Consider the following 55,991-nt stretch of genomic DNA (forward strand, 5'->3'; position numbering starts at 1 on the left):
CGTGGAGATCCCGGTGGTCGGCGACTGGCGCGACGAGCGCTACGGCGACCCGGTCACCGCTCAGTCCCCGACCGCGTCCAAGGGCAAGGCGAGCGTGACCCCCGACGGGCTGCTGCGCTACACCGCCGCCGCGGACGCCTCCGGCAGCGAGAACCTCGGCTATCAGGTCAGCACCGGCGGCAAGCCGTCGAAGGACAAGGTGCGAATCAACATCGTCGCCGGAGCGACCACCGCCTCCCCGGAGCCGAAGGACGACGTCGCCGAGGGCACCCAGGGCTCCTGGGTGACGATCCGCCCGCTCGACAACGACATCCCCGGCGCCGACCCGTCCAACCTCGACGCGAGCCTCACCCTCGCCGGCGACGTCCCGCCCAAGGGCGGCCTCGAGGTGAGCACCGACCGGGAGACCGGCGTCGTGCGCGCCAGAGGGAGCTCGCCGGGCACCTACCAGCTCAGCTACAACGCCGGGTTCGGGGCCGCGAAGCCCGCCGCGGCGAAGATCCGCGTCGACGTCAAACCGGCCTCGCAGGCGGCGGACGAGCCGATCGCGACGCCGGACACGACTGCCGTCCTCGGCACCTCGACCCGCACCCTCGACGTCCTCGCGAACGACTACGACTCCCGAGGCCGGCTGCTCGCCGTGACCCATGCCGAGCCGGTCGGCGACAGCGACCTGACGGTCGCAGTGCTCGACGGTCGCTGGCTGCGGATCCAGGCGTCCAAGCCCGACATGGACCCGTCCACCCAGGCGATCCGCTACACGATCAGCAACGGCGCCGCCGAGGCCGAGGGGTCGGTGACGGTGAGCCAGCGCCCGGCGCTGCGCGGCGCCGAGAATGCTCCCGAGGCGGTCGACGACGAGGCCACGGTCCGGGCCGCCGACTCCGTCTCGATCCCGGTCCTCGACAACGACTCGACGCCCTCGGGCGACCCGGTCGGCCTGGTCGTCGACCAGACCATCGAGACCAAGGGCCAGCTGCAGGTGCTGGGCCAGCCGACGGTCGGTGAGGCCTACATCGACGGCAACCGGGTCCGCTACGTCGCCCCCGACGACGTGAAGGGGCCGGTCGACGTCGACGTCCGTTACGTCGTGCAGAACACCGGCGACCCCTCCGCGGAACACTCCTCGGGCAACATCCGCATCCACGTCAAGCCGCTGCCGAAGAAGAAGGCCGACAACTCCGCGCCCGCGCCGAAGGCGCTGGAGTCGCGGGTGGTCCAGGGCGACGAGGTCACGCTGCGGCTGCCCACGGTCGGCACCGACCCCGACGGCGACTCGGTCTCGGTGACCAGGATCAACAGTGCGCCCGCCTACGGCCGCGTCCTGGCCCACGGCGCCAACACGATCACCTACCAGGCCTTCCCCAACGCCGCGGGCACCGACGAGTTCACCTACGAGGTCAGCGACCCGTTCGGTGCCGTCGCGACCGGCACCGTGCGGATCGCCGTCGTCGCGCCCGGCGCGCCCCAGCGCCCGGTCGCCGTCGACGACCTGGTCACGCTCGACCCCGCCAAGAAGCTGACCTACGACGTGCTCGCCAACGACCTGCGTACGCCGGGGACCGAGCTGCACCTGGCCTCGACCGACGCGACCGAAGGCTCCAACGTCAAGCAGCGCTCCGACGGCATCGTCACCGTCCAGGGCGGCTCCGGGGAGCCGTTCCAGCACGTCCCCTACCGCGCCACCACAGGTCTCCACGAGGACACCGGCGAGCTCGCGATCCGCTATCAGGAGGGCTACGACAACCCGCCGATGGCGGGGATCGTGGTCGCCCACCCCGAGGGCGACTCGTCGACCACCACCGTCGACGTGATGACCAAGGTGACCGACATCGACGACTCGCTCGAGGACCTCACCGTCGACGCGGTCAAGGGTCCCTCGGTCGGCGAGGACGAGTCCAAGCCGAAGATCGAGGACGGCAAGGTCACCCTGCCGGTCGGCGACAACACCCGGGTGTGGACCTACCGGGTCACCGACCCCGACGGCGCCCAGGCGGTCGGCTCGATCTACGTCCCCGCACGCCCCAAGGACGCCCCCTACCTGAAGCCGGGCTCCGAGCTCCAGCTCAACCCGGGCGAGACGAAGAACGTCGACATCACCGACTACGTCGAGGACCCCGAGGGCGACCCGGTCGTGCTGACCACGACCGACAAGATCGTGGCTGCTCCCGAGGGCATGCTCAACACCGGCGACACCACCGCGACGACCGTCAAGGTCACCGCCGGTGAGACCAAGGGCCCGGCGACGCTGACGTTCGAGGTCGCCGACCGCGAGAAGATCACCTCCGCCGACGCTCACCTCTCGGTGATCTCGCTGCCGGTCCAGATCGGCAAGGAGGAGCCGGAGATCAACTGTCCGAGCACCCCTGTCGAGGTCCCGGAGAGCGGCAACGGCGCGCTGGTCGACATCGCCGCCATCTGCCACGTGTGGACCGCCGACCCGGGTGACGCCGACGATCTCGACTTCACCGCCGAGGTCGGCGACGGGCTCGACGGGGTCGAGGTCAAGCCCGAGGCCGGTGGCCTGCGGCTCACCGCCGAGCACGCCGACGCCGGCGCTCAGGGCGCCCTGGAGATCGGCGTCGAGGGCACGGACGCGACCGGCCAGCTCCTGGTCACGGTCATCGCGCTGCCAGCCCCCTCGCTCTCTCCGATCAAGCCGCTGCAGACCGAGGCCGGGAAGACGGTCGCGATCGACATCGCCGACTATCTGCAGACACCGGTGCCGTCGGAGTCTCAGGAGGTGGTGATCACCAAGCTCGACCCGATCGACAGCGAATCGCCCGACATGGGCAAGGCCAGCGGCTCGAAGATCACCTTCAACACGCCCGAGGAGGGCCACGGCCACTACCGCTACGCGATCGAGGTCAGCGACTCCGGCAAGGACTCCAAACGGGTCAAGGCCAACGGCGTCATCGAGGTGGACGTGATCGACGTCCCGGGTGCGCCGACGGGGCTGCGTACGACCTCCGACTTCCTCTCCAACGTGGTCGCGCTGTCGTGGAACGCGCCGAAGGACAACGGCGACGACCCGATCCAGCGCTACGAGGTGGAGGCCAACGGCGACCACGTCCAGGACTGCCCGTCGACCTCGTGCCGGATCACCGGGCTGAAGAACGGCGTCGTCTACGACTTCCGCGTGCGCGCGGTGAACTCCGTGGGACCGAGCCGCGAGTGGAGCAACTCGGCCGAGGGCGAGCCCGACGCCTACACCGGTCCGGTGCAGAACCTGCGGGTCACCCGCCAGCGCGACCACAAGGTCGAGCTGAGCTGGAGCAAGCCGGCCCCGTGCGACTGCTCGGACGTGCAGAAATACCGGATCAGCTGGCCGGGCGGCGGCATCAAGGACATCTCCGCAGGTCAGACGACCTATCCGGCCGCGGTCAGCTCCAACGGCGACCCGGTGCAGTTCACCGTCGTGCCGCTCAACGACAAGGGCGTCAAGACCAACAAGGGTCCGACGGCGACGGTCGAGGGGATGGGTGCCGGCAAGCCGGACACCCCGGCGACCCCGACCTTCCAGTGGAACGACACGGCCAACAACACGGGTAAGTCGGTGACTGTCTCGTGGAGTCCGGTCGCGGCCAACGGCCCCGGGCCGGTCACCTATGAGGTACGCCGCACCGGCGGCACGGGCGAGAAGATCGTCTGCTCGTGGGTGGCCGAGACCAGCTGCCGCGACGACGTCGCCAACGACGGCACGATCTACACCTACGCCGTCAGGGCACGGAACGCGGAGGCGACCTCGCCGCGCGAGACCGGGTCGGGCGGCTCTCCGGAGGCCCACATCTCCAGCTACTCCGCGGGCGGCCAGGTCGAAGCGGCCGCGACGCCGGACGCGGTCTCCTTCGCGAGTGCGACCCCGACCGGGGCCAACGGCACCGCCGAGATCGTCTTCACGCCGCGGGCCTCGCACGGCAAGACCAACCGGGTCGAGTGCGTACGCAACGGCTCCTCCTGCGGCAGCTGGACCTACCCGCCCGAGGGCGCCGGCCAGCAGACCAAGACGATCACCGGCTTCACCAACGGCAACTCGACGACCGTCCAGCTGCGCGCCTGCAACGACTCCTCCGGTGGCACCGGCGCCGGGGCGTCCTGTGGCGCCTGGGCATCGAAGAACGTGACCACCTACGGTCCGCTGGGCACACCGTCGATCTCGGCGAGCGTCGACGGCAACAAGGTCAACTGGCGGGTCAGCTACGACCCCAACGGCAAGGCCGCGACCGTCACCGTCAAGCGTGGCGGCACCCAGGTGGAGCAGTTCACCACGGGCACCGGTGCGGGCAGCCGCTCGGGCACGGACACCGCGCCCGAATGGAACACGTCCTACACCTACACCGTGACCATCAGTGACTCGCCGCGAGCGAGCAAGTCCGACTCGGTCACGGTGCGGACCGACCCGCCGCCGGACCCGACGCTCCAGGTCAACAAGGCCGGCGAGTGCAACGGCGCCGGCTGCCCGGATCCGGACGTGGCGTGCGGCGGCACCTGCTGGTACGTCGGCTCCACCATCACCGACCGTGCGTTCCCGGGCAAGACCTGGGAGTGCCGCACCGACTCGACGTCCTCGCGCTGGAACGTGACGATCGGGAACGACGGCACAGGCTCGGGAAGCGGGCGTGGCTGGGTCGGCGCCAACACCCCCTTCGTCGTCACCTGCACAACCTCCGGGCGACCCACCCTGACCAAGGCCGTAACGTGGTAGGAGAGAAGAAATGACCGTCACGACCGAGCAGGCTCGCTGGTTCCACGAGACCTTCGAGAAGCTTGCCGACAACGTCGAGAAGGCGGTGCTGGGCAAGCGCAACGTGATCCGCCTGGTGCTGACCGCGCTGCTCTCCGAGGGCCACCTGCTCCTCGAGGACTACCCCGGCACGGGCAAGACCCAGCTCGCCCGCGCGCTGGCCAACACGGTCCAGGGTTCGCACGCCCGCATCCAGTTCACGCCGGACCTGCTCCCGTCCGACGTCACCGGTGTGACCGTCTACGACCAGGGCAAGGGCGCCTTCGAGTTCCACCCGGGCCCGATCTTCCACTCGATCGTGCTGGCGGACGAGATCAACCGCGCCTCCCCGAAGACCCAGAGCGCCCTGCTCGAGGTCATGGAGGAGGGCCGGGTCACCGTCGACGGCGCCACCCGCGACGTCGGCCGCCCGTTCATGGTGATCGCGACCCAGAACCCGATCGAGCAGGCCGGGACGTACCGGCTGCCCGAGGCTCAGCTGGACCGCTTCCTGATGAAGACGTCGGTCGGCTACCCCGACCAGGCCGCCACCGTCGAGCTGCTGATGAACTCCTCGGTCCGCGACCGCGCCACGCTGGTCACCCCGATCATCACCGCCCCGACGGTCACCCAAATGGCCGAGATGGCCGACCAGGTCTACATCGACCCCGCGATCGTCGCCTACGTCTCCGCGCTGGTCGACGAGTCGCGTCGCCACAAGCACGTACGCCTCGGGGCCTCCATGCGTGGCTGTCTCGCCCTGGTGCGCACCGCCAAGGTGTGGGCGCTCGCCGAGGGTCGCTCCCAGGTGCTGCCCGACGACGTCAAGTCGCTCGCCGAGCCGGTGCTCTGCCACCGCCTGATCCTCGACCCGGAGGCGATGTTCAACGGCGTCACGGTCGAGGACGTCATCGGCGACCTGCTCACCTCGGTCCCGGCTCCCACTGAGCGTGTCGCCTGAGATGAGCAGGCTCAGTGTCCGCAACATCGTTGCTGACCTGCGGAAACGGCTCGCCCCGGTAGCGTCCGGGGCGGGTTCGGTCTACTCGTTCGTCGCCGACCGGGTCCGTCCGTGGTTCGGCACGGTCACCTCGATCGGCTGGGGTGTGCTGCTCCTCGGCGCACTGGCCTGGGTCGCCGCGACCGCACTCGGCTGGATCGAGGCGTCCGTGGTGGCGATGGCGGCGCTGTTCCTCGTGATCGGCGCGGCCTTCTTCATGATCGGACGCACCCGGCTCGCGGTGGCGACCGTGGTCGAGCCACCGCGCGTCGCGGTCGGCCAGGCCCTGACCGGCGAGCTGCGGGCCCGCAACGAGGCGCGCGGCCCGCTCGTCTCGACGAGCTTGGAGTTCCCCATCGGAGCGGGTGGGGTGACGTACGACCTGCCGATGCTGCTTCCCGGCGCCGAGCACACCGAGCTGTTCGTGGTGCCGACCCAGCGCCGCGGCGTGATCGACGTCGGTCCCGTCCGGACGGTGCGTGGCGACCCGCTCGGGCTCTTCCGGCGGGTGCAGGAGTGGACCGACCGCACCGAGGTGTTCGTCCACCCGCGCACCACCCACCTGGAGCCCTTCGGGGTCGGTCTGGTCCGTGACCTCGAGGGGTCCACGGCACAGAACACCTCGATGAGCGACCTCGCCTTCCACGCGCTGCGTGAGTACGTCCCCGGCGACGACCTGCGCCACATCCACTGGCGCTCCTCGGCACGCCACGGTCAGCTGCTGGTGCGCCAGTTCCTCGACACCCGCCGCTCCCACATCGTCGTCATCGTCGACTCCTCGCCGATGTCCTACGACAGCGAGGACGAGTACGAGACCGCGATGTCGATCGCGGGCTCCCTGCTGCGCCGCGGGATCCTGGACGAGTTCGACGTCTCGTTCGCGACCGGCGACGTGCTGATGGTGCGCGCCACCGCGGCGAACGGGGGAGGGCGTACGGCCCTCGACGCCTGCTCCCGGGCGAAACCGCAGCAGACCAACCTGATCGAGATCACCGCCGAGGCAGCCCGGCAGGCGCCGGACGCGTCGCTGGTGATGCTGGTGACCGGGCGCTACCCGGAGTTCGTCGCGCTGCAGCGCGCGGCCGGCCAGTTCTCGGTCGATGCCACCACCGTCGCCGTCCGGGTCGACTCCTCGCAGCGTGCCGGCTTCAAGGCCGTCGCCGACCTGCCGATGCTCACCCTGCCCGACCTGGACCAGCTGCCGATCGTGCTGTCGAAGGGGTTGTCCGGATGAAGAAGCACCACGCCGTCGACGCCCTCCTGCTGTTCCTTCTCGGCACCATCGCCTTCCTCGGCTTCGACGACACCTACGCCGGCTGGACCTACCTGGTCGCCGGCATCGCCGGGCTGCTGCTCGGGATCCTCATCGCCTTCGTCGGCCGCGGACAGCCGGTGGTCGTGCTGGCCGTCGGGCTTCTGGCCGCCTTCTTCGTGCTCGGCGGCGCGGTCGCGCTGCACGGGATCGGCGACCTCTCGTTCCTCCCGGTCCCCGACACCATCGGCACCCTCGCCGACAACTCCGTGCACGGCTGGAAGCGACTGCTGACCACGCTGCCGCCGGTCGACGGTGGGGCACTGCTGACGATCCCCTACATCCTCGGCCTGGTCGCCGGCTGTGTCGGCTTCGCGCTGGCGGTGCGGATGAAGGCGGCGCTGCCGCCGGTGCTCGTCGCGTTCGCGCTGATGGCCGGAGTGATCCTGCTCGGCGTACAGGACCCGTCCAAGACCGCGCTGCTCGGCGCGCTCTTCGGAGCGATCGCGATCACCTGGCTGTGCATCCGCGGGATGCGGGCCCGTGCCCTCGCCGCCGGCGGCCGCCGTCTCTCGCGGACCGCGATCGGAGCCGGCCTATGCTTGGGTGCGGCCGGGCTGGCGTTCCTCGGCGGGCCGCTGCTCCCGGGCCTGGCGCCCGAGCGCACCGTGCTGCGTGGCGAGATCGAGCCGCCCTTCAACGTCGGGCAGTACCCGTCGCCCCTGGCCGGCTTCCGCGTCTACACCAAGGGCTACCAGACGCCGGAGGACGACCGCCGACTCTACGAGAAGGACCTCTTCACCGTCTCGGGCCTGCCCGAGGGCACCCGGGTCCGGGTGGCCGCGATGGACTCGTACGACGGCACCGTCTGGCGCGCGGCCAACGACTCCGGCGAGACCGAAGGTCCCGACGACACCTTCCAGAAGATCAGCTCGACGCTGCGCAACCCGCTCGCCGACGGCAAGCAGGTGCGCGGCACGATCACGATCGGGGAGGACTTCGGCGGCGTCTGGGTGCCGCTGCCGACCGCCCTCACGCACATCTCGTTCGACGGTCCCGACTCCGACTCCTTCCGCTACAACCTGGCGACGTCCACCGGTGTCCTGCCCTCGGCGCTGAAGCCCGGCGACTCCTACTCCTTCACCGCCTCGGTCGCCGACGAGAAGGTCGGGGAGAAGAGCGAGACCTGGTCGGGTGGGTCGCCGATCGGCGACGAGGCCGCTCAGTTCCAGGCGCTCGCCGCCGAGTACGCCGGCGGTGGTGACTCACCGATCACCAATGCGCTGGCGGTGGCGGGGAAGCTGAAGGAGGAGGGCACCTACACGGACGGGGAGCCGCCGAACCAGCAGTACCCGGCCGGTCACTCCCTGCGTCGTCTCGCCGACTTCACCGCCAAGGGTGGCCAGCTCGCCGGCAACGACGAGCAGTACGCCGCGCTGATGGCGATCCTGGCCAACCAGGTCGGCGTGCCGGCCCGGGTGGTCCTGGGTGCTGTCGTCGGCTCCGACGGCGTCGTCCAGGGCAAGGACATGCACGCCTGGGTCGAGCTGCGGATGTCGGACGGGTCCTGGGCCACCCTGGACTGGTCCGAGTTCATGAACACCGAGAAGCCGCCCGAGCAGAACGCTCCTCAGCCCGAGGAGCTCGTCACCGGCAAGGTCGTCCCGCCGCCGGCGCCCGTACGCCCGCCCGCGACCTCCGGCGACCCGCTGGACGAGTCGGTCAACCAGAAGGCCAACTCGCGGCCCGACGGGTTCACGCTGCCGGGCTGGCTGATCGCCGTCTTCACGTACGTCGGCATCCCGCTGCTGCTCATCGCCGCCGTGTGCGGGGCGATCATCGGCGCCAAGATCTGGCGGCGACATCGCCGACGGACACGCGGGACTCCGGTCGCCCGTCTCTCCGGTGGCTGGCGCGAGACACTCGACCACGCCCGTGACTTCGGGGTCGGAGTGCCCGTCGGGGCCACCCGCCGCGAGCAGGCCTCCGCGCTGTCCGGGTCTCCGGGCATGGACGGTGTGCCGGGGCTGGCGCTGCTCACCGACACCACCATGTTCGGCGAGTCCGGGCCGCAGGACGACGAGGTCGCCGCCTTCTGGGAGCAGGTCGGGACGCTTCGTTCGTCGATCTCCGACTCACGCACGAGGTGGCAGCGCATCCGGGCGGCGATCAACCCGCTCTCGCTGGTGCCGGCCCGGCTGTTCCAGAAGCGCTGAGTCAGTCACCGAGTCCGTAGTCCCTGATCGAGTCCGCCGTGATCCGGAGGACCTCCCGTGAGGTCCCCGGCATCGGCGGATCCACGTCCGTGAGCGCCTCGGCGGTGCCGCGGATCTCGACCATCCGCGGCTTCCACGGGTTGGTAGACTCCAGATCGTCGACCACGAAGGCCACCTTGGCGTGCTTCTGGGCGTTCCGGAACTTCCGTGATCGGCCCATCTCGAAGCCGCCGATGACGATCCGGTGCTCCTCATCGATCTTGAACCCCACGGGGTTGTCCTGCAGGCCGCCGTCGGGGGCGAGGGTCGCGAGCCTTCCCAGCGGCTGGGTGCGGAGGTAGCGGAGCTGCGTGTCGGTGAACTTCATGGCTCCAGCCTCGATGCTCAAGTCAGGTTGAGGTCAACCCGACGATGCCTCCATCGACCACGGCCACGTCTGCGGTGAGATCCGCCTTCGGACCCGTGTTGAGCGTGGCGAACCACGGCCGCTCGGCCGTGGCCAGCCACACGCTCGTGTGCTCCGTTCAGAGCGCGCCGGGTCGATCCGCTGTGCCCGGGGTCCGTCCCAGTCCTAGGCCGAGCGCCAGCATCCCGGCGCCCAGCACCAGATGAAGCCAGTTGTCGGCGCCGTTGACCGGCACGAAGTTCGCGCTGCTGCCGTGGTCGACAGCCAGGCCGTAGATCAATAGGACCATGTAGATCGCCCCGCCGGCGATCAGGTAGGCGCGGGCTCCGCGCCAGCTGGTGGCCAGGACGAGGCCGGCGATGCCGAACAGGAGGTGGACGATGTTGTGCAGGATCGACACCTGGAAGATGCCGAGGAGCTGGGCGTTGGACTCGTGGCCGGCGAAGGCCATCGAGTCATAGTCGGTGGTGATGCCCGGGATGAACCCGAGCACTCCGACGAGCAGGAACGTTCCGGCCACGACCGTCGCTGCGGTCTGCAGCGCCGTTGCTGTCATGGACCGATAGGCAGTGGCGTCAGTCATGGCTCGCTCGGTACCCAGTTCGCCGGCCCGCATGCCGCTCCACGGCTGCACAGCCCCGTTAATCGGAAGGCTTGTGTCCGGAATTCGGCCTAGCGTGAGCGGCATGACGATCGAGATGACACCGGTCATGGACGAGACCGGGACGCTGCTCAGTACGCTCGACCGGATCCGGCGTACGTTCGCCTGGAAGTGCGGCGGGCTGACCGATGAGCAGCTGCGGCAGCGGCTCGAGCCGTCCAGGATCACGCTCGGCTGGCTCCTCAAGCACCTCGCGTTCTGCGAGGACCACTACTTCACCGCGATTCTCGCCGGCAACGGCTATCCGGACGTCTGGGCGCCGTACGGCCCGGATGAGGAGGGCTGGGACTGGAAGACCGAGGCCGAGGACACGGCCCATGGGCTGATGGAGCTGTGGGAGGGGGCGGTCGCCAGGTCCCGCCGATCGATCGCCGAGGCCCTCGACAGGAACGGCATGGACACGCTGGCGACCAACCCCGAGTGGCAGGTCGAGGCCAACGCCCGCCGCTACGTCACCGACATGATCGAGGAGTACGCCCGCCACACCGGCCACGCCGACCTGATCCGCGAGTCCATCGACGGCCTCGTCGGCGAGGACCCGCGCGATTGACAACTATGTAGAAAAGTTCTACGCCGCGAGTTATCGTTGTGGCATGAGCGAAGTACGCGTGGGGGAGTTGAACCAGCAGACGGGCCGGGTGCTGAGGCGCGTCCAGAATGGCGAGTCGTTACTCGTCACGGATCACGGCCGTCCGATCGCGGTGATCTCGCCCGCGCCGAAGAGCAGGTTCGACCAGATGGTGGCTCTCGGCCAGGTCCGCATGCCGAAGGGCACTGGCGGGGGGTGGAGGTCCGTGAAAGGCGTGTCGCGGGACGAGGACCTGGACGAGGTCCTTGCAGAGCTGCGCGAGGAGAGCATCTGATGCTGGTCTACGTCGATACCTCTGCGCTGGGTCGAATCCTGCTGAACCATGCCGACAGGCCGGCGTTGGAGGACCACTTGGACGAAGTCCTGGAGCGTGGCGATCGGCTGATCTCGTCAGACCTCCTCGACATCGAGCTGGCTCGGCTCTGCGTGCGGATGGACCTTGATCCGGTTGACGTCGAGCGGGTCTGTGAAGACGTCCACTTCATGGGCATCCTTCCTGAGGTCGTCGAGTCGGCGAAGGACATCAAGCAGACACTCAAGTCGCTCGACGCCATCCATCTCGGCACGGCCCTCCTGCTGGCCGATGAAGCCGAAGGAGAGGAGGCTGTCGAGCAGGTGGTGACCTACGACAAGCGGATGGGCCAGGTCGCCGAGGAGCTCGGCTTCGAGGTGGTCAGCCCAGGGCGACGGTGAGGGCGAGGAGCATCGCGGGGTCGTCCAACCGGTCCCCGTACACATCGCGCAGCTGCCCCATCCGGTAGCGGACGGTCTGGGGGTGGATGAAGAGGTCGGCGGCGACCTCGTCGCGCCGGCCCTGGTGGAGGAGCCAGGAGCGGAGGGTCTCGGTGAGCTTCTCGGCGGTGGCGGGGCGCATGTCGGCCAAGGGGGCGAGAACCTGCGCGCGCAGGTCCTCGCGGGCGTCGGTGTCGGCGGAGAGGACCAGCTCGACCAGGTGCTGCTCGGTGTCGGAGCCGAGGCCCGCGTCCTGGGCGCGGCGTGCGCGCTCGTACGAGACCCGAGCCTCGCGCCAGGGCTTGGCCGGACCGGCGACCGACCGGCGACCCTCCAGCGCCTTCATCAGCGCCCGGCGCCGGCGACCGTGCGCGTCGGGGACCAGCAGCAGGGTGTGGTCGTCGAGGTCGCGCAGGTCGTCGTGCTCCAGGGTGCCTTGGTTGACCTTGGCGAGGATGGTGCCGACCTGGGAGTTGGGGACGAGCACGGCGGTCAGTGTGCTCGGCGGGGTCCATTCGGCCCGTACGGCCGCGTCGTCGAGCTCCTCCGGGGTCGACTCGGCCAGCAGCTTGCGGGCGAGCCGCTCGCGCAGCTGCCGGCGTACGCGTCCGGTCGTGGCGCGCTCGTCGGCATGTCCGGCCGCCGACGCCTCCGAGATCTCGTCGATCCAGGCGAAGACCAGCGCGGAGAACTCGACCAGCATCGCCGGTTCCATGCCGCCCTCGACGGCCTTGCCCGCGAGCTCTCGCCAGGCCACGCGGGCGCCGATGCGGTAGGCGGCCAGCAGGGCCTCCATCGTGCGCCCGCTCCTGGCCTCGCCTCGCCCCAGGTCATAGGCGCCCTGGACCGCGGGCGGCGTCGCGGCTGACACGTCGGAGGCCAGGCCCGCCCCGGAGGCGAGCGACAGGAAGCCGCCCAGCGCCACGCCCACCGCGTTCCGGATGGTCTCGCCCATGTGTCCCGAGAGCGCGTCCTGATACGGCGGTACCTCGGCGATGATCGCCGCGACCACGTCATCGCCGACCTGGGGGAGGACGGCACGGATCGAGGCGACGACCTCGGGCGTCAGGTGGACGTCATAGGACGAAAGATCGGGCACATCTCGGGAACTTTTGTTCGTCACGTATAAATCCGCCTATCAGATTCACGTCGCTAACACAGGAGTTTACCTCGCATAAGTAGCACTATGGATACATGGCTGAGATCTCTACATCCCCCGCCCTGTTCGCCCCGGGCGAGGCCAGGCGACCCGCGCTGCGGGAGAGGCTCTCCCGCAAGGTGTGGGGAGTCGCCGAGAAGATCGCCACGCCCCTGGCGCCGGCCGACTACCTGGACATGTTCAACCCGCTCCGACCCGGCGCTGACCTGCGAGGACGCGTCGTCAAGGTGACCCCGGAGACCGCCGACGCGGCCACCATCGAGATCAAGCCGGGCGCCGACTGGAACGGCCACACCCCCGGTCAGTACGTCCGCGTGGGCGTCGACGTCAACGGCGTACGCCACTGGCGCGCCTACTCCCTGACCCACGGCCCCCGCAAGGACGGCCTCATCTCGATCACGGTCAAGGCCGTGCCCGACGGCAAGGTCTCCAGCCACCTGGTGCGCCGCCTGCGCCCCGGCAAGATCGTCCACCTCGAGCAGGCTGCCGGCGACTTCGTCCTGCCCAGCGACCTGCGCGGCCACAAGTTCCTGATGGTCACGGCCGGCTCCGGCGTGACCCCGGTCATCGGGATGCTGCGCAACCTCTTCCCGGTCACCGACGAGGGCGTCGTCGAGCACCAGCGGCTCGACGTCACCGTCGTGCACGTCGCCCCCAGCCGCCCCGACTCGATCTTCATCCGCAACCTCGAGTCCCTCGCCGAGGCCGGCGCGATCCGCCTCGTCACCCGCTACACCGGCTCCGAGGGCCGCATCGACATCGACACCCTCACCGAGCTCGTCCCCGACCTGAGGGAGCGCAAGGCGTACGCCTGCGGTCCCGCCGGTCTCCTCGACAACCTCCAGGCCTGGTACGACGAGGCGGGCCTGCCGCTCCAGACCGAGCAGTTCCGACTGGCCACCGTGGTGACCAGCGAGGGCGGCACCGTCGCCTTCACCGGCAAGACCGTCGACGCGCCTGGTGACAAGCCGATCCTCGACGCCGCCGAAGAGGCCGGCGTCCTCATGCCGAGCGGCTGCCGTATGGGCATCTGCTTCGGCTGTGTGCTCCCGATGAAGGAGGGCGCCGTCCGCGACCTCCGCAACGGCGAGCTCACCGTTGCCCGACCGGGTGAGACCGGCCCCGAAGGGGTACCGATCCAGACCTGCATCTCCGCCGCCGCCGGCGAGTGCGTCATCGACCACCCTGCCTCCTAGGCAGATCCCCCACGACGAGAGAAGCGAGACAGCCATGACCATCGCACCTGACGCTCCGGCCTACACCGGCCCGATCGCCCACCTGACCCGCGAGGACATCGAGCAGCTCGGCCGCGAGCTCGACGCCATCCGCCAAGAGGTCATCGACACCCGCGGTGAGCGGGACGCGGCCTACATCCACAAGGTCATCAAGGTCCAGCGCTCGCTGGAGCTCGGCTCCCGTGCCGTCCTGCTCGCGAGCATCTTCCCGCCGGCGTTCGTCGTCGGCACCGTCGGTCTCTCGATCGCCAAGATCCTGGACAACATGGAGATCGGCCACAACATCATGCACGGCCAGTGGGACTGGATGCGTGACCCGAAGATCCACTCCACCGTGTGGGAGTGGGACAACGCCTCGACGAGCGAGGGCTGGAAGCACTCCCACAACGAGCTGCACCACACCTACACGAACATCGTCGGCAAGGACAACGACCTCGGCTGGGGCATCATGCGCGTCGACGAGGAGCAGCGCTGGACGCCGGCGAGCCTGTTCCAGCCCGCGATGAACTTCATCAACATGTGCATCTTCGAGTACGGGATCGCGATGTACGACCTCGAGCTCGGCCGGGTGATCCGGCAGAAGAAGAAGGGCCGCCGCCCGTCCGCCGAGTGGCAGATGGCGGCGAAGCGTACGGTCGCCAAGGTCCGCCGCCAAGCGTTCAAGGACTACGTCGCCCACCCGCTCGTCTCGATGGTCACCCTGTCGGGCCCGACGACGCTGCTGGCCAACGTGATCGCCAACTTCACCCGCAACGTCTGGACCCACTCGGTGATCATGTGCGGTCACTTCCCCGAGGGCGTCGAGACCTTCGAGCTCAAGGACATCCCGGAGAACGAGACCCGCGGTGAGTGGTACGTCCGGCAGATGCTCGGCTCGGCCAACATCTCCGGCTCGAAGTTCCTGCACATCATGTCCGGCAACCTGTCCCACCAGATCGAGCACCACATCTTCCCGGACCTGCCCTCGAACCGCTACGCCGAGATCGCGCCGAAGGTCCGCGCGCTCTTCGAGAAGTACGACCTCAACTACCACACCGCGCCGATGCCGCAGCAGGTCGCTTCCGCGTGGCACAAGGTCGTGCGCCTCTCGCTGCCCAACGGCTTCCTCGAGTCCACCAACGTGCGCAATGCCCCCTCGCAGGTCGTCAAGCTCGTCAAGGCGGTCCGCGGCGACACCCGCACCCGTCGCCGCCTGCTGAAGGAGTTCGAGGCCGCCGGCGCGGCCTCGGTCGGCAAGGCCATCTAGGCGCGATACGACGGGGAGTTCTGCAGGGGTACCCACCGGTACCCCCTGCAGAACTCTCCGTCGTTTCCGTCAGGCGTCGTAATAGCCCGCCGCGATATCGGACAGCAGGGTCGGGCCTGTTGGGGCCCAGTTGAGGGCTTTCTGGGTCTTCTCCGAGCTTGCCCAGCCGTCCAGGCCGAAGAAGGTGCTGAGCCAGCCGAAGTGGGCCTCCGCCTCTGCCGGGTCGATCGAGGCGGTCGGGAGTCCGAGGCGTCGGCCGATCGTCTCGGCGATGTCCCGGGTGGGGATGCCCTCCTCGGCCGCGGCGTGGGCGCGGAAGCCGGCCGGGGCCTTCTCCAGCGCGAGCCGGACCATCCGGGCGGCATCGGCGCGGTGCACCGCGGGCCACCGGTTCTGGCCGTCGCCGATGTAGCCCGAGACGCCGTGCTGCCGGGCGATCGAGGACAGGACCGCGACGAAACCGTGGTCGCCGCCTTCGCCGTGTACCGAGGCCGCGAAGCGCAGTGCCACGGGACGTACGCCCCTCTCGGCGTAGCCGAGCGCGAGATTCTCGCTGCCGCCTCGCATCGAGTCGGGGCCGTTGTTGGGGTTGGCGTCGTCCTCGGTGAACGCTCGTCCGGCGACGTCTCCGACCAGACCGGAGGCGAGCAGGAAGGGCTTCTGGGTGCCCTCGATCGCGTCGAGCATCGCCTCGACCGTCGCGCGCTCGGTGTGGCCTGCGCCGGCGTAGTCGCTGAAGTCGTGCTTGAAGGCCAGGTGGATCACGCCGTCGGACCCCTTGGCGGCGGTGGCGAGGGTGTCGGGGTCGTCGAGGGAGCCACGATGGACCTCGACTCCCTTCGCCTCGAGGGCGGCGGCGCTCGCGTCGGAGCGCGCCAGGCCGGTGACGGAGTATCCGTTCGCGAGCAGCTCGTCGGTGACCGCCGAGCCGATCCAGCCCGAGGCGCCGGTGATGAAGATGTTGGTCATGCTTCCTCCTATGTCAGTGACTGACATCAACGGTAGCACGTGATGTCATTGACTGACATCACGTTAGGATGGGCCCATGGCGAGATGGGAACCGGACGCGCGTGGTCGGATGCTGGCCGCTGCCCTCGACCTGTTCGCCGAGAAGGGCTACGACCGGACGACCGCGGGCGACATCGCCGCCCGCGCCGGGGTGACCGAGCGCACCTTCTTCCGCCACTTCGCCGACAAGCGTGAGGTGCTCTTCGCCAACCCCAACTCTCTCGACGAGGCGGTCATCAAGGCGATCGCGGCCGCCGACGAGCAGGCGACCCCGCTGCAGATGGTGCTCGACGGCGTACGCGAGGTGGCGGTCGGGATCGCCGAGGCACGCACCCGGGAGCAGGCGGCCCAGCGCGCCCGGATCGTCGAGGCGACTCCCGCGCTCCAGGAGCGTGAGCTGCTCAAGATGGCCGCGATGACGACCGCGGCACAGACCGCGCTCGCCGAGCGGGGCGTGGGCGAACCGACCGCTTCGCTGGCTGCGTACAGCGCTGCCGCGGTGTTCCAGACGGCTTTCACCCGATGGGTATCCGGAGAAACCGACCTCAGCCTTCCGGAGTGTGTCGACGAGGCCGCGGCCAGTCTGCGAGATCTCCACTGAGTCACGGTGACGAATCTCGTATGGACATCGTCCGCCAGGACCGGTAGACAACTAGCCACTATGGAGAACGAGTTGATTCCCGGAACCGGGTCGCCGACCGCGGTGCGCAGCTATGTGACCGCAAACAAGCCGAACCCGTCGGCGCTCGCCGAGGGTCTGTGGGTGCTTCCTCCCGACGTCCTCTCCAGCGGCGACCGCGCGATCCTCTTCGACCAGTACAAGCTCTATGTCGCCGAGGCCGAGCGGCTCAGCGTGCGGCGTACGCTGACCAGCGCGTTCCTGCTGGTCCTCAACGTCGGGCTCCTGGTCGCCGGCACCGCGCTCGTGGCCAGCTCTCCGGAACGGCCGTGGCTCTTCACTGTCGCCCTGATCGCCGCCCTCGGCTCGTGCCTCGGCTGGTTCTGGATCATCCGCTCCTACCGCCAGATGGCGAGCGGGAAGTACTCCGTCATCTCCCACCTCGAGAAGCAGCTCCCCGCGGCGCCCGGCGTCGCGGAGTGGTCGGCCGTCGGCCTCGGTCGCGACAGCTCGCGCTACCTGCCGATGAGCAACGTCGAGGTGTGGGCGCCCGCGCTCTTCGGGTTCTGCCACCTCGCGACGTACGCCCTGCTCTACCTGCCTTAGAGCACTCTCACCTCGAGCGGGGTCTCCCCGTCCGGCCCGACGGCGTAGGCGACTCCGTCGGGCCGCTCGCTGATCGCCTCGACCAGCTCGCCGTCGCGCCACAGCAGGGCGACGCCGTCGTCGGCCGCGTAGCCGGAGGGCAGCGCCCCGGAGCCGACGAATCGGACGTACGTCTCGCGCCGGTCCTCCTCGCCGAGGTAGTGCGGGCAGAACGAACCGGGGAGGAAGCCCAGTCCGTCGGGGAGCGGCGCGGTGGGGCCGAAGGAGTCGGTCGAGGACGCCTGGTACCAGCAGTTGGCCCCGGCCGAGATCCCCGCCAGGATCGTCCCGCCGGCGGCGGCCTTCTCCAGCAGCGCGGGCAGCCCGTGCAGCCGCCACACCGCGAGCAGGTTGGCGGTGGACCCGCCGCCGACGTAGACGATGTCCTGGTCGAGCAGCTGCTCGAGGCTGTTGATCGGAAGCTCGTGGCCCTCCGGCGCCTTGTTGAACAGCGACAGGACCCTCGCCTCGGAACGGTCGGCGTACGCGGCGAGGAACTTGTCGTGGTAGCTGTCCGCGTCCCCGCTCGCGGTGCCGATGAAGCAGACCTTGGGCCGCTCCTTGCCGGTCAGCCGGTTCAGCTCGGCATCGATCGGCGAGAAGTCACGCCCGTGCACCTCCGGCATCGAGAAGCCGCCACCGCCCATGGTCAGAATCGTTCCGCGCATGGCGTGAGTGTAGGGATACAGAGGGCCCCGCCGAACTGGTTTGTTCGGCGGGGCCCTTTGATGGTGTGACGGCTACTTGACCCTGACGGTCACCGTCTCGGTGATCGCCTCGTTGTTCCGGTCACCCGAGTAGACCACCTTGTAGGTGTGGGTGCCTCGGAACGCCCGGAAGGTCGCCTCCTCCTTCTTGAGGGTGAAGCGGCCGACGCGGATGCCGTTCTCGCTGACGACGATCTGGCCGGAGGCGCGCTCGCCGTCGACGGTGATCTCGACCTTGCCCCGCTTGGGCGAGGTGGCGGAGATCTCCGGGACCGCCTTCTCGGTGCAGTAGCTCACCGAGACGTTGTCGATGGCCCAGCCCTCGACGCCGTTGCAGCCGTCGCGACCGAGGTCGAAGCGGAACTTCACGGTGTCACCGGCGTCGGCGATCGCATCGAGGTCGACGATCGTCGTGCCCCACTGACCGGTGAACTTGCCACCGTCGGTGCCCGTCCAGGCGGGCTCGCTGGCGAGGTAGCCGCTGTCGGGGTCCATCGTCGCGCCCGGTGCGTTGAACAGGTACGCAGCCTGGTCGACGAGAGTGAAGTCGCCACCGTTGACCGACACCTTGACGTTGCCGCCGTCCCAGCTCGACTCGGTGCGCACCGAGTGGTCGAACGTGAGGCGAGGTGTCTGACCCGCGGGCACGGTGATCTCCGGGGAGATCAGGCCGTTGCGGCTGGTGATGTCACCGACCGGGTCACCGCACTGGCCCTCGACGGGGTCGGGGCCCCACGCCGCCTTGGTCTCGTTGCCCTCGACGCCGCTCAGGGTCTCCCAGGGGTAGTCGTTGCCGGGGACCAGGGACTCGGCGTCCTGGGTCCAACCGGTCAGACCGTCCTCGAAGTCCTCGGTGTAGGTGGTGACCTCGTTGGTGCCCTCGCCACACAGGGCGGGGGTGTTCGGGTCGAGCATCGGGCCGAAGTTGCACTGAACCGGCTCGTCGGCGAGCTCGGTGGCCGTGTTGGCCGCCGCGACCGCCGCACAGTCAGCGGCCGTGATCGGCTCCAGAGCCGGAGCCGCGGCCTCGCCACCCGGAGTCTCGCCGCCGCCGGTCTGCGGCGTCGAGGTGCCCAGGGTGAGCTTCTTGAGCGAGGTCACGCCGGTCAGGTCGGCGCACGAGGAGACCATTGCCTGGGCGTACTCGGGGAAGCCCGAGGTCGGCGTCAGGTAGTTGGTCTGGGCGTGCCAGATCAGGTTGGCCGCCTTGTCCAGGCCGATGCCGGCCACGTTGACGTCGTTGTAGGCGCCGCCGTCCACGAGCAGGGCGTAGTGGTGGTTGATGACACCCGAGTTGGAGTGCACGCCGCCGGAGTCGTCGGTGGTGCAGTGATACTCCTCGTCGGAGACCTTGCCCGGGTCGCCGTAGCAGGTCGGGTTCCACATGTCGCGGATCGCGCCGCCGAAGGCGGTCGAGTCCTCACCCATCAGCCAGCGTACGGACTCGTCCTTGGACTCGGCCGAGGCGTCCTTGATGGTGATGTTGACCGTGCCGGTGGCGTTCTTGATCTTCTGGCCGGTGGCGTAGTCGGTGGTCGCGCCGTAGATGTCGGAGTTGCCGGAGATGCTGCCGAGCGGCTGGCCCTCCAGGAACGCGATCACGACGCCCTTGGCGCCGGCGTTCTTGGCGTTCGCGACCTTCTGGGTGAACGGGCAGGTGCCACGGTCGACGAGCACGAACTTACCGTTGACGGCAGCGGCGTTCTCCAACGGCGAGCAACCGTCGGTGGTCGTCGGGCCACCGCTGTTGGCGGCGTCGAGGCCGACGACGATGTCGCTGGTCACTCCGGCGGTCGGGTAGACCGGGCCGAAGTTGGCAGCCGCGGCCGGACAGTCTCCGGCCACGTCGGCCGGCGAGTTGATGGTCAGCGCGATGGCGCCGCGCGTGGAGGAGGAGCAGTGCCCATCCGTACGGGCCACGTCGTCGGTGGTGTTCTCACGGGTGTTGAGGAAGTCGAGCGTGTTGCCCCACATGTCGGAGTACGCCTCGTTGAGCGCACCCGGCTGCCACTGGTAGATCAGGCCGGAGGTGTGCTCGGTGTAGGCGTGGCCCCACTCGTGCGCCACCACGTCGTCGGAGGTGACCCCGGAGCAGTAGTTGGTGGTCGCGCCGTTCCAGTTGGCGTTCGGACACGAGATCGCCGGGTCGTTGTTGACCGTGACCATCTTCGCTCCGGAGCCGTCGTAGGAGTCGCGGCCGAAGGTGTTCTTGAAGAGCCAGTAGGACTCGCCGGTGGTGGCGACCTCGTTCTGCTGGTCCTGGTCGAGGGTGCCCGGGAAGGCGTCGTTCTCGACCCAGACGGTCGCGTCGTCGCCGGTGTCGGGCGTGTTGTGCTTCTCGACCAGCTCTCGCTCGTTGGCCGAGTGGATCATCGAGTAGCGGTTGACCGGCTTGCCGCTGGCGGCGTCGAGCACGACGGTCTCGCGCACGGTGGACCGGTTGGACACCTCGACGACCCAGGCGAGCAGGCTCTTGCCGCTCACGCCCTGGGCGGCTCCCATGCGGTAGACGTTGAGGTCGGCCTTGACGACCTTCACGTCAGTGGTGTCGACCTTGCTGTCGGTGTGGGCCTCGGCCGGCTTCGACTTCACCAGCTCGAGCGCCCTGGCGGAGGCCTTCTCCTTCGACCACTTCGGGGTCGTGCTGAGATCGAGGTTCGGGGCGGCGAAACCGTTGACCGAGGTCAGGTCGCCCGCCTTGTCGACGTGGGCCTTCAGGACGCCGCCGAAGACCGGCACGTCCTTGTAGGCCTGCTCGAACTCGACGGTCCACCCGGCCGGGGTGGTGCTGACCTTCGACTGGTCGAGCTGGTCGGCCTCGGCACCGAAGACCGGGGCGTACTTGTCGAGATACTCGCGTGCCTTCGCGGCCGCCTCCGACTTGCTGTCAGCGGCGACGCCGGGCAGCAGGTCGCCCTTGGTGGACGCGTAGCCGATCAGGCCGGTGGCGCCCTCCTTCTTGAGCGTGACGGTCTGATCGGCCGCGGCCTTCAGTTGGTCGATGCCGCTGGGATCCGGTTCCGCGGCGAAGGCGGCGATCGGTGTGGCCACCAGGCCTGCCGCGACGAGCGCAAGGCTGATTCCTTGCTTTCCGAGCTTCACGGGTTGCTCCTCTCGGGGTTCCGCCGCGTCGAGTCGCGGCGATTTCGCATCGTAGAGAGATTTGCGATGAAGAAGGGTGCAAACGCGAAACACGAGTCCGAAACGATTCGCCCTCGGGAGATTCTCAGTGGAAGCTCCTCAGGGGAGATCTAAGGTAGTTTCCCGATGTGCGGGCCTACCTCAGGCGCAGATTCTCGAGGGGTGCCCTTGGAGATCATCCCGCCTTTGTACGCCGCCGGCCTTCCGTGCCACGGAGACGACTCTGCGTTGTGGTTCTCAGAGTCCCCCGCCGCCCTCGAGGTGGCCAAAGATCGCTGCCTCGACTGCCCGGTGATGCGTGAGTGTCTCTCCGGTGCTCTGGCCCGTTCCGAACCCTGGGGCGTCTGGGGCGGCGAGATCGTCGAACGCGGCCAGGTGGTCACCCACAAGCGTGGCCGCGGCCGACCCCGCCGCCAGGCCGCCTAGGCCTGGCCGTGCGCTGACTCCAGCCCCAGGCTCGCGGCGAGCTTCGCGACCTGGGCCGGGGCGGCGTACGCCTCGATCTCGGTGATCCGCCCGTCGACCACGGTGAACGCCATGACGCTGTAGAGCTTCCCGTGGAAAGTGATCGCGACGCCGGCGGAGCCGTTGACGAGGGCGGGGTGGGTGACGCGGTCGGCATGGGCGTACATGACGGCGTTGCCCGCGACCTTGGCCGCGCCGCGGTATGTGGTGATCCCGGAGCCGAGATCGGCGTGCAGGACGACGTCGGGGTGGAGCGCACCGATCAGGCGGTCCAGATCGCCGTCCTGGGCGGCGGCGAAGAACGCGTCGACGACCTCGCGCTGCGCGGTGACATCGCGATCCGGCGTACGACCTCGGACTCTTCGGCGGGCGCGGCTGGCGAGCTGGCGGGTCGAATCGGACGAGCGGTCGAGCATCGTCGCGATCTCGTCGAACGGCACGGCGAAGAGATCATGGAGTACGAAGGCCAGCCGCTCGTCCGGGGAGAGCTGGTCGAGCACGACGAGGAGAGCGATGCTGACCGAGTCGGCGAGCATGGCGCGCTCGGCCGGGTCCTGGGTGGTGGCGTCGTCGAGGACGACCGTGGGTTCCGGCAGTCGATCTTCGAGAGGGAGCTCGCCGCGGGTCTTGCGCGAGCGGAGCATGTTGAGCGAGACGCGTGCCACCACGGTCGTCAGCCAGCCGCCGATGTTGTCGATCTCGTCGGCGTCGCTCCGGCTCAGCCGGAGCCAGGCGTCCTGGACGGCGTCCTCGGCCTCGGAGGTCGATCCGAGCATCCGGTAGGCCACTCCGAACAGGTGCCGCCGCTCCTCCTCGAAACGCTCGGCCAGCCATTCCTGCTGCATCGTCGGTCCTCTCGATCGTCGGCCCGTACAGTCCGGACCCGTATAGACCCGACCCGCGAAGCAGACCAGATGTGACCGCTTCGGTGAAAGAATTTTTTTCTTTCACCGGTCTGTCACATAGGTGCGCCGGGGCGGGTCAGGGATGGCATGAGCAACCGAATGAAGAACCCCGCAGAAGTCATCCCGCAGGCATTCAAGGGCATCGGCAACCTCCTGGCTGCCGTGGCCGACGGTGGCCTGCCCGAGACCACGACCGAGCTCGTCGCCATCCGGGTGAGCCAGCTCAACGGCTGCGCCGCCTGCCTCCAAGGTCATGCCGTACGTCTCGCCGACGTCGGCCTGCCGATCGAGAAGGTCGTCGGCCTGGCCGCCTTCCGTGAGTCGCCCTTCTTCGACGAGGCGGAGAAGGCGGCCCTCGCTCTGGCTGACGCCGTCACCCGCCTCGCCGACTCCGAGGACGCCGTGCCGGACGAGCTCTGGCGTGAGGTCACCAAGCACTACGACGAGAAGCAGACCGCTGCCCTGGTCCTCTGCATCGCCACCCACAACCTCTTCAACCGGGTCAACGTGGCGGTGCGGGAGGACGCCGAGCACCCGTTCTGGATGCGTTGATCTCGGGCTGGGGCGAACGGGAGGTCAGGCCAGGGCGGCGGAGACGACCGCCTTGGCCTCCTCCTGGACCTTCGCCAGGTGGTCAGGCCCTCGGAACGACTCGGCGTAGATCTTGTAGACGTCCTCGGTCCCCGACGGCCGGGCCGCGAACCAGGCCGACTCGGTGGTCACCTTCAGGCCGCCGATGGCCGCGCCGTTGCCGGGCGCCTCGGTGAGCTTGGCGGTGATCTCCTCACCGGCCAGGGTCGTCGCGGTCACGGCATCGGGGGAGAGGGCGGCGAGCTTCGCCTTCTCCTCGCGGGAGGCCGGGGCGTCGATCCGGGCGTATGCCGGCTCACCGTGCTGGGCGACCAGCTCGGCGTAGCGCTGGGACGGGCTCTTCCCGGTGCGCGCCAGGACCTCGGAGGCCAGCAGCGCCAGGATGATGCCGTCCTTGTCGGTGGTCCAGGCGGTGCCGTCGAAGCGCAGGAACGAGGCACCCGCCGACTCCTCGCCGCCGAAGCCGAACGAGCCGTCGATCAGCCCCGGTACGAACCACTTGAACCCGACCGGCACCTCGACCAGAGGCTTGTCGAGCGCACCGGCGACCCGGTCGATCATCGAGGACGAGACCAGGGTCTTGCCGATGCGCGCGGTCGCCGGCCAGCCGGGACGCGCGCCGCCGAAGAGGTGGTCGATCGCGACCGCGAGGAAGTGGTTGGGATTCATCAGCCCGGCGTCGCGGGTGACGATCCCGTGCCGGTCGGAGTCGGCGTCGTTGCCGGTGGCGATGTCGAACTCCGGGGTGCTCTCCAGGAAGCGCACCAGCTCGGCCATCGCGCTGGGGGAGGAGCAGTCCATCCGGATCTTGCCGTCCCAGTCCAGCGGCATGAAGCGCCAGGTCGGGTCGACCAGCTCGTTGACCACGTTGAGGTCGATCTTGTGCCGCTCGGCGATCTCGCCCCAGTACGCGACCGAGGCCCCACCCAGCGGGTCGGCGGCGATCCGCACCCCGGCATCGCGGATGGCGGCCAGGTCGACCACGTTGGGCAGGTCGTCGACGTAGGAGCCCAGGAAGTCGTACGCCTCGGCTCGTCGCTTCGCGGCGGCGAACGGCACCCGCTTGACGCCCGAGAGCCCGGCGCGGATCAGCTCGTTGGCGCGGGCGGCGATCACCTTGGTGGCATCGGAGTCCGCGGGACCGCCGTGGGGCGGGTTGTACTTGAAGCCGCCGTCGGAGGGCGGGTTGTGGGACGGGGTCACCACGATCCCGTCGGCGAGGCCGGCGCCCGACAGGCGCCCGGCGTTGGCACGGAGGATCGCGTGCGAGATCGCCGGCGTGGGCGTGTAGCCGTCGCGGTCGTCGACCAGGACGCGTACGTCGTTGGCGACCAGCACCTCGAGCGCGCTCGCCCACGCGGGCTCGGAGAGGCCGTGGGTGTCGCGCCCGATGAACAGCGGCCCGTCGAAGCCCTGCGAGGTCCGGTAGTCGACGATCGCCTGGGTCGTGGCCAGGATGTGCGTCTCGTTGAAGGCTGACCTGAGCGAGGACCCGCGATGGCCCGAGGTGCCGAAGACGACCTGCTGGGCCGGATCGTCCGGGTCCGGCTGCAGGTTGTAGTAGGAGGCGACCAGGTGAGGTACGTCGACCAGGTCGGCGGGCGTAGCGAGCGTTCCAGCGCGTGGGTCAGCCATGTGCCCCATCATGCCTACTGCCCCGTAATGTTCTCCCCATGCCCCTCGTCACCACCGAAATCAACGACGGCATCGCCCAGGTGCGTCTCAACCGCCCGGACAAGCTCAACGCGCTGACCCTCGAGCTGCTCCAGGAGCTGGTCGACACCGCCAAGGTGCTCGGCAAGAACCACGACCTGCGTGCCGTGGTCATCGCCGGTGAGGGGGACGCGTTCACCGCCGGTCTCGACTTCGCCTCGGTCCTGCGTGACCCGAAGAAGATCGTCGGCGCCTTCCTGCCCCGACCCTTCCGCGGCACCAACCTCTTCCAGGAGTCGGTGTGGGCCTGGCGACGGCTGCCGGTTCCGGTGATCGCGGCCGTCCACGGTCACTGCCTCGGCGGCGGCGTACAGATCGCGCTCGGCGCCGACTTCCGCATCGCCGAGCCCGACTCGCAGTGGTCGGTCCTCGAGGGCAAGTGGGGCATCATCCCCGACATGACCGGGATCCGGTCGCTCTCCGAGGTCGTCGGCATCGACACCGCCAAGAAGCTCACCATGACCGCCGAGCAGTTCTCCGGCGAGCGCGCCTACGAGCTGGGCCTGGTCACCGAGCTCTCCGCGGACCCGGTCGCCACCGCGACCGCCTTCGCCCGCAAGCTCTCCGAGCGTTCCCCCGACCAGCTCGCCGCAGCCAAGCGCCTCTTCAACGACACCTGGTACGCCCCGATCAAGCGCACCTTCTCCCGCGAGCGCATCGAGCAGCTCCGCCTCCTCTTCGGCGAGAACACCAAGATCGCCCGCGAGGCCGCCTTCAAGCGCGAGAAGCCGACCTACAAGCCCCGTCGCTGACCCTCCTCCACCGAGACGTCACCCGCGTCGGCCGAGGCGTCACCCGTTGCCTTCTCGGCCTGCGGGAGTGACGTCTCGGCCGACGTACCTGACGCCTCGGCCTGCGCGGCGGACGCCTCGGCGTGCTTGCGGCGGCGCTTGATCTCGCCCTGGGCCAGGACGAAGGCGAGGACGACGGGCCAGACGTACTTCACGTGGTTGGCGACCCACTTGACCCATTCGGGGACCTGTATGTTCGGCAGGTCCGGCCACGGGATCGAGGGCCACGGGATGCTGGGGAGGTCGGGGAGCGGCAGGTCGGGGAGATCCGGCAGGTTCGGGAGCGGGAGGTCGATGTCCGGGAGCGAGACCCGGGCGAGGATCCATGCGACGACCATCGCGGCGACGATGCCGCCGACCACGCCCGCGGCGCCGCCGAGGGTCTCGATGAGCGCATAACGCTTGGGGTGGTCGATCACCCGCTGTTCGTACGCAGCGGCCCGCGACCCCGGCGCCGGGGTGAGGTCGACGCCGCCGATGCCGGCCATCCCGGCCAGGTCCTCACCGGGCGCGAAGTAGGTCGCGCGACGCGGTGTGCCGAGCCCGGAGTGGATCACGAGCAGGCTCCCGTGAGCCTTGCTCTCCAGCCGGGCCCGGTCGTCGGAGGTCTTCCGGGTGAGGACCTCCTCGCCGTCGACGGTCCACACGAACGTACGGATGATCTCCCCGGTCACCTCGAGATGGTGGGTGTGCCCGGAGATCGTCCGGGACCAGATCTGGACCTTCTTGCTCACCCTGGTGAATCTAGGATCCGAGGCACCTTCGGGGCATCGGCCGGAGGTAGCGACCGGGCTCAGACTTTGGTCTGGGCCGGTCAGGGATAGGCGATGCCGGTGGTCTGCTCGGAGAGCTCCCACAGCGCCCGCGCCGCCTCGGGGTCGCGCGCGAGGCGCGAGGCGTTGACCGGCTTCGGCACACCGCGTGCCTCGAAGGCGTCGCTCGGCCCGACGTACGTCCCGGGCTCCAGCCCTGGCAAGGTCGCCGCCATCAGGGCCGGCCAGGCGCCGGCCTCCGGGGTCTGCGCCATCGCCCGGACGGCGGCCTCGCCGATGCTCGCGATCGGCGCGATCATGGTCCGGGAAGCACCGTTGGCCATCAGACGGGTCGAGGCTAGCCCCGGGTGAGCGGCGTACGCACCGACCGGCAGTCCCGCCTTCTCCAGGCGCCGCTGGAGCTCGAAGGTGAAGAGCAGGTTGGCGAGCTTCGACTGGGAGTAGACGCCCCACGGCGAATAGCGCCCGACCTGCACCGTCGGGAATCCGAGCGGCGCCTTGCGGGCCACCTTGTGCGCCACGCTCGCCATGGTCACGATCCGCCCCTCGCCGCTCTCGGCCAGCGGCTCGAGCAGCAGTCCGGTCAGCAGGAACGGCCCGAAGTGGTTGGTCGCCATCTGCAGGTCGAGGTCGTCCACGGTCCGCGACTGCGGCGTCGCCATCACCCCGGCGTTGTTGACCAGCAGGTGCAGCGGCCCGCCGCCGTCGAAGGTCGCCGCCGCGATCGCCTCGGCCCCTGCCCGCACCGCCTGGAGCGAGGACAGATCGAGCGCGACCCGGTCGAGGCTGGCGCCCGGAACCTCCTCGGTCAGTGCCTCCGCGGCCGCGTCGAGCTTCTCCCAGGACCGCCCCGCCAGGATCACCCGTGCCCCCGCGGCCGCGAGGCCGCGCGCGATGAAATACCCGATCCCGCCCAGCGTCGGTCCGGTCACCACGGCGTTCTTGCCGGTCAGGTCAGGAATATCGGAGGTCGTCCACGGCATGCGGCCACACTAGGCGGCTGGTCAACACATTGGACGGATTTGAAAGTCGGCCCGCCCGGTCAGCCCAGTCCGCCCAGCGCGAGCCCGCCCGCGATCGCGAGCATCATGCACCCGATGAGGCTGTCGAGCACCTGCCAGGCACGTCGGCTGGCGAGCAGCGGCGCGAGGAGCCGAGCGCCGTAGCCGAGACCGGCGAACCAGATGATGCTGGCCAGGCAGCCGCCGATGGCGAACCCCCATCGCGCCGAGCCGTAGGTCGCCGCGATCGACCCGTGGAGCACAAGTGTGTCGATGTAAACATGCGGGTTGAGCCAGGTGAAGGCGGCCGCCTTGGCGATCACGCGGGGGAGTGTCTCGCGGGGCGCGTCGGCGGCATCCAGCCCCGCGGGCCGCAGCGCTCGCCGGAACGAACCGATGCCGTACCAGCCGAGGAACACCACCCCGAACCAGCGCAGCACCTCCACCGCCCACCCGGCGCTCTCGACGACGGCCCCCATGCCGGCGACCCCGGCACAGATGAGCAGGAGGTCGGAGACCGCACACACGGCCACCACGGCGAACACGTGCGAGCGCAGGATGCCCTGCCGCAGGACGTACGCGTTCTGGGACCCGATGGCGATGATGAGGCTGAGTCCGGTGAGGAGTCCGGCGAGGCTGGCTTGGATCACACCAGCGACGCTAGAGCCGCCACGTGCCTACAGGCCAGCGAAAGAATCTTACCGAAGATAAGCCACACTTAAGCTATGCCCGCCCTCGACCCGACCCAGCTCGAGACCCTCGTCGTGATCGCCGAGGAAGGCACCTTCGACGCCGCGGCGAGACGCCTCCACATCACCCCGAGCGCCGTCAGCCAGCGGATCCGGGCGCTCGAGCGCGCGGCCGGCCAGGTGCTGGTGCGGCGTACGACTCCCTGCACCCCCACCGAGGCCGGTGAGCCGCTGATCAGGCACGGCCGACAGCTCCGCCTGCTGCTCGACGAGGCTGCCGCGACCCTGAGCGCCGGCGACAGCAGCGACGACACCGTCGTCGACCTCTCGGTCGTGGTCAACGCGGACACCCTCGCGACCTGGTTCCGTCCGGTGCTCGACGAGGTGGCGACCTGGGACCGGACCGCGCTGCGGATCACCGTGGAGGACCAGGGCTACTCGGCCGACGCGCTACGCCGCGGCGAGGTCCTCGCCGCGGTCACCAGCGAGCCGAAGCCGGTCCAGGGCTGCACGGTCGAGCCGCTCGGCCGGCTCCGCTACACGCCCGGCGCGACCCCGGCGCTGGTCGAGCGCCACCGCAAGGGCCGAGGCATCGACTGGGGTGCGATCCCGATGATCGTCTTCAACGAGAAGGACCACCTCCAGGACGAGGTGCTGGCGGCGCACGGCGCGACCCGGCCGCCGGTCGTCCACCGGGTCCCGAGCAGCCACGACTTCCACGAGGCCATCAGGCGCGGCCTCGGCTGGGGGATGCTCCTCGACGCCCAGGCCGAGGCCGACCTCGAGTCAGGCGCGACGGTCCCGCTCCCCGGCGCGAAGCCGATCGACATGCAGCTCTTCTGGCAGCGCTGGCGCCTCGACTCGATCGCTCTCGACGACCTGAGCGAGGCCGTACGCCGCGCCGCCCGTGACCAGCTACGCCGGACGATCAACCGCTGATCATGTCGTGCGCCGCGTCCCGGTCACCCCGCGAGCCGCGACCCCGAGCAGCACCAGCAGGAGCGCGCCGAAGGCGAGCATCGCCGGCTCGGTCGCGACGAACTGCACCAGGATTCCCAGCAGCACCACCGGCACCGTGATCCCGAGGTAGGCCATCAGGAAGAGCCCGGCCAGCGCCTCGCCGCGGCCGTTCGCCGGCGCCACCGAGATCACGGTGGCGACCGCCGCCTTGAACGACATCCCGGACCCGGCGCCGGTGACGACGGCCCCGGCGACCAGCACCCAGAACGTGCCGGACAGCAGGGCACCGACCACGAGGACGAGCCCGGCGGTCAGCGCGACCAGCCCGGTGACGTACAGCTGACGGCGCGGCCAGCGCCCGGCCAGCACCTGGAAGAGCGCCGCGGCGCCGAAGATGGAGAATCCGATCACGCCCGCGACGGCGTGCGAGTGCATGCCCAGATCCTCGGCGAGGAACGACGGCACCAGCGAGGTGAAGAAGCCGAACATCGCGAACGCCACGAAGCTCGCCATCCCGGCGGCGAAGTAGGCGCCGCGCGCGTCTGCCGGCACCCGCACCCGCTGCGGCCGGTAGGTCCACCCCGGCTGGTCGGTGTCGACCGTCTCCGGCGCGGCCACGACCGCGAGCAGCCCGAGCACCATGAGGAACGCGAAGACCGCGTACGGCGTGTAGAGCGGTCGCGGCGCCCACTCGGCCAGCGCGCCCGCGACCAGCGGGCCCAGCCCCAGACCGCCGATGTTGGCCGCGGTCGCGACCACCTCGGCCCGGGTCGCCGGCGCCTCGGGACGCGCCGTCCGGTGCAGCTCGGCGAGGTGGGCCGTCGCGGTCGCGGTCAGCATCCCGACACCCAGCCCGGACAACAGCCGCGCCAGCAGCAGCCAGCCCAGCTCATGGGTGGAGAGGAAGATCAGCGCCGAGAGCACGTTGAGCAGTACCGCCGGCGCCACCACCCGCCGCCGCCCGAACCGGTCCGAGAGGTGGCCGGCGAGGAAGAGCGAGATCGCCACCCCCGCGCCGTACGTCGCGAACACCACCGTGATCACGAACGAGCTCCAGCCCTGCTCGTCGACGTAGAAGACGTAGAGGGGCGCCGGCGCGGCCGCGAAGCCCATCGTCACCGCGAACAGGAACGCCACCGACCAGAACCCGCGGACGTGGTGGTGCCGCTCGGTGAGGGGCGCTGCCTGGATTGTCGTCATGCCTCCATGCTCGCCGATCTGCATGATCATCTCCAACGAATCTTGTCGAAGGTAAGCATCACGATCTGCGATAGTGAGGAGCATGCAGCCCCACCAGCTGGAGTACTTCGTCGCCGTCGCCGAGACCGGCAGCTTCACCGCCGGCGCGGACCGGGTCGGTGTCGTGCAGTCCGCGGTCTCCGCGGCCATCAAGCAGCTCGAGCGCGGGCTGGGAGCGCCGCTGATCGAGCGCGGCTACCACCGCCTCGCGCTCACCGCCGAGGGCGAGGCGCTGCTCCCGCGCGCTCGCGACGTGCTCGCCGGCATCGAGGCTGCTCGAGAGGCGGTCGCCGGCGCGCGCGGACAGGTGGTCGGCACCGTCCTCTTTGGCACCCTCTCCTACACCGGCCGCTGGAACATCGCCGAGGTGCTGCAGGGCTTCGCCGCCCGCCATCCCGGCATCACCGTGCGCCTTCGCCAGACCATCTCCGGCAGCGCGACCAGCGAGGCAGACGTACGCTCCGGGGCCCTCGATCTCGCCCTGATCTCCACCGCGGCGGCCTCGCTGCCCGGGCTGACCCTGACCCGCATCCACGGCGACGAGCTGGTCTTCATCTGCGCGCCCGGCCACCGCCTGGCGCGGGTCGGTGCGGTGTCCGCCGCCGACCTCGCCGAGGAGACCTGGGTCGACTTCCCGACGGGGTGGGGCAACCGTACGGTGGTGGACGCCGCGTTCGCCTCTGCTGGCGTCTCCCGGACCGTTCGCACCGAGGTCACCAGCTTCGGGCTCGCCCGCAACCTCGTCTGCCGCGGTCTGGGCGTCTCGGTCGTGCCCCGCGCGTCGGTCGAGGGCGACCCCGGGGTCGCCGCCGTCCCGATCGGCCTGGAGTGGTCCTTCCAGCTCGCCGTCCCGAGCAACCGACGGATCTCTGCGGCCGCCGCACGGCTCGCCGAGGCGGTCACGGCCTCCGCGATGTGAGCAGCAGACGACGAAGCGGCCCGCCCGGTNCTTCTGGGTGCAGCAGATCCTCTTCGGGTCGTTCCCCTCGAAGCTCTTCGGCGCCCGGGCGGCGCGGGTGCTCGGGCCCGAGGCCGAGCTGTTTCGCACCGAGGGCCTCTCCGGTGGGTCCAACGCGTACGCCGTCGGCGGCGGCCGCACCGTCTCCGGTCTGCCGCTGGTGGCGGGTGATCCGCACCGGGTCTTCGAGGCGCCCAACGTCTATCTCCAGGTGCGGCTGGCGTGCACCGACCCCGACGATGCCTTCGACGTGGTCGGGATGACCTTCCCCGGCGTACCCGGCGTGCAGCACTTCGCGCACGCCGGTCAGGTCGCATGGGGGATCACCAACGCGATGGCCGACTATCAGGATCTCGTACGCGTCGACCTGCGCTCGGGCGGCGATGTGGTGCGGCGGAGCGTGGAGACGGTGCTCGTCCGAGGCCAAGAGCCGGTCGAGGTCGAGGTGCTGGAGACCGACCGCGGGCCGGTCGTGCTCGGCGGTTCCGACGAGGGCTGGGGAGAGGTGCTGCGCTCACCGGGCCACGAGCTCGCCGACCTCGGCTTCGGGGCGCTGCTGCCGCTGCTGCGGGCACGCTCGGTCGCCGACGTGGAGGCTGCGGTGGCGCACTGGGTCGAGCCGGTCAACAACTGGGTGATCGCCGACGTGGCGGGCGACGTCGTCCACACCGTCGGCGGCCGGGTGCCGCGGCGCGACGAGGCGGGGGAGTGGACCGGCTGGGTCGACCCGCTTCCCCGGCGTACGGCGTCGGCGGATGGTTCTGTCGTGACGGCCAACGACCGGTGCATGCCGGAGTTCGACGTGCTCGCGGCCGGCTTCGCGCCACCGTTCCGGGCGGACCGGATCGGACAGCTCCTCGACGATGCCGGGCTCCTCGACGCCGAGCATGCGGTGGCGGTGCTCGCCGACACCACCCAGACCGCGGGCGGGCCCCTGCTCGCGCTGCTCCCGGTCGATCTTCGTCCGCCGGCGCTGGTGGACTGGGACGGCGCGATGGACGATTCCCCGAGGGCGGCCTGGTACGCCGCGTTGCGGGCCGAGGTGGTCGACCGGATCTGCGCGGCACCGGCGCTCGCGCCGCTGCGTGAGCCGTCGGAGCACGGGCCTCTCTACGAGCCCTGGTTCAGCCTGCCGTCGCGGGTCGCGGCCTGCTTGCACGTCATCCTGTCGGCGAAGCGGCCCTTCGGCCTGGACCCGATCGTTCTCGTCGAGGAGGCTGCCCGGGCCGTCTACCTGGCCGAGTCGGCGCCCACCGACCCGGAAACGCCGAGCCAGCTCGTCATGACGAGCCGACTCGGCAAGGACAGTGGTCAGGACGTGCCGACTCGCCGGGGGCACTTGCCACGCTGGCCCGAGAGGCACCGGTTCTGGCCGTTGCACGCATTGGAGCAGTTCGAGCTGCCGCACACGCGGACCGCCCCCGCCACCCCTCTGCCCGGCGACACCGACACGGTGCGCTGCAACGCCTGGATCCCAGGCACCACCGTGACCGTCCGAGGCTCGGTGGCGCGCTACGCGTGGGACCTGGCCGACCGTGACGACAGCCGTTGGGTCGTACCCCTCGGTGTCAGCGGATCCCCCGACAGCCCCCACCACACCGACCAGCACGACGCCTGGGCCAGGGGAGGCGCGGTCCGCGTCGTCACCGACTGGTCCCTGCTCACCGAGGAGAAGACATGCCCCTGAAAGACGCAGCCCTGACCATTCGTGACCTGGAGCCGTCGGCCGACATCGACCTGTTGTGCGGCTGGCTGCACGACGATCGGGCCCGGTTCTGGGGCATGGTCGAGAAGCCGCGCGAGGAGATCGAGGAGATCTACACGTGGCTGCAGGAGCAGCCCCATCTGGCTGCGTACATCGTCGAGCTCGACGGCGATCCGGTCGCGCTCTTCCAGACCTGGGACCCCGAGGTCGACGAGCTCGGCACCTTCTACGACCGCCGCCCCGGCGACATCGGCGTCCACCTCTTCCTCGCCGACACCCCGACCCGCAAGGGCCGGACGGAGGAGGTCCTCGAGTTCTTCATCGAGGAGGTCATCTCCCAGTCCGGCGCCCGCCGCGTAGTCGTCGAGCCCGACGCCTCCAACGAGGCCTCCCTCGCCAGGCTCGACGACTACGGCTTCAAGCGGGGCCCTGTCGTTCAGCTTCCGCACAAGGTCGCCCAGTACGCCTTCCTCGACCTTCCCTGATTCACGCGAGCTTCTGGGCGACCTCGTTGAGGTTGGCGCGGAGTTTGGTGCGGTAGGCGTCGTGCTGTTCGGGGAGTCGTGCGTCGCAGAAGGCGGCCAGGTCGGTGCCGGTGACCTCGATGACCTTGCGGCCGTTGGCGGCTTCGGTCTCGAACAGGTCCAAGACGTCGCGGAGGATCTCGACGATGTCCATGCCGTCGCCGGCGGTGAAGCGCCACATGTAGTGCTTCATCTCCGTGTAGACGNTGCGGCGACGGGTCGGAGAGCGAGCGTACGCCGAGGTCGTGCTGCAGCCGCGTGAACGACTCCAGGTCGCCGGTGGCATGGAGCGCGTCGACGTCCGCGCGGGCCTCGACGTGCCGGCTGAGGCCGTTCTGGATCGGCATCGCCAGCACGCTCGCCAGCGCGAAGACCGCCATCAGCATCGGGACGGCTTCGGGGGCGGCGTACTCGTCCTGGCGCCGGTAGGACAGCAGCAGGCCGAGCAGACCGACGCCCGCGACCGCGCCGGCGGCGCCGATGACCGTGCCGACCAGGACGTCGTCGTGCTTGGCGTGGGCGAGCTCGTGGGCGACGACGGAGAGGACCGCCCCGCGCGCGGCCGCGCCCCGCTGCGAGTCGACGAGGTTGTCGTAGAGGACGACGCGGCGGGTGGAGCCGAAGCCGGTGACGTACGCATTGAGCGAGGTCGTACGCCGGGAGGCGTCGACCACCAGGACGTCGTCGAGCTCGACGCCCTCACGCTCGGCGATCGCCATCACCTCGGTCCGGAACTGGCCGCGCGGCAGCGGCTCGAAGTCGTTGAACAGCGGCTCGATGACGACCGGGTAGACGAACGAGCCGACCACCACCAGTGCCGCGACCAGAGCGGCTGCGACGGCCGGCCACCAACGCCGGCCGAGGCGGATGCAGGCGAAGAGGGCGAGCAGCGCCACGGAGGTGGTCACGATGCTGACGACCTGGTTCAGCAGCGAGTCGCCCAGCCAGGGTCCCCACGCCTGCCGGGAGAGCCCGTAGCGCATCTGCAGCCGGTGGATGGCCACCCCGAACGGCAGCGTCGCGATCCAGCCGAGCAGCGTGACCACGGCGACGGCGAGCACCACCCGGAGCAGCCACGGTCCGCGCAGCCGCGCCACCAGACGCCGGCCCAGCGAGGTGAACCCGAGCACGCAGGCGACCACCAACGAGACGGCCAGCGAGGCCCGGCTGATCCAGCGAGCGGTGCCGGAGTAGGCGAGCATCCGCTCGAGCTCCTCGGGCGTGAACACGTCACGCTCGTCGGGTAGGTCGAGCGCGCCGCCCGGGTAGGGATGCCATGGGATCAACGTCCAGGCGAGCACCACGAACGCCACCGCCCCGAGGACGAGAACCACCCAGGACGTGCGTCGCGTTGCACTCACTTCTGCCCCCATCATCGAGCAGATTGTGACAGATGGGTCCGCCAGCGGGCGGTCAGCTCGTCCTCGCCGAAGCCGAATCCGGCCTGCAGCGCCTTCTCCAGACCGATGCCTCGGCCCGTCTCCTCGTAGAGGTCGACCAGGGCCTGCTCGCCGCCGGCCTCGGCGAGCACCTCGCAGGCGAGCCAGGCGGCTTCGTACTCGGCGCCGAAGTGCTCCGAGCGGGTGTTGAACTCGGCCTTGCCCGGCAGGTGTTCGGGGGCGCCGTTCTCGCGGACCTGGGCGAGGATCTGGCCTGCGGTCTTGGACAGCGGCAGCTTGGTGTCGCGGAGCGCGACGTAGTCGGCGAAGCCCTCGACCAGCCACATCGGCCGGCGGGTGTTGGTCGCGGCGTCGGTGGCCGCGTGGGTCGCCTCATGGGTGATGACGATCTGGGCGCCGGGGGCGTCGAGATCGCCGATGACGCCCTGGTTGACCCATACGTGCAGCGGGGTCCCGGCCTTCGTGGACCCGTCGACGGTCGCGGTCACCGCCGCGACGGCGGCGTAGGTCCCCGGCTGCGCGCCGAGCGCGGAGTCGAGGCCGTTCGCGGGCACCTCGAGGACCAGGCGCGGGTCCTTCCAGGGGATCACCTTGCGGACCCCGGCGACGGCGGTGGTGGCCAGCTCGGCGTAGCGGTCGGCGACCTCGGCGGACGCCTGGGCGACCACGAGGGTGGAGCCGGTGCGGCGCACCTCGACCGGGCCGCTGAGCCACAGCGGCAGCCGGGTGCCCTGGGCCGCCGAGAACCCGGTGATCGCGCCCTCGGCGTCGAAGCCGACCTTCAGCTCCTCGGTCAGCGCCGGGTCGCCGGGGGTGCGCCACGACATCTCGACGTCGGCCGTCCAGGAGCCGTCCGGCTCCACGTTGCCCGACTCGGCGACGTATTTCGCGGTGACGTCCCCGATGCCGATGGCCCGGGCGTTGCGTACCGCCACCGAGGCGGCGTCCTCGCCCTCGGGCTCCGCCCCGTCACGTACGCCGTCGACCAGCGCCTCCAGCGAGGCCCGGGCGCCTTCGGTGTCGGCGCGCACGACCGGCGCGCTGCTCGGGGTCGGCGCGACGTACTCGCCCCCGCCGGTCAGCCGCCAGCCGACGAAACCGGCGAGCAGCATCACCAGCACGAGCCCGGCCCCGATCATGGCGGGATGGGCCCGGATGCGGGAAAGAAGAGAGCCGACCGTTCGCACCTGCGAACGATCGGCCTCTTCGGGATGCTGGGTCAAGCTCAGCCCGGACGGACGGCGCCCGTGTAGGGCATCTCGTCCATCGGCGAGACCTTCACACCGGTGCTCGGGTTGGACGCGTGCACGATCATGCCGTTGCCGATGTAGATGCCGACGTGGCTGATCGGGCTGTAGTAGAAGACCAGGTCACCGGGGGCGAGCTGGTCGCGCGAGACCTGGGGTCCGCTGCTGTACTGCGCCGAGGAGGAGTGCGGGAGCGAGACACCGGCCTGGCCCCAGGCACCCATGGTGAGGCCAGAGCAGTCCCACGACTCGGTGCCGGTGGCGCCGTAGACGTAGGCGTCGCCGACCTGGGCGAGGGCGTAGTCGACGGCCACCTTGGCGCGGCCCGAGGGCGGCGGCAGGTTGGAGGGGATGCTGGTGTCGGTGGACTGGAACTCCTCCAGCTCATCGGCCTCCAGCTCGTCGAGCTCGGCCTGGGCCGCCTCGTACTTCTTGTCGATCTCGCTCTTCTTCTGCTGCATGGTCGTCTTGACCTTGGCCATCTGGGACTTGGCGTCCTCAGTGGCCTCGCGGCGAACCTGGAGGGCCTCCGCCTCGGTGTTGTACCGAGCGAGCAGGTCGGCCTGCAGCGCGTTGTAGGACGAGACGGTGGAGAGACCGGCGAGGAACTCCTGCGGGTCCTCGGAGGTGATCACCTGGCCGACGGCAGAGACGTCGGAGCCCTCGAACTGCCGCAGCACGGAGTCACGGAGCTCGGCGCGGATCTTGTCGAGCTCCTTGCTCTGACGCTTCTCGTCGGAGCTGAGGTCCTCGAGCTGGTCCTTGAGGTCCTGAAGCCGCAGCTTGGCGTTGCTGTAGTCCTCGTTGGCCGCCTCGGCCTGGGTGTAGAGCTTGTCGACCTTCTTGCGAACGTCGTCGATGTCAGGGTCTGCCTGGGCGGGGGTCGCTGCGGGAATGATCCCGGCGACTCCGATGGCGGCGATGCCGGCTGCTCCGGCAATGAGTCGCTTCCGGTCGCGTGTCACGAGCGGACGGTCTCCTTGTGTGTAGTCGTTGACGCCTACCGGGTGAGCTGACGGGTTCAGGCACGACCTGCCTTACCACCGCTCCTCGATCTGGTCTCCCAGATCGCCCTTGCGGCGGATGCACCCCAGGTGATCGCACTCCGTATTCGCGGCGTACGACCGGTGTGGTTCCCCGGCTCCTGGCCCGCCCCGAAGCGGGCCTGGACTAAGCGCGACACTCGCGTGGGCCGGTTGACCCACTTCCACGAGCGCCAAGTTCCTGCGCACACTAGCCGACGGCATCCCCCACCTGCCAACCACCCACGCCCAAAAGTTCGGCTACATCCCTTCCACCATGCGCAGCGGCGGGACCAGTCCACCCTCGGCCAGCACGTCGAGCGCCCGGCGCTCGTCGTCCTCGATGGTCAGCTCCGGCGGCGGCCCCAGAAGCACGGTGACCACGCAGTCGTGGCACGCCAGTCCCCGCACGAGGCAGGTGTCACAGTCGATTCTCGTCGTCATGTTGTGACGGTCTCACCGAGCACCGACATTTTTGCTTTCGTCCGGTTGCGTCCGGCGTGTCACCACCATCGCAGCACGGTAAGGGCCCCGCCAGGAACTGGTCGGCGCTTCGCGCCGCCATGGCACGCACTCGGCGGCGTTGCCCCGCCTCGAAATGCCCCGGCATGCCATCGACGGGGCGCCTTGCCGAGCACGCACCCTGACGACGCGAAACATCCACCCAGTTCCTGGCCGGGCCCTATTCGAGGCGGCGATCGCGGACCGGGTCCCTACACTTGGAACATGGAGGTCTCCGCGTACGCGACGCTCCCCGACACGGTCCGGGGGCGCATCGTCGCGCTCACGGCCGGGGTGCTTCCCGACGTGGTGCGCCTGCCGCCCGCGCTCAAGCGGATCGCCGACTTCGCGCCCGCCCGGCGCGCCAAGGCCGGCGGCGCGATGATCGCCTCGGTGCTCGAGAGCGACGACGAGGTCCGGGAGAAGGTCGGCAGCCAGCTGCGACCGGCGTACGTCTCCGAGGGCTCCTCCGACGACGTGGTCCTCCCCGAGGATCCGGCCGAGGCGGCCGCGGTCGTCTGGCTCATCCGCCCCGACGGCTGGGAGGTCTCGCTCAAGGAGGCCCTGGACCGGCTGGAAGCCGCCGCGGTGCCGGTGGTCGACGCCGAGGTGGCCCGGCTGCGCGGCAAGCTCGCCGCGGCCGAGGACGAGCTCCGCGAGGTGCGTGCCGACCGCAAGGCCCGCCTCGACGACCTCAAGGCCGACAACACCGCCCTGCGACGCAAGCTCGGCGAGGCCCGGGCCGCGGCACGCGAGGCCGGCACCGGGCTGGACGAGGCGCTGACCGAGGCTCGCACTGCGCTCGCCCGCGCCGAGGACGAGCTCGCCGCTCGTGACCGCCAGCTGCGGCAGCTCCGCAGCCAGATCGACAAGCTGGAGCGCGAGGCAGCCGCCGAGCGGCGTACGTCCAAGACGGACCGCGAGGACGCCTCGCTGCGCGCCCGGTTCCTGCTCGACACGCTGCTCGACGCGGCCGGTGGCCTGCGTCGCGAGCTGGCGCTGCCGCCGGTCACCGGCACCCCGGGCGAGCGGGTGGAGGCCGAGCTGGCCTCCGCGGACGCCGCCGCCGGTGCCGGGGTCACCAGCAGCGCCCACCTCGAGCAGTTCCTGGCGATGCCGCGGGTCCGGCTGATCGTCGACGGCTACAACGTCTCCAAGGCGCTGTGGCCCGGCTCGGCGCTCGATGCCCAGCGACTACGGCTGCTGCGGGCGATCGCGCCGATCGCCGCCCGCACCGGCGCCGAGACGACCGTCGTCTTCGACGCCCACTCCGCATCCGTACGTCCCACCTCGGTGCCTCCGCGCGGCGTCAAGGTCCTCTTCTCCCCCGAGGGCGTCATCGCCGACGACGTCATCCGCGACCTCGTCGACGCCGAGCCCGCCGGCCGCGTCATCCTGGTCGCCACCGACGACGCCGAGGTCGTCAAGGACGTACGCCGCGCCGGCGCCCGCACCGTCCCGCTCTCCTCGCTCTCGCCCCTGCTCGGTTGATCCAGCAGGCTTCCTGCGCCACCCCGGCCTGATTCGATAGGTTCTCCCGACGTTCGAATCATCGGGAGTGGGAGACCAGCGCGTGCGGCACACCCTCAGCGCGATCGCCAGGATGATCCTGTGCGCCGCGGGATTCGTGATGTCCATCTACGGCAGCGTCCAGCTCAACGCCCTCAAGTCGCCGGGATTCCGCGAGCTGCTGCACGAGTCGAGCTTCTGGGTCGCGGCCGTCGGGGGTCTGATGACCGCGATCGCCTTCGAGGCGATGCGACGGGCGCAGGTGCCCGCGGCTCCCGCCCCGCAGCCCGCTGAGCCCGTCGCGCCCGTCGCGCCCGTCGCGCCAGGCACGCCTGTGGCCCCCGATGAGCCCACGAAGGACGAGAGGGACGAGCGACCCGCCGATCAGGCCGACAAGCTGAGCCTCGTCGAGGTCGTCGGTCTCGCCGCGGGCGGCGTCATCGGATCGGGCTGGCTCCTGGCCGTTCCCGCCCTCCACGAGAGCCTGGGCGAGGCCGCGCTCCTCGGCTGGGCCGCCGGCGGCGTACTCATGCTCACGATCGCGGTCGTCATGGTCGAGTTCGGGCTCATCTCCCAGCGCACCGGCGGGCTGCTGTTCCACCCGCACGACGCCTTCGGGCCGCTGGTGGTGATCATCCTCGCGGCGTCGCTGTGGATCTCGTACGCCATCAACCCGGCCGCCCAGGCGGCAGCGGCGGTCAACGGGCTGGCCGAGATCGTCCCCGCCCTGGCCGGCGACGGCGGGCTCACCGGGACCGGATCGACCCTGGCGGTGCTGGTGACCGCCGCGATCATCGCCTTCGTCCTACTGCCCCGACGGCTCGTCCTCCGCACGAACGCGGCCCTGACGCTGCTCAAGATCGCCATCCCGGTGGTCTTCGTGGTGTGCCTTGCGCTCGCCGTCCCCGCTCCCCTCACCGGCCCCGGACCGGCCGCCGGACCGACGTCGACCGGCGTGCTGAGCGCGCTGATCACCAGCGGCGTGATCTACGCCTACATCGGCTTCCAGGCGCCCCTGGACGTGACCGGCGAGGTCCGTGGCGGCCGTCGCGAAGTGGCCAGACGAGTGCGCTGGGCGGTCTACGGCACGGTCGTCGGCTCGTTCCTGCTCTACTCCGCCCTCCAGCTGGTCTACGCCGAGCACATGGCCGGCTCCGGGGCCGAGCACGGCACCTCCTACGCTCGCCTGACCGACGCGGCCACGCTGGCCGGGGCGCCGCTCGACTGGCTGGTCGTGCTGGTCCGGATCGCCGCGATCCTGGCCCCGATCGGGTCCGGCATCGTGTTCACCTACGCCCTCAGCCGCGAGGTCTACGCGCTGAGCGCGGAGAGGTACGTCCCCAGCGGCCTGCACGAGCCGCGGGCATCACGGCTCCCCGGCCGCACCGGCGACTCGTTCTGGCTGATCCTGCTCGTGAACCTGGTGCTCGCGCTGGTCGTCCTGGTCGCGGTGGGCGGCGACTGGCAGGCCCTGGCCGTGCTCAACACCATCCCGATCCTGATCCTGTACGCGGTCACCTGCGTCGTCCTGGCCGTGCGCTCCGACCTGCTCGGGACGGGTGCCCAGCGGCTCCTCCCGTTAGCGGCGTACGCGGCCTTCGTCGCCATCGCGCTGGTCGTCAACGAGTCCGCCTGGGACCGGGTGTGGAAGGGCGTGGCGGTGATCGGCTGGGGATCGCTCGTCCTGCTCGTACTCCCCTGGCTCCATCATCTCCGGGTCCCCGGCCTGGGCTGGTACGACGCGAAGAACCACGGCGCGCGCCTGGTCTCGCGCGACCCGGCGAACCGTCCGTTCGTCGTGCTGGCGCTGTACCTGGTCGCGCTGACGCTGCTGAGCGCCGTCCGCCACCGGATCGACGACGACTCCGTGTGGAGCGTGTGGAGCCTGCGTGCCCTGGTGATGATCGTCGCCTCGGGCGCGTTCGTCCTCCTCGTCGGTGCGGGGCGCCGCTACCTCAGGCAGACCCGGCTCACGACGACCCGGCCCTGACCCACTCGGCCTCCTCCTCCTGGCCGGCGGCGACCAGGGCCTCCACGACGGCATCGACCCGGGCCCGGTCCTGCCACCGCCCAACCGAGCGGCGCAGGACCCCGGCGCGACTCGCCTCCGGATAGCGGTGCAGGCGCAACCGCGTGGTGATGCCGACGATGTCGGTGGGTGTGACGCTCTGCGCCTGGTCGAGATAGCGGATCAGCAGCCGATCGGCCGTCCCGCCGAGCTCTTTGCTCTGGAGCTGATGGGCGGTCTCGGCGATCGTCGGCCCGGCGCCACGGCGGTTGATCGCCTCGTCGGCGAGGTGATGCCAGGACGTACGCACCGCGTCGGTGAACCCGGCCGACTCGAGGGCGGCGAGGCACTCGGCGTACCAGGCGACGTACGTCTCCTCGGTCGGCGCCGGGTAGACGAGCAGATCCTCGGCCAGCCGCCAGCCGACGTCGGCGGCGACGGCCGACCGGCCCCGCCTGCCGACCCGGGAGGGCACGTGCCCGAGCAGACCCACGATCTCCTCGGGCGGGCGGAGCCTGACCAGGGTCGCGGCATGGCGCCGAAGGTCCTCGCCCAGCGTCCTGCCGTGGCCGTCGGCGAGATAGCCGGCGATGCCCTCCACAACGGCGGACGCCATCGGCTCGCGGTCCGCGCCCTCCGGAGTGAGCACCCAGTGGAGCAGCTTTCGGGTGGTGTCGGCGGACGGCTGCGCCCACGACCACCGGTCGAGGAAGTCGCCGAGTCGCTCGATGTGGCCGCTGTGGGCGAGCGCGCGGACAAGCATCGCCGCCTGGGCCTCGTCGCCCTCCTCCATGAGGGTCTCGCAGATGCGCTTGAGGTTCATCGGCGTCGCGTCGCCGGCCATCGCCGCCAGGAGGCTGTCGCGGCCGGGTCCCCGGCTGCCCCGCAGCAGCAGGACCACGTGCTCGCGCGCCTCCTCGGCGTTCTCGCTGCCGTCGAGGCGCAGCTTGAACCAGTCCTCGAGCACGCGGCCGCCCGGGCACAGCTCCCAGAACGCCGCGACGAGATCCTGCTGCTGGGCGGGACCCGGCGCCCGGCCGAGGTCACCGATCGCGCCGAGAGTGCGCCAGAGCAGGTCCAGGGCGATCTCACGCAGCCTCGGGCTGGCGTACAGCGCGACGTAGAGCAGGGCCTTGTCGAGGTTCGAGCGACCGCTGGCCGGGGCCGCGAACTGCTTCACAGTGTCGTTGACCAGGTCCGGTGCACCGAGCAGGTGCAGCGCCCGGAGGAACCGGGCGATGTCGGGGACGGTCCGCTGACGGAGCACGTCGTGGATGACGGCGTAGGCGATGGAGGCGTCGTGCTCGGTCTCGATCGCGAGCCGCGCCGCGTCCTCGGGAGGGCGGTGCAGCGCGGCGGCCGCGATCAGGATCACCCGGTCCGCGGCGGACTCCAGCGAGGTCGCCACCGCGGCCAGATCACCATCGGCGAGCCGGCCGTAGGCGTGCAGCGCCTGCACCGCGATCGCCGGATGGCCCTGCGTACGCAGCTCCGCGAGCCAGGCCACGAACCGGTCGACACCTTGGGCCGAGACCCGGGCGAAGGCGTTGTCGATCAGCTTCTGGGTGTTGAGGACCTCGTCGGCCTTGGCGCCGTCGAGGACGGTGACGTACTCGACCAGGCCGGCCAGGTCGCCGGTCAGCGTGTCGAGCACACGTTCGTTGAACCGCAGCGCCGCGGTCTGTCCGTCCTCGCTCAGCAGTGTCCTGGCCTGCTCGCCGGCCTCGGCCGGCTCGACCTGCAGCGAACCCGAGCGAGCGAACCAGCGCGCCCAGGGACGGTCCTCGTTGCCGGACGCCGACCCCTCGATGCCGCTGTTTCTCGCAGCGATGACCCACACCTCCCATGTCAGGTGGCCACACCCTAGTGCCGCAAGACTGTCGGCGGCACTCGCTAATGTGTTCGCATGAGTACGGCAGCGGTGAGAGAGGCACGCAAGGAGATGCGCGCCCGGGCCGTGGCACGTCGCCAGCGCGAGCAGGCCACCGGAGGCTGGGAGGCCCAGCGGGGCTTCGACGAGCTCGGCAGGCCGCTGCGCGACCTGACCTTCTGCGTGGTCGACCTGGAGACCACCGGCAACAGCCCCGACAACGGCGGCATGATCACCGAGATCGGCGCGGTGAAGGTGCGCGGCGGTGAGGTGCTCGGTGAGTTCCAGACCCTCGTCAACCCCCACACCGGCATCCCGCCCTCGATCGCCGTGCTGACCGGGATCACCAACTCCATGGTCGCCTCCTCCCCCACCATCGAGTCGGTGCTTCCGGCGTTCCTCGAGTTCGCGGAGGGCTGTGTGCTGGTCGCCCACAACGCCCCCTTCGACGTGGGCTTCCTCAAGCACTTCGCCGCGAAGCAGGAGCGGCCCTGGCCGCGTTTCGAGGTGCTCGACACGGTGAAGATCGCCCGCCGGGTGGTCACCCGCGACGAGGCGCCCAACCACAAGCTCGGCTCCCTGGCCCGGGTCTTCGGCTCCCCCACGACCCCCAACCACCGCGCCCTCTCCGACGCCCGCGCGACGGTCGACGTCCTCCACGGCATGATGGAGCGCCTCGGCAACATCGGCGTGCAGACCCTCGAGGACCTGGCCGTCTTCTCCGCCAAGGTCACCACCGCCCAGCGCAAGAAGCGTCATCTGGCCGAGGACCTGCCGCACGCCCCCGGCGTCTACCTGTTCAAGGACGACAAGGGCCGGGCGCTCTACATCGGCACCTCCAAGGACCTCCGCACCCGCGTACGCACCTACTTCACCGCCTCCGAGACCCGCTCCCGGATGGGCGAGATGGTCGGCCTGGCCGCGACCGTGCAGGGGATCGAGTGCGCGACGGCGCTGGAGGCCGGCGTGCGCGAGCTGCGCCTCATCGCCGAGCACAAGCCGCCCTACAACCGCCGCTCGCGACGCCCGGAGAAGATGCACTTCGTCAAGCTCACCCAGGAGCCGTGGCCCAGGCTGTCGCTGGTCAAGCAGGTGCTCGACGACGACGCGGACTACCTCGGCCCGTTCGGCTCCAGGAAGGTCGCCGAGAAGGCGCTCCAGGCGCTGCACGACACCTTCCCGATCCGGCAGTGCTCCGACCGGCTCCCGCTGCTGCCGCGCAAGACCCCGTGCGTCCTCGCCGAGCTCCACCGCTGCCTGAGCCCGTGCGACCAGAGCATCCCGTCCGAGACCTACGCGGCGCTGGTGTCCCGGGTCCGCGAGTCGCTGCTCCACCGGCCCGACGAGGTGGTCGAGACGGTCACCGAGCGGCTCACCGGCCTGGCCGAGCAGGAGCGGTTCGAGGAGGCGGCCGTCCACCGCGACCGGCTGACCTCCTACCTGCGCGCCGCCGCGCGCACCCAACGGCTCACCGGCCTGACCCGGCTGCCGGACCTCACCGCGATCCGCCGGGAGGACGACGGCCGCTGGGCGGTCCACGTGGTCCGTCACGGGCGCCTCGCCGGGGCCGGGGTGATCCCGCGTGAGGCCAACGCCCACGCCTACGTCGCCGACCTCCAGCTCAGCGCCGAGACGGTCCTGGCCGCCCCCGGTCCGGTGCCGGCCGCGAGCGCCGAGGAGACCGAGCTGGTGCTGCGCTGGCTGGAGTCCCCAGGCGTACGCCTGGCCCACGTCGAGGGCGAGTGGACCTGCCCGGTCGGCGGTGCGGGCCGGCGGGCAGCGATGCTCTAGGAGGATCGGCTAACGTGACCTGCGTGATCACAGCGATCGTCTTCATCAATGCCGAGGTCTCCCAGATCCCCGAGGTGGCCGAGGCCGTGGCCGCCATCGATGGCGTCAGCGAGGTCTACTCCGTCACCGGCCAGATCGACCTGATCGCCCTGGTGCGCGTCCGTGCCCACGAGGATGTGGCCAACGTCGTCGCCGACAAGGTCAACAAGGTCCCCGGCGTGCTCGAGACCGAGACCCACATCGCCTTCCGCACCTACTCCCAGGTCGACCTGGAGGCAGCCTTCTCCATCGGGCTGGACTAACGGGCGCAACGGGCGCAGCCCGTCGTGTAGCCGACTCGGCGCGAGATCATCTACTTCAGCGCGAAGTAGCAGCAACCCACCGGTCGAGCACAGCCTGAGCAGCCCCGGAGTCGATGGCCTCGGCCGCACGAGCGATGCCGCCGGCAAGCCGCTCGTCGACGCTGCCGGACCCGGCATCGTGGACGGCGAGAGCAGCACCGGCGTTGAGCACGACGGCGTCGCGTACGGCGCCCTTCTCCCCGGCGAGCAGACGGCGGACGACGGCGGCGTTGTAGGCGGCGTCGTCGCCACGCAGGTCCTCGGCGGTGGAGCGCCCGATGCCATGGTCGAGGGGCTCGACGCTGGCCTCAGTGACGACCCCTTGCGAGACCATCCACACGTGCGAGGTCGTGGTGGTGGTGAGCTCGTCGAGGCCGTCGTCGCCACGGAAGACCCAGGCGTCGACGCCACGGCGGGCGAAGACGCCGGCCATGACCGGCGCGGCTGAGGCGTCTGCGCAGCCGATCGCGGAGGAGGCGGGGCGCGCCGGGTTGGTCAGCGGGCCGAGCAGGTTGAAGACGGTGGCGATGCCGATCTCACGCCGCGCGGCGGCGGCGTGGCGCATCGCGGGGTGGAAGGCCGCGGCGAACAGGAAGGTGATCCCGGCCTCCTCGGCCACCTCACCGACCCGCGAGACATCGAGGTCGAGCCGGATGCCGAGCGCCTCGAGCACATCGGCCGACCCCGACTTGGAGGAGGCGGACCGGTTGCCGTGCTTGACGATCTTGGCCCCGGCACCGGCCGCGACGATCGCCGACATGGTGGAGATGTTGACCGAGAAGGACCGGTCACCACCGGTGCCGACGATGTCGAGCACCCGCCCGGGCACGAAGATCGGGTTGGCCTTGGCCAACATCCCGTCGGCGACCCCGGCGAGCTCGTCGACGGTCTCCCCCTTGGCACGCAGGGCCACCGCGAAGGCGGCGATCTGCGAGGGCGTCGCCTCTCCCGAGAGGATCTCCCCCATCGCCCACGCCGCCTGGTGCGCGGACAGGGACTGTCCAGCGACCAGCGTGGTGAGGACCTCGGGCCAGGAGTTGGGCGCGGACGTCATGCGCCAACGTTAACGGGCCGCAGCAGTCCCACGACCGTCCGGGCCAGCTCGAACGGGTCGAGCGGGTGCGGCACGGTGGCTTCCGCACGCGACCAGGTGCCGAGCCACGCGTCCTGAGGACGACCGATGAGCACCACGATCGGCGGAGCGTCCTTCACCTCGTCCTTGACCGCCTTGGCGATCCCCAGCCCGCCGGCCGGAGCGGCCTCGCCGTCGAGCACGGCCAGGGCCAGGCCACCGGCATCGAGCTGCGCACGCACGGCCGGCTCGGTGGCCACCTCGACGTACTCCACCTCCGGCAGAGACGGGTGCGGGCGGCGCCCCAGAGCGAGGATCACCTGCTTGCGTACGTCGACGTCGTCGCTGTAGACGAGGATCTTCAGTGAATTCGAGGTGGTGTCGGTCACACCCTGATGCTAGCGCCAACACCATGCCCTGAGGCCACATGTCACACACCGAACCTGAGCGGTGTCTAGAGGTGTAGCAGCACCCTGAAACACGACACACAGGGTCCCAAGAAGACTCTGGGAAAGGGGCAGGACATAATGGCGGGCGTGGCGACAGTATCGACTCTTCCAACAGCCCGCCTGCACGGGCATCACGACCGTCCGAGCATGGTCAGCGTGGGGACGATCATCTGGCTCGCAAGCGAGCTGATGTTCTTCGCGGCGCTGTTCGCGGCCTACTTCACGATCCGCGCGGTCAGCCCCGAGGTGTGGGAAGCCAACACCTCCGGGCTCAACATCCCGTTCGCGGCGGTCAACACGACCATCCTCGTGCTGTCGTCGTTCACCTGCCAGTTCGGCGTCTTCGCCGCCGAGCGCGGCCAGGTCGGACGTAAGGGCTCGCTGCTCGCGATCCGCCTGTGGGGCCTGCGTGAGTGGTTCATCCTCACCTACCTCATGGGCGCGGTCTTCATCGCCGGCCAGGCGACCGAGTACGCAGCCCTGGTGCAGGAGGGCATCGCCCTCAACCGCGGCATCACCGGTCCCGACGACCCCTACGGCTCGGTCTTCTACCTGACGACGGGCTTCCACGGTCTGCACGTCACCGGCGGCCTGATCGCCTTCCTGTTCGTGCTCGGCCGGACGTACGTCGCCAAGCGCTTCACCCACGAGCAGGCCGTCTCCGCGATCGTCGTGTCCTACTACTGGCACTTCGTCGACGTGGTGTGGATCGGCCTGTTCGCGACCATCTACCTCCTCAAGTGACCAAGGACTGAATGTGCGTCTACTGAACCGCTCCGTCGGTCGACTGTCGCGGCACCGTCGCCGCCCGTTGGCCGGTGCCGCCGTGCTCCTGGTCGCCCTGTTGAGCACCGGCGGCGCGTACGCCGCGCTCGCCCCGGCCTCCCAGGCCGAGCAGGAGAAGGACAACGCTGCTCTCGTCGCCGAGGGCAAAGAGCTCTTCATGATCAACTGCTCCACCTGCCACGGCTCCAACGGCGAGGGCATCACCACCCAGAACGGGAAGCTCTACGGACCCTCCCTGATCGGTGTCGGTGCCGCCTCCGTCGACTTCCAGGTCGGCACCGGCCGGATGCCGATGGCCCAGCCCGGCGCCCAGGTCGAGGTCAAGGACCCCAGCTTCAACCAGGACGAGATCGATGCCTTGGCCGCGTACGTCGCCAGCCTCGGCCCCGGCCCGGCCGTCCCGGAGCCGGAGCAGTACGACCCGGACACCTTCGAGTCCGAGGAGGAGAGGGAGGCCGCGGTCGCCCTCGGTGGCCAGATCTTCCTGACCAACTGCACCGCCTGCCACAACTTCACCGGCGCCGGCGGCGCGATGCCGCGCGGCGGCGAGGCTCCGAGCATCCTCAACACCGACCCGAAGCACATCTACCAGGCGATGCTGACCGGTCCGCAGTCGATGGACACCTTCTCCGACGGCAACATCAGCCCGGAGGAGAAGAAGGCGGTCATCGCCTACGTCGAGTCGATGAAGGAGCAGCCTGACTACGGCGGTTTCAACAACGGTTCGCTCGGTCCGGTGACCGAGGGCATCGTCGCCTGGGTCGTCGGGCTCGGCGTCCTGGTGGCATTCGCCTTCTGGATCGCCGCGCACACCACGCGCACCAACCAGACCAAGAAGGGATCTGCCAAGTGAGCAGCGACCTCAGCGAGATCGAAAAGCACGACGACTCGCACCCCGAGCTCAACGCGCACACCGACGCGCTGCTGCCCGACCCGGGCATGCACGAGCATCACTGGCGTCCCACCGACGTCGACCCCAAGGCGGAGAAGCGCGCCGAGCGCCAGGTGAGCGCCTTCTTCGGTCTCTCCGCGATCTGCTCGGTGCTGTTCGTCGTCGCTTACTTCACCATCGAGCCCGGCTACGACGGTGACGTCTGGGCCGGCTTCGGCGCCTCCAACCTGGCGCTGGGATCGAGCCTCGGCTTCGCCCTCCTCTTCCTCGGCATCGGCGTCATCCAGTGGGCCCGCAAGCTCGTCGTCGACATCGAGCACTCCGAGGACCGCCACCCGGCCTCCTCCTCCCCCGCCACCCGCGAGGCCGCCGTCGCCGAGCTCAAGGCCGCGCTCCACGAGTCCGGTATGGCTCGCCGTCCCTTCATCCGCAACGCGATGATCGGCTCGGCCGCCCTGCTCGGTCTGCCCGCGGTCGTCATCCTCAGGGACCTGGGTCAGACCAACGCCCAGATCACCGAGGAGCAGCCCTACCCGGGCGCCGGCCTCGAGCACACCGTCTGGGATGCCGGCGTGCGGGTCGTACGCGACGTGGTCGGCACCCCGATCCGCCCGGGCGACCTGGAGATCGGTGACCTGGTCAACGCCGAGCCGGCGACGATCTTCGACGGCAGCCTGCACGGCGCGCCGCTGCAGATCGCCAAGTCGAAGGCGGCCACCATCCTGCTGCGGATGGACCCCAACGACATCGACAACGACGTGACCCGCAACTGGTCGGTCAACGGCATCGTGGCCTACTCCAAGATCTGCACCCACGTCGGTTGCCCGATCTCGCTGAACGAGCGCACCACGCACCACCTGCTGTGCCCGTGCCACCAGTCGACCTTCGACCTCGCCGACCACGGCAAGGTCATCTTCGGCCCGGCCGGCCGCCACCTCCCGCAGCTGCCCCTGGGCGTCGACGCGGACGGCTTCCTCGTTGCCCTCTCGGACTACCCTGAGCCTGTGGGCGTCAGCTTCTGGGAGCGCAACACCTACGACATCGACGAGATCTTCGACGACTGGTCCAAGGACCACGCCGCCGATGCTGAGCAGTACGGCTACAAGGAGGGCGGCCAGTGAGCACCGACACGTCCAAGGTTGCCGCCAGCAACGGCACCGAAGCCGCTGCCCCGGCGGGCAAGCCGACCAAGGCCGGCGCAGCCGCCAACTGGGCCGACGAGCGCCTCGGCATCGGCGGCCTGAGCAAGTTCCTCTCCCGCAAGATCTTCCCCGACCACTGGTCGTTCATGCTGGGTGAGATCGCGCTGTGGAGCTTCGTGGTCCTGCTGGTCACCGGCACCTTCCTGACCCTGTGGTTCAAGCCGTCGATGGCCGAGATCACCTACCAGGGCTCCTACGCGCCGCTGCGCGGCATCGACATGTCCGAGGCGATGGCCTCGACGCTGGACATCTCCTTCGACGTACGCGGCGGCCTGCTGCTGCGCCAGGTCCACCACTGGGCGGCGATGCTGTTCATCGCCTCGATGATGATCCACATGATGCGCGTCTTCTTCACCGGCGCGCACCGCAAGCCGCGTGAGATCAACTGGGTCATCGGCGCGACGCTGCTGCTCCTCGGCACGCTCGAGGGCTTCACCGGCTACTCGCTCCCCGACGACCTTCTCTCCGGCACCGGCATCCGGGCCGCGGACGGGTTCATGATGGCGATCCCCATCGTGGGGACGTACCTCTCGTTCTTCCTGTTCGGAGGCGAGTTCCCAGGCGACGACATCATTCCACGCCTGTTCACGATCCACGTGCTGCTGATCCCAGCGATCCTGCTGGCGCTGATCGGTGCCCACCTGATCCTGCTGATCTACCACAAGCACACCCAGTGGCCCGGACCCGGACGCACCGAGAAGAACGTCGTCGGCTACCCGATGGTGCCGAACTACATCTCCAAGATGACCGGCTTCTTCTTCATCACCTTCGGTGTGACCGCCCTGCTCGGCGCCTTCTTCTCGCTCAACCCGGTGTGGAAGTTCGGTCCGTACGACCCGACCAAGGTCACCGCGGGCTCGCAGCCTGACTGGTACATGGGCTGGCCCGACGGCGCGCTGCGCATCATGCCGGGCTGGGAGTCGCACTTCTGGGGCTCGACCTGGTCGTGGAACATCTTCTTCCCGGTCATCGTGCTGCCGATGGCGGCCTGGATGGTCGTGCTGATGCTCCCGTTCATCGAGGCCTGGATCACCGGCGACAAGCGCGAGCACCACCTGCTCCAGCGCCCGCGCAACGCTCCGACCCGCACCGCCACGTTCGTCGCGCTGATGACGTTCTACGCGGGCTTCTGGGCCGCGGGCGGCAACGACATCATCGCGATCAAGTTCGACCTCTCGATCAACCAGATCACCTACTTCCTGCGGGCGTTCGTGTTCCTGGGTCCGATCGTGGCGTTCATCATCACGCGTCGTTGGTGCATCTCGCTGCAGCGTCACGACAACGAGAAGCTGCTGCACGGCTACGAGACCGGCACGGTCATCCGTACGCCGGAGGGCGCCTACCACGAGAAGCACCTGCCGCTTCCCGAGGACGAGGCCTACGCCATGACTGTCCGCGACCGCGGCCGGGCCGGCGAGGAGCCGGAGCTGAAGAAGAACGGCAAGCAGTCGTTCCGCGCGAAGCTCCGGGCCTTCTACTACGACCACGACGTGGACAAGCCGACCCCCGAGGAGCTCAGCGAGGCGCACCACCATGCCGAGCACGAGGCCCACGAGCTGGCCGCCCATGAGGGTCACCAGGTCGACGGTCACGACTTCGACGATCACCGTCACTCGGCGATCGAGGAGCCGCTCAGCCACTGAGGCTGACGCGCTCGTACGCCACGTGGCGCCGTTCCCTCCGGGGGACGGCGCCACGTGCGTTTCTGGGCGTTCTAACGGCGGAAACCCGGTTGCCCGCGGCCAGACGCGCACCCTAGGGTCCAGCACATGACCGGCCTCCAGGCTCGACTCCGAGCCGACCTCCTCACCGCCCGCAAGGCCCGCGACACCACGGCCACAGCCGTGCTCCGATCGACGCTGTCGGCCATCGCCAACGCCGAGGCCCTCCCGGTGGCGGAGGCGGCCCTCTTGGGCGACGGACCGATCGCCGGCGCCGCGAGCGGCGTGGGCGCCACCGAGGCCACGAGGCGCGACCTGACCGATGACGACGTACGAGGCATCATCACCGACGAGCAGACCGAGCGGCTGAGCGCCGCGACGGACCTGGAGTCCCACGGCGCCGGCGAGAAGGCGGAGCAGCTCCGCGCCGAGGCGGAGCTGCTCGCGGCGTACCTCTAAGGGGTTTAGCCCTGCGGGTCGAGCTCGCCGCCGACGACCTCGAGCACCCGGGCGCGTACGTTGGCGGCGGCCTCGGGGTCGCGGGCGGCCACAGCGGCGACGAGTGCGTTGCCGAGGATGAGCTGCGGGATCCGGATGATCGAGTCGAGCTCCTGGCGGAACCCGGCGCGACCGCCCTGCGGGGTGACCAGCTCGACCTCGGCGAGCTTGGTCAGCTGGGTGCCGGTGAAGGAGGTCAGCGCGATGACGGCCGCTCCCCCGGCGACGGCCGCCTGGGCGACCTGGATGGTGGGCGCGGTGGCGCCGGTGCCGCTGACCACGACGCAGACGTCGCCCGGCTGGAGCAGACGGGCCCGGATGAGCTGGTCGAGGTGATCGCTGGGCGCGACGGTGCTCAGTCCTTGCGAGCCCAGTCTCATCGCGATGTCCTGGGCGACCGGTGAGGAGACGCCCGTGCCGGCGACCAGGATCGAGCGGGCCTCGGCGAGCAGCTCAACGGCCCGCGTGACCTGCTCCTCGGAGAGGAGCCCGACCATGTCGGAGGCGGAGTCGGCGATGTCGGCGAAGAAGGAGCGCACCACGGTCAGCGGGCTGCCTCCCTCGGTCGTCTCGGTCTTGGCCGTGCCCAGGTCACGCGCCAGCAGCACCTTGAGGTGCGGGAAGCCGCGGAACCCGAGTCTCTGCGCGGCTCTGACCACGGTCGCGGTCGAGACGGAGGCCTCGGCGGCGATCTCGGCGGTGGTCGCCTCGATGGCCCACTCCGAACGGGTCAGCACGACCTCGGCGACCGCGCGCTCGGAAGGGTTGAGCCGCGGCATTGCGGCCCTGATGGCTGGGAGAACCGGCGCACTCGTCATGCCGCCACCGCAGTGGCTTCGGCGCCGTGCAGGATCCGGTGACGCAGCGTTGCTGACAGCTGGTCGACCAGGATCGTCACGATGATGATCACAGCTAGCATGATTCCACCCCACTCCCACTCTCGGCCCCGAAGGACACGGTTTAACAGTGCACCAATTCCACCAGCGCTCACGACTCCGAGGATCGCGCTTGCCCTGATGTTCACCTCGAAGCGGTAGAGCCAGAACGCCACGGTCTCCGGCATCATCTGCGGGATGACCGCCGTGCGGATCCGCTGCCACCACGTCGCGCCGGCCGCCGTGACGGCCTCGACGGGGCGCGGGTCGACCGCCTCGATGTTCTCCAGCGTCAGCTTTCCGAGCGAGCCGATCGAGTGGATGCCGATCGCCATCGCTCCGGCCATCGGGTTGAGCCCGAACAGTGGCAGCATCACGATCACCGCGAGCAGGATCTCCGGGACGGCACGGATGGCGTTGAAGAAGAGCCTCACCGGGAGGCGTACGAACAGGGGCGCGGTGGTGGAGGCGGCCAGGAAGGCCAGCGGGAACGAGAACAGCGCCCCGACGCAGGTGCCGATCCAGGCGAGCGCCACCGACTCCCCCATCAGCTTCAGCGACTGCAGCCACCAGTCCCCGTAGGTGAGCTCGGGGTCGGCCTGGCCCTCGGGATGCGCTCCGGGCCAGGTGAGCACGCCGTCGAGCATCTGCCCGGCGTACTGCAGGATCTCTCCGGGGAACTGCGGCAGCCGCTCCCACTTGGCGTCGTCCAGCGACCACCCGGCGACCAGCACGATGCCGATCAGCGCCAGGCCGACCGCGGTGTAGGGCCACTTCGGCGGCGGATTCGGCCGCGCCACGGTCGCGGGGCTCATACCAGCCTCCGGCGCAGGAACTGGGAGAGCAGGTCGATCGCGATGACCACCACGAAGATGACGATCACGACCGCCGCCAGCCGGGCGTAGTCGGCCCGGTTGAAGTAGAGCATGATCAGCTGCCCGATCCCGCCGGCCCCGACCGCCCCCAGCACCACGGAGGCGCGGATGTTGAGCTCGAAGACATAGAGGACGTACGAGGCGTAGTTGGGCAGCACGGCAGGCACGATCGCGACGCGGGCCCGCTGCCAGCGGGTCGCCCCGGCGGCGTCGAGCGCCTCCAGCGGGCCGGGATCGACGGCGTCGATGCTCTCCGCGGTCAGCTTGGCGACGATGCCGATGTTGAAGATGGTCAGCGCCAGGATCCCCGGAAGCGGGCCGGTGACGACGGCGACGAAGACCAGCGCGTAGGCCATGTCGGGCAGCGACCGGATCACCGCCATCACCGACTTGGTGACGCGGTAGACCGCGGGAGGCGCGCTCACCTTGGAGCCCAGCAGAGCCACCCCGAGGGCGATCAGGGAGCCCACGAAGGTCGCGATGATCGCGATGGCCGCGGTCTCCTTCAGCGCCGTCCACAGCCGCGAGGACGGGTCGGTGATCTCCGCCCACTCGGGGTGCACGACCTCCTCGAGGATCATCACCAGCATCGGCCACTGCTCGATGACCGGCGCGAGCGAGAAGTCGATCGCCCATCCCGCCACCACGGTGACGGCGACCGCGCCGAGGATGCCCCCGATGAGCAGCGGGCTCGGCGGCGGCTGAGCCGGACGTACCTGCTTCGGCGAGTCGCCCGGGCGCTCGAGGGTGGCCTGACTCATGCCAAAACGTCCTCGGCGGTCAGCGAGCGCCCGTAGATCTTCTCGAAGACGGCATCGTCGGCCTCGGCCGCCGGACCGTCGAAGACCACCTCACCCGCGCGCATGCCGATGATCCGGTCGGCGTAGCGCCGGGCGAGATCGAGAAAGTGCAGGTTGACCACAGTGGTGATACCGAGATCGCGGTTGATCCGTTGCAGGTCACGCATCACCAGGTTGGCCGTCGGCGGGTCGAGGGAGGCGACCGGCTCGTCCGCGAGCACCACCGACGGCTGCTGCGCCAGGGCGCGGGCGATCGCGACCCGCTGCTGCTGCCCACCGGAGAGCTGAGAGGCGCGTACCCACGCCTTCTCGACGATCCCGACGCGCTCCAGCGCCTCGAAGGCGATCTCCTTGTCGGCCTTGGTGTGCAGCCCGAGGGCCGACCGCATCCACGACTGGGCGTGCAGCCGCCCGGTGAGCACGTTGCCCATCACCGAGCGGCGGGTCACCAGGTTGAACCCCTGGAAGATCATCCCGATCTCGGCACGCAGCCGGCGCAGTCGCCGCCCGCGTGCCGTGGCCACCTCGGTCCCGCCCACCGACAGCGATCCCGAGGTGACCGGCACCAGGCCGTTGATCGTGCGGACGAGCGTCGACTTGCCGGCACCGGAGAGCCCGACGACCACCACGAACTCCCCCGCCGGGATGGTCAGGGAGACCTTGTCCAGGGCGCGGGTGCCGTTCGGGTAGACCACCGAGACGTCATCGAAGACGATGCTGTGCCCGCCGTCGCTCATTCGCCGAAGTTCTCCTCCACGGACTTTGCCTTCTTCAGCGCGGCCGTGTCGACCTTCTCCAGACCCTCGATCTCGTAGACCGCCCCCAGCGTCTTGAGCCCCTTGGGATCCTTGGCCATCGCGATGAACGCGTCGGTCACCTTCGTACGCAGCTCCTTGGAGAGTCCGGCGGCGACGACGATGCCGTCGTTGGGGATCTCTGTGGAGTAGGCGAAGACCACGACCTCGGAGGCGACCTTCGGCTCGTCGGCCGCGACCTCCTCGCGGGCGTCGTCGAAGCTCACCCCGATCGGGTAGTCACCGCGCGCCACGGCCAGGACCGCGGCGTCGTGGTCGCCGGCGAACTGCGCGTCGAGGTCGACGAGCGCGTCACCGCCGGTGACCTGTCCCCACTGGGTGGCCGGGTAATAGTAGCCCGAGGCGGAACCCTGGTCGACGAAGGCGATCGAGGTGCCGGGCTTGATCTTGGCGAGCGCATCCTCGCCGGCTGGACCGGTCTTGGCGGCGTCGGTGCCGTTGCAGTACTTGAAGCCCTCGACCACCTTGACGTCGTCGGCGCAGTAGGTCTCGGGGTCGTTGGTGAACCACTGGGTGTGGTAGGTCCCCGAGCCGAAGCGCACCGACTGCAGGACCGGCACCGCGCCGGCCTGGTCCTCGGCCTGGACCATGCCGATCGGGCCGAGCATGGCGACCTGGGCCTGGTCGGCCTTCATCGCCACGATCGCGGCGGCATAGCTCTCGGTCACCTCGGCGCGTACGGGGATCCCGATCTTGTCGCTGAGGAACGACTCCAGCCCCTTCG

51 protein-coding genes, 1 pseudogene and 1 riboswitch (2 of these 53 running past the window's edge) are annotated in these 55,991 nt (G+C 69.9%); of the genes and pseudogenes, 27 read left to right on the forward strand and 25 right to left on the reverse strand.

The features are described 5' to 3' along the window. The 4 genes in view from ACFX43_RS19820 to ACFX43_RS19835 are tightly spaced (at most 10 nt apart) and all read left to right on the forward strand, a layout consistent with a single transcriptional unit that may run on beyond the window. Nucleotides 1–4,705, forward strand: partial view of an Ig-like domain-containing protein gene (locus ACFX43_RS19820; RefSeq protein WP_378833163.1) — the 3' portion only. 1,601 nt of this gene lie to the left of the window's left edge; 4,705 of the gene's 6,306 nt are visible here — the last part of the coding sequence; its start codon lies off the left edge, out of view; its stop codon occupies nt 4,703–4,705. Nucleotides 4,706–4,715: 10 nt separating this feature from the next. After that, the gene (locus ACFX43_RS19825) at nt 4,716–5,684 is read left to right on the forward strand and encodes an AAA family ATPase (protein WP_378833166.1); all 969 of its coding nucleotides are present in this window, start codon (nt 4,716–4,718) and stop codon (nt 5,682–5,684) included. Between the two features lies 1 nt (nt 5,685). Further along, on the forward strand, nt 5,686–6,957 hold the full coding sequence (locus tag ACFX43_RS19830) for a DUF58 domain-containing protein (protein WP_378833169.1): 1,272 nt from the start codon (nt 5,686–5,688) through the stop codon (nt 6,955–6,957). Then, nucleotides 6,954–9,191 (forward strand): DUF3488 and transglutaminase-like domain-containing protein, encoded by a 2,238-nt coding sequence (locus ACFX43_RS19835; protein WP_378833174.1) that lies wholly within the window; start codon nt 6,954–6,956, stop codon nt 9,189–9,191. Before ACFX43_RS19830 ends, ACFX43_RS19835 begins: the two co-directional genes overlap by 4 nt. A 1-nt stretch (nt 9,192) precedes the next feature. On the opposite strand, the gene ACFX43_RS19840 is transcribed toward ACFX43_RS19835, so the two are convergent. Continuing rightward, nucleotides 9,193–9,558: a PPOX class F420-dependent oxidoreductase gene (locus tag ACFX43_RS19840; RefSeq protein WP_378833179.1), complete on the reverse strand. Its 366-nt coding sequence runs from the start codon at nt 9,556–9,558 to the stop codon at nt 9,193–9,195. Between the two features lie 157 nt (nt 9,559–9,715). After that, nucleotides 9,716–10,180, reverse strand: a complete 465-nt coding sequence (locus tag ACFX43_RS19845) for a DUF4383 domain-containing protein (protein WP_378833183.1) — start codon at nt 10,178–10,180, stop codon at nt 9,716–9,718. A gap of 103 nt (nt 10,181–10,283) precedes the next feature. Here ACFX43_RS19845 and ACFX43_RS19850 point away from each other — a divergent pair, with 103 nt between their 5' ends. Genes ACFX43_RS19850 through ACFX43_RS19860 form a run of 3 tightly spaced genes read left to right on the forward strand, consistent with a single transcriptional unit; the run spans nt 10,284 to nt 11,540 of the window. After that, a complete protein-coding gene (locus ACFX43_RS19850; RefSeq protein WP_378833190.1) occupies nt 10,284–10,808 on the forward strand; it encodes a DinB family protein in 525 nt (174 codons plus the stop codon). A gap of 43 nt (nt 10,809–10,851) precedes the next feature. Beyond that, nucleotides 10,852–11,121, forward strand: coding sequence for a type II toxin-antitoxin system prevent-host-death family antitoxin (locus ACFX43_RS19855; protein WP_355226365.1), 270 nt, complete (start codon nt 10,852–10,854; stop codon nt 11,119–11,121). Continuing rightward, complete coding sequence (locus ACFX43_RS19860) at nt 11,121–11,540, forward strand: type II toxin-antitoxin system VapC family toxin (protein ID WP_378833197.1); 420 nt, start codon at nt 11,121–11,123, stop codon at nt 11,538–11,540. Before ACFX43_RS19855 ends, ACFX43_RS19860 begins: the two co-directional genes overlap by 1 nt. Here ACFX43_RS19860 and ACFX43_RS19865 read toward each other — a convergent pair. Further along, entirely contained in the window at nt 11,521–12,678 is a 1,158-nt protein-coding gene (locus tag ACFX43_RS19865) for a PucR family transcriptional regulator (protein ID WP_378833200.1), read from the reverse strand. The genes ACFX43_RS19860 and ACFX43_RS19865 overlap by 20 nt on opposite strands. A 95-nt stretch (nt 12,679–12,773) precedes the next feature. Here ACFX43_RS19865 and ACFX43_RS19870 point away from each other — a divergent pair, with 95 nt between their 5' ends. Both ACFX43_RS19870 and ACFX43_RS19875 read left to right on the forward strand, forming a co-directional pair. Continuing rightward, on the forward strand, nt 12,774–13,934 hold the full coding sequence (locus tag ACFX43_RS19870; protein WP_378833204.1) for a ferredoxin reductase: 1,161 nt from the start codon (nt 12,774–12,776) through the stop codon (nt 13,932–13,934). A 34-nt stretch (nt 13,935–13,968) separates the two neighbouring features. Further along, the gene (locus ACFX43_RS19875; protein WP_378833210.1) at nt 13,969–15,219 is read left to right on the forward strand and encodes a fatty acid desaturase family protein; all 1,251 of its coding nucleotides are present in this window, start codon (nt 13,969–13,971) and stop codon (nt 15,217–15,219) included. Nucleotides 15,220–15,288: 69 nt separating this feature from the next. Here the strand turns inward: ACFX43_RS19875 and ACFX43_RS19880 are convergent, their stop codons facing one another. Then, the gene (locus tag ACFX43_RS19880; protein WP_378833215.1) at nt 15,289–16,188 is read right to left on the reverse strand and encodes an SDR family oxidoreductase; all 900 of its coding nucleotides are present in this window, start codon (nt 16,186–16,188) and stop codon (nt 15,289–15,291) included. A 76-nt stretch (nt 16,189–16,264) separates the two neighbouring features. Here ACFX43_RS19880 and ACFX43_RS19885 point away from each other — a divergent pair, with 76 nt between their 5' ends. Both ACFX43_RS19885 and ACFX43_RS19890 read left to right on the forward strand, forming a co-directional pair. Continuing rightward, on the forward strand, nt 16,265–16,828 hold the full coding sequence (locus ACFX43_RS19885; protein WP_378833223.1) for a helix-turn-helix domain-containing protein: 564 nt from the start codon (nt 16,265–16,267) through the stop codon (nt 16,826–16,828). A 72-nt stretch (nt 16,829–16,900) separates the two neighbouring features. Next, the gene (locus ACFX43_RS19890; RefSeq protein WP_378833227.1) at nt 16,901–17,452 is read left to right on the forward strand and encodes a hypothetical protein; all 552 of its coding nucleotides are present in this window, start codon (nt 16,901–16,903) and stop codon (nt 17,450–17,452) included. Here ACFX43_RS19890 and ACFX43_RS19895 read toward each other — a convergent pair. After that, a complete protein-coding gene (locus tag ACFX43_RS19895) occupies nt 17,449–18,159 on the reverse strand; it encodes a Type 1 glutamine amidotransferase-like domain-containing protein (protein ID WP_378833235.1) in 711 nt (236 codons plus the stop codon). The genes ACFX43_RS19890 and ACFX43_RS19895 overlap by 4 nt on opposite strands. A 72-nt stretch (nt 18,160–18,231) precedes the next feature. After that, nucleotides 18,232–21,300, reverse strand: coding sequence for a M4 family metallopeptidase (locus tag ACFX43_RS19900; protein ID WP_378833244.1), 3,069 nt, complete (start codon nt 21,298–21,300; stop codon nt 18,232–18,234). 165 nt (nt 21,301–21,465) lie between these two features. On the opposite strand from ACFX43_RS19900, the gene ACFX43_RS19905 reads away from it, so the two are divergent. Further along, nucleotides 21,466–21,765, forward strand: a complete 300-nt coding sequence (locus ACFX43_RS19905) for a WhiB family transcriptional regulator (protein ID WP_045547698.1) — start codon at nt 21,466–21,468, stop codon at nt 21,763–21,765. Here ACFX43_RS19905 and ACFX43_RS19910 read toward each other — a convergent pair. Beyond that, a complete protein-coding gene (locus ACFX43_RS19910; RefSeq protein WP_378833254.1) occupies nt 21,762–22,649 on the reverse strand; it encodes a sigma-70 family RNA polymerase sigma factor in 888 nt (295 codons plus the stop codon). The two genes, ACFX43_RS19905 and ACFX43_RS19910, sit on opposite strands and share 4 nt — an antisense overlap. A gap of 147 nt (nt 22,650–22,796) precedes the next feature. Between ACFX43_RS19910 and ACFX43_RS19915 the strand changes: the two genes are divergently transcribed. Further along, nucleotides 22,797–23,261, forward strand: coding sequence for a carboxymuconolactone decarboxylase family protein (locus ACFX43_RS19915; protein WP_378833278.1), 465 nt, complete (start codon nt 22,797–22,799; stop codon nt 23,259–23,261). 24 nt (nt 23,262–23,285) lie between these two features. Here the strand turns inward: ACFX43_RS19915 and pgm are convergent, their stop codons facing one another. Next, nucleotides 23,286–24,935, reverse strand: coding sequence for a phosphoglucomutase (alpha-D-glucose-1,6-bisphosphate-dependent) (gene pgm / locus ACFX43_RS19920; protein ID WP_378833282.1), 1,650 nt, complete (start codon nt 24,933–24,935; stop codon nt 23,286–23,288). Nucleotides 24,936–24,973: 38 nt separating this feature from the next. On the opposite strand from pgm, the gene ACFX43_RS19925 reads away from it, so the two are divergent. Continuing rightward, entirely contained in the window at nt 24,974–25,765 is a 792-nt protein-coding gene (locus ACFX43_RS19925; protein ID WP_350840971.1) for a crotonase/enoyl-CoA hydratase family protein, read from the forward strand. Here the strand turns inward: ACFX43_RS19925 and ACFX43_RS19930 are convergent. From ACFX43_RS19930 to ACFX43_RS19940, 3 genes are all read right to left on the reverse strand, one after another. Further along, on the reverse strand, nt 25,747–26,538 hold the full coding sequence (locus ACFX43_RS19930) for a hypothetical protein (RefSeq protein WP_378833288.1): 792 nt from the start codon (nt 26,536–26,538) through the stop codon (nt 25,747–25,749). The two genes, ACFX43_RS19925 and ACFX43_RS19930, sit on opposite strands and share 19 nt — an antisense overlap. An 80-nt stretch (nt 26,539–26,618) precedes the next feature. Beyond that, a complete protein-coding gene (locus ACFX43_RS19935; protein WP_378833294.1) occupies nt 26,619–27,560 on the reverse strand; it encodes an oxidoreductase in 942 nt (313 codons plus the stop codon). A 59-nt stretch (nt 27,561–27,619) separates the two neighbouring features. Then, on the reverse strand, nt 27,620–28,228 hold the full coding sequence (locus tag ACFX43_RS19940) for a LysE/ArgO family amino acid transporter (RefSeq protein WP_378833298.1): 609 nt from the start codon (nt 28,226–28,228) through the stop codon (nt 27,620–27,622). A 75-nt stretch (nt 28,229–28,303) separates the two neighbouring features. On the opposite strand from ACFX43_RS19940, the gene ACFX43_RS19945 reads away from it, so the two are divergent. Further along, the gene (locus ACFX43_RS19945; RefSeq protein ID WP_378833304.1) at nt 28,304–29,206 is read left to right on the forward strand and encodes a LysR family transcriptional regulator ArgP; all 903 of its coding nucleotides are present in this window, start codon (nt 28,304–28,306) and stop codon (nt 29,204–29,206) included. Here ACFX43_RS19945 and ACFX43_RS19950 read toward each other — a convergent pair whose 3' ends face one another. After that, nucleotides 29,207–30,427, reverse strand: coding sequence for an MFS transporter (locus ACFX43_RS19950; RefSeq protein WP_378833308.1), 1,221 nt, complete (start codon nt 30,425–30,427; stop codon nt 29,207–29,209). It abuts the gene before it with no gap. Nucleotides 30,428–30,509: 82 nt separating this feature from the next. Here ACFX43_RS19950 and ACFX43_RS19955 point away from each other — a divergent pair, with 82 nt between their 5' ends. From ACFX43_RS19955 to ACFX43_RS19965, 3 genes are all read left to right on the forward strand, one after another. Then, nucleotides 30,510–31,385, forward strand: coding sequence for a LysR family transcriptional regulator (locus tag ACFX43_RS19955; protein WP_378833311.1), 876 nt, complete (start codon nt 30,510–30,512; stop codon nt 31,383–31,385). A 37-nt stretch (nt 31,386–31,422) separates the two neighbouring features. Next, nucleotides 31,423–33,111 carry a penicillin acylase family protein gene (locus ACFX43_RS19960; protein ID WP_378833318.1) on the forward strand — a complete coding sequence of 563 codons (1,689 nt, stop codon included), beginning with the start codon at nt 31,423–31,425 and terminating at the stop codon, nt 33,109–33,111. Continuing rightward, nucleotides 33,102–33,614: a GNAT family N-acetyltransferase gene (locus ACFX43_RS19965; protein ID WP_378833324.1), complete on the forward strand. Its 513-nt coding sequence runs from the start codon at nt 33,102–33,104 to the stop codon at nt 33,612–33,614. Before ACFX43_RS19960 ends, ACFX43_RS19965 begins: the two co-directional genes overlap by 10 nt. A gap of 1 nt (nt 33,615) precedes the next feature. Here ACFX43_RS19965 and ACFX43_RS19970 read toward each other — a convergent pair whose 3' ends face one another. The 5 genes and pseudogenes from ACFX43_RS19970 to ACFX43_RS19990 form a co-directional block, all read right to left on the reverse strand. Beyond that, nucleotides 33,616–33,939, reverse strand: coding sequence for a DUF1048 domain-containing protein (locus ACFX43_RS19970; RefSeq protein WP_378841036.1), 324 nt, complete (start codon nt 33,937–33,939; stop codon nt 33,616–33,618). Continuing rightward, nucleotides 33,938–35,029, reverse strand: a pseudogene (locus tag ACFX43_RS19975) (M48 family metalloprotease); the annotation flags it as partial. The pseudogene ACFX43_RS19975 and the gene ACFX43_RS19970, both read right to left, overlap by 2 nt. Further along, on the reverse strand, nt 35,026–36,192 hold the full coding sequence (locus tag ACFX43_RS19980) for a hypothetical protein (RefSeq protein WP_378833328.1): 1,167 nt from the start codon (nt 36,190–36,192) through the stop codon (nt 35,026–35,028). The pseudogene ACFX43_RS19975 and the gene ACFX43_RS19980, both read right to left, overlap by 4 nt. Before the next feature lie 86 nt (nt 36,193–36,278). Further along, nucleotides 36,279–37,265 carry an NlpC/P60 family protein gene (locus tag ACFX43_RS19985; RefSeq protein WP_378833331.1) on the reverse strand — a complete coding sequence of 329 codons (987 nt, stop codon included), beginning with the start codon at nt 37,263–37,265 and terminating at the stop codon, nt 36,279–36,281. A gap of 17 nt (nt 37,266–37,282) precedes the next feature. Further along, a riboswitch (cyclic di-AMP (ydaO/yuaA leader) is annotated at nt 37,283–37,487 on the reverse strand. A gap of 96 nt (nt 37,488–37,583) precedes the next feature. Further along, on the reverse strand, nt 37,584–37,766 hold the full coding sequence (locus tag ACFX43_RS19990) for a hypothetical protein (RefSeq protein ID WP_091049976.1): 183 nt from the start codon (nt 37,764–37,766) through the stop codon (nt 37,584–37,586). A 282-nt stretch (nt 37,767–38,048) separates the two neighbouring features. Here ACFX43_RS19990 and ACFX43_RS19995 point away from each other — a divergent pair, with 282 nt between their 5' ends. Further along, nucleotides 38,049–39,314, forward strand: a complete 1,266-nt coding sequence (locus ACFX43_RS19995) for an NYN domain-containing protein (RefSeq protein WP_378833337.1) — start codon at nt 38,049–38,051, stop codon at nt 39,312–39,314. An 82-nt stretch (nt 39,315–39,396) separates the two neighbouring features. Next, nucleotides 39,397–41,322 (forward strand): APC family permease, encoded by a 1,926-nt coding sequence (locus tag ACFX43_RS20000; RefSeq protein ID WP_378833344.1) that lies wholly within the window; start codon nt 39,397–39,399, stop codon nt 41,320–41,322. Here ACFX43_RS20000 and ACFX43_RS20005 read toward each other — a convergent pair. Next, a complete protein-coding gene (locus tag ACFX43_RS20005) occupies nt 41,303–43,180 on the reverse strand; it encodes a hypothetical protein (RefSeq protein WP_378833349.1) in 1,878 nt (625 codons plus the stop codon). The two genes, ACFX43_RS20000 and ACFX43_RS20005, sit on opposite strands and share 20 nt — an antisense overlap. 102 nt (nt 43,181–43,282) lie before the next feature. On the opposite strand from ACFX43_RS20005, the gene ACFX43_RS20010 reads away from it, so the two are divergent. Next, on the forward strand, nt 43,283–45,001 hold the full coding sequence (locus ACFX43_RS20010) for a DEDD exonuclease domain-containing protein (protein WP_378841041.1): 1,719 nt from the start codon (nt 43,283–43,285) through the stop codon (nt 44,999–45,001). Nucleotides 45,002–45,024: 23 nt separating this feature from the next. After that, nucleotides 45,025–45,303, forward strand: a complete 279-nt coding sequence (locus ACFX43_RS20015) for an Lrp/AsnC ligand binding domain-containing protein (protein ID WP_141803873.1) — start codon at nt 45,025–45,027, stop codon at nt 45,301–45,303. 55 nt (nt 45,304–45,358) lie between these two features. Here the strand turns inward: ACFX43_RS20015 and trpD are convergent, their stop codons facing one another. Together trpD and ACFX43_RS20025 are read right to left on the reverse strand one after the other, a co-directional pair. Continuing rightward, complete coding sequence (gene trpD, locus ACFX43_RS20020) at nt 45,359–46,396, reverse strand: anthranilate phosphoribosyltransferase (RefSeq protein WP_378833355.1); 1,038 nt, start codon at nt 46,394–46,396, stop codon at nt 45,359–45,361. Further along, nucleotides 46,393–46,803, reverse strand: a complete 411-nt coding sequence (locus ACFX43_RS20025; protein ID WP_141803871.1) for a hypothetical protein — start codon at nt 46,801–46,803, stop codon at nt 46,393–46,395. Before ACFX43_RS20025 ends, trpD begins: the two co-directional genes overlap by 4 nt. A 138-nt stretch (nt 46,804–46,941) precedes the next feature. On the opposite strand from ACFX43_RS20025, the gene ACFX43_RS20030 reads away from it, so the two are divergent. The 5 genes from ACFX43_RS20030 (at nt 46,942) to ACFX43_RS20050 (ending at nt 51,863) form a co-directional block, all read left to right on the forward strand. Then, on the forward strand, nt 46,942–47,607 hold the full coding sequence (locus ACFX43_RS20030; RefSeq protein ID WP_350718892.1) for a heme-copper oxidase subunit III: 666 nt from the start codon (nt 46,942–46,944) through the stop codon (nt 47,605–47,607). A 13-nt stretch (nt 47,608–47,620) separates the two neighbouring features. Continuing rightward, nucleotides 47,621–48,502, forward strand: a complete 882-nt coding sequence (locus ACFX43_RS20035; RefSeq protein ID WP_378833368.1) for a cytochrome c — start codon at nt 47,621–47,623, stop codon at nt 48,500–48,502. Beyond that, complete coding sequence (locus tag ACFX43_RS20040; protein ID WP_378833376.1) at nt 48,499–49,662, forward strand: Rieske 2Fe-2S domain-containing protein; 1,164 nt, start codon at nt 48,499–48,501, stop codon at nt 49,660–49,662. Before ACFX43_RS20035 ends, ACFX43_RS20040 begins: the two co-directional genes overlap by 4 nt. Next, nucleotides 49,659–51,386 (forward strand): cytochrome bc complex cytochrome b subunit, encoded by a 1,728-nt coding sequence (locus tag ACFX43_RS20045; protein WP_378833379.1) that lies wholly within the window; start codon nt 49,659–49,661, stop codon nt 51,384–51,386. Before ACFX43_RS20040 ends, ACFX43_RS20045 begins: the two co-directional genes overlap by 4 nt. Before the next feature lie 126 nt (nt 51,387–51,512). Then, nucleotides 51,513–51,863, forward strand: a complete 351-nt coding sequence (locus tag ACFX43_RS20050) for a hypothetical protein (protein ID WP_378833384.1) — start codon at nt 51,513–51,515, stop codon at nt 51,861–51,863. A 5-nt stretch (nt 51,864–51,868) separates the two neighbouring features. On the opposite strand, the gene ACFX43_RS20055 is transcribed toward ACFX43_RS20050, so the two are convergent. The 5 genes in view from ACFX43_RS20055 to phnD are tightly spaced (each overlapping or abutting the next) and all read right to left on the reverse strand, a layout consistent with a single transcriptional unit that may run on beyond the window. Then, entirely contained in the window at nt 51,869–52,720 is an 852-nt protein-coding gene (locus ACFX43_RS20055) for a MurR/RpiR family transcriptional regulator (protein ID WP_091049949.1), read from the reverse strand. Further along, the gene (gene phnE, locus ACFX43_RS20060) at nt 52,717–53,592 is read right to left on the reverse strand and encodes a phosphonate ABC transporter, permease protein PhnE (RefSeq protein ID WP_378833392.1); all 876 of its coding nucleotides are present in this window, start codon (nt 53,590–53,592) and stop codon (nt 52,717–52,719) included. Before phnE (ACFX43_RS20060) ends, ACFX43_RS20055 begins: the two co-directional genes overlap by 4 nt. After that, complete coding sequence (gene phnE / locus ACFX43_RS20065; RefSeq protein WP_378833400.1) at nt 53,589–54,413, reverse strand: phosphonate ABC transporter, permease protein PhnE; 825 nt, start codon at nt 54,411–54,413, stop codon at nt 53,589–53,591. Before phnE (ACFX43_RS20065) ends, phnE (ACFX43_RS20060) begins: the two co-directional genes overlap by 4 nt. Next, entirely contained in the window at nt 54,410–55,189 is a 780-nt protein-coding gene (gene phnC, locus ACFX43_RS20070) for a phosphonate ABC transporter ATP-binding protein (RefSeq protein WP_378833405.1), read from the reverse strand. Before phnC ends, phnE (ACFX43_RS20065) begins: the two co-directional genes overlap by 4 nt. Then, nucleotides 55,186–55,991: the 3' portion of a phosphate/phosphite/phosphonate ABC transporter substrate-binding protein gene (gene phnD, locus ACFX43_RS20075; RefSeq protein ID WP_378833412.1), read on the reverse strand. It continues 172 nt past the right edge of the window; only the last 806 of its 978 coding nucleotides appear in the window; the start codon falls outside the window, past its right edge; its stop codon occupies nt 55,186–55,188. The genes phnC and phnD overlap by 4 nt, the downstream gene beginning before the upstream one ends.

Origin of the sequence: Nocardioides sp. YIM B13467 (genome assembly GCF_042788075.1) — a bacterium.
In the GTDB taxonomy this organism is placed as follows: Bacteria; Actinomycetota; Actinomycetes; order Propionibacteriales; family Nocardioidaceae; genus Nocardioides.

Bases quoted from the DNA above. Each gene is read 5' to 3' on its own strand.
- ACFX43_RS19830 (WP_378833169.1), top strand. From the start codon at position 5,686: ATGAGCAGGCTCAGTGTCCGCAACATCGTTGCTGACCTGCGGAAACGG.
- ACFX43_RS19860 (WP_378833197.1), top strand. From the start codon at position 11,121: ATGCTGGTCTACGTCGATACCTCTGCGCTGGGTCGAATCCTGCTGAAC.
- ACFX43_RS19950 (WP_378833308.1), bottom strand. From the start codon at position 30,427: ATGACGACAATCCAGGCAGCGCCCCTCACCGAGCGGCACCACCACGTC.
- ACFX43_RS19910 (WP_378833254.1), bottom strand. From the start codon at position 22,649: ATGCAGCAGGAATGGCTGGCCGAGCGTTTCGAGGAGGAGCGGCGGCAC.
- ACFX43_RS19915 (WP_378833278.1), top strand. From the start codon at position 22,797: ATGAGCAACCGAATGAAGAACCCCGCAGAAGTCATCCCGCAGGCATTC.
- ACFX43_RS20050 (WP_378833384.1), top strand. From the start codon at position 51,513: ATGACCGGCCTCCAGGCTCGACTCCGAGCCGACCTCCTCACCGCCCGC.
- trpD (WP_378833355.1), bottom strand. From the start codon at position 46,396: ATGACGTCCGCGCCCAACTCCTGGCCCGAGGTCCTCACCACGCTGGTC.
- ACFX43_RS19850 (WP_378833190.1), top strand. From the start codon at position 10,284: ATGACGATCGAGATGACACCGGTCATGGACGAGACCGGGACGCTGCTC.
- ACFX43_RS20055 (WP_091049949.1), bottom strand. From the start codon at position 52,720: ATGACGAGTGCGCCGGTTCTCCCAGCCATCAGGGCCGCAATGCCGCGG.
- ACFX43_RS19875 (WP_378833210.1), top strand. From the start codon at position 13,969: ATGACCATCGCACCTGACGCTCCGGCCTACACCGGCCCGATCGCCCAC.
- phnE (WP_378833400.1), bottom strand. From the start codon at position 54,413: ATGAGTCAGGCCACCCTCGAGCGCCCGGGCGACTCGCCGAAGCAGGTA.
- ACFX43_RS19905 (WP_045547698.1), top strand. From the start codon at position 21,466: ATGTGCGGGCCTACCTCAGGCGCAGATTCTCGAGGGGTGCCCTTGGAG.
- ACFX43_RS19845 (WP_378833183.1), bottom strand. From the start codon at position 10,180: ATGACTGACGCCACTGCCTATCGGTCCATGACAGCAACGGCGCTGCAG.
- ACFX43_RS19990 (WP_091049976.1), bottom strand. From the start codon at position 37,766: ATGACGACGAGAATCGACTGTGACACCTGCCTCGTGCGGGGACTGGCG.
- ACFX43_RS19825 (WP_378833166.1), top strand. From the start codon at position 4,716: ATGACCGTCACGACCGAGCAGGCTCGCTGGTTCCACGAGACCTTCGAG.
- ACFX43_RS19925 (WP_350840971.1), top strand. From the start codon at position 24,974: ATGCCCCTCGTCACCACCGAAATCAACGACGGCATCGCCCAGGTGCGT.
- ACFX43_RS19935 (WP_378833294.1), bottom strand. From the start codon at position 27,560: ATGCCGTGGACGACCTCCGATATTCCTGACCTGACCGGCAAGAACGCC.
- ACFX43_RS19945 (WP_378833304.1), top strand. From the start codon at position 28,304: ATGCCCGCCCTCGACCCGACCCAGCTCGAGACCCTCGTCGTGATCGCC.
- pgm (WP_378833282.1), bottom strand. From the start codon at position 24,935: ATGGCTGACCCACGCGCTGGAACGCTCGCTACGCCCGCCGACCTGGTC.
- phnE (WP_378833392.1), bottom strand. From the start codon at position 53,592: ATGAGCCCCGCGACCGTGGCGCGGCCGAATCCGCCGCCGAAGTGGCCC.
- ACFX43_RS19965 (WP_378833324.1), top strand. From the start codon at position 33,102: ATGCCCCTGAAAGACGCAGCCCTGACCATTCGTGACCTGGAGCCGTCG.
- ACFX43_RS19880 (WP_378833215.1), bottom strand. From the start codon at position 16,188: ATGACCAACATCTTCATCACCGGCGCCTCGGGCTGGATCGGCTCGGCG.
- ACFX43_RS19885 (WP_378833223.1), top strand. From the start codon at position 16,265: ATGGCGAGATGGGAACCGGACGCGCGTGGTCGGATGCTGGCCGCTGCC.
- ACFX43_RS19840 (WP_378833179.1), bottom strand. From the start codon at position 9,558: ATGAAGTTCACCGACACGCAGCTCCGCTACCTCCGCACCCAGCCGCTG.
- ACFX43_RS19955 (WP_378833311.1), top strand. From the start codon at position 30,510: ATGCAGCCCCACCAGCTGGAGTACTTCGTCGCCGTCGCCGAGACCGGC.
- ACFX43_RS19980 (WP_378833328.1), bottom strand. From the start codon at position 36,192: ATGATCGGGGCCGGGCTCGTGCTGGTGATGCTGCTCGCCGGTTTCGTC.
- phnC (WP_378833405.1), bottom strand. From the start codon at position 55,189: ATGAGCGACGGCGGGCACAGCATCGTCTTCGATGACGTCTCGGTGGTC.
- ACFX43_RS19870 (WP_378833204.1), top strand. From the start codon at position 12,774: ATGGCTGAGATCTCTACATCCCCCGCCCTGTTCGCCCCGGGCGAGGCC.
- ACFX43_RS19835 (WP_378833174.1), top strand. From the start codon at position 6,954: ATGAAGAAGCACCACGCCGTCGACGCCCTCCTGCTGTTCCTTCTCGGC.
- ACFX43_RS20010 (WP_378841041.1), top strand. From the start codon at position 43,283: ATGCGCGCCCGGGCCGTGGCACGTCGCCAGCGCGAGCAGGCCACCGGA.
- ACFX43_RS19855 (WP_355226365.1), top strand. From the start codon at position 10,852: ATGAGCGAAGTACGCGTGGGGGAGTTGAACCAGCAGACGGGCCGGGTG.
- ACFX43_RS19895 (WP_378833235.1), bottom strand. From the start codon at position 18,159: ATGCGCGGAACGATTCTGACCATGGGCGGTGGCGGCTTCTCGATGCCG.
- ACFX43_RS19995 (WP_378833337.1), top strand. From the start codon at position 38,049: ATGGAGGTCTCCGCGTACGCGACGCTCCCCGACACGGTCCGGGGGCGC.
- ACFX43_RS20030 (WP_350718892.1), top strand. From the start codon at position 46,942: ATGGCGGGCGTGGCGACAGTATCGACTCTTCCAACAGCCCGCCTGCAC.